The following is a 57,671-nucleotide window of genomic DNA, read 5'->3' on the forward strand; positions in this document are numbered from 1 at the left end:
ACACCCAGACGGCGTGGGAGATCTCGCAGACCCTCGGGTTGCCCTTCGAAGGCACCTTCGTGGTGGTCGCCACGGAATCGGCACCCATCGCCGACAATGCGACGCTGCATCTCGAGGACGTGCTGCGCCGGCGCGGCACCTCCTCGGCCTGGCGTTCCCAACCCGACCGCGAGATCGGCATCATCTACCGCGGCCGCAGCCAATCACTGTCCGACATTCTCGAGATCGTCTCCGCCACCGCCACTTTCCGGGTCGGCGTGAGCCCGGAATTCGGCAGGCTCGACAAAACCCCGAGGGCGGCTCGATTCGCCCGCACGGCGCTGGAGGCGATGCCCGCCGGAACGGTCGGGGTGAACCAGATCGTCGACACCCCCATCAGCGACCTGGTGATCGGCAATGTGGACTCGGCCAGGCAGTTCGTCTGGCGGGTACTCGGCCCGATCCTGCGGCTGCCCGCGGAGGAACGCGACACCCACCTCGCCACGGCCCGGGCCTGGCTGGCCGCCGACGGTTCGGCCGTGCGCGCCGCGGCCGCGCTGTACTGCCACGAGAACACTGTGCGGCACCGGATCCGCAAGCTCGAAGAACAACTCGGCTGCTCGCTGAGCAACCCGACCCGGCTGGCCGAACTCGTGGCCGCCCTGCAGGCCGTCGGCACCTTGCCCGACCTCGCGGGCTCACCGACACCGACCGGGCAGGGTTGGCGGCAACCCGCCCAGCCTGTCTGATTTGCCCGTTGTTGTGGTGGCGACAACGACAGGCCCGAAACGGTGTCGGCGCCTACAGCCGTCTACCCACCACCCCGCCCTAGACTCTGTGCGTCAGGTAATCCAGGGGACCCGCAGCGGCGAAAAGGGCATGGACACAACAGAATATGCCCTTCTGGCCCTGCGGTCAGGCGGAGAGGGGAACTCGATTTGTCATCGATTCTGGACCGGAGCTTTCGCCCCGAGCCGGTTGATATGCGCGGCGCGGCAAGACAATTCGTGATCGACCAGGTCGAATCGACCGGTGCGGCGACCAGGAACGATTTCGACATCGACCGCATTGTTTCCACCGCACACGATCAGATCGGTGATTGGGACATCCGCAGCATGTCCGGCACGGCCTTCTGGCGCATCGTTTCCTGCTGTATCCGGCCGTAGTCGTTCCTCGCCGAAGACACCTCGTGCCCAGCCTGTTCGGCACGCGGCTCAGCGGTCACCGAGGTCGGCACGCAGCAGCGCGACGAGGCCGAGAACGGCCATGATCACCAGCCATATCGCCGATCCGAGTCCCGCGAGGATCATCGTGCCCCACAGGATGATGAACGGTCCGTATTCGGCGACGCGGCCCCAATAGTCGCAGGGGCCGACGTCGCCCGGGATGGCGGCGCATTCCGGGTGTGCGTCGCCGGCGAAGGCCAGGGCTGCGAGGACCGAAAGCAGCACGGCCCCAGCGAAGATGAGGATCAGATGCCTGAGGGGGCGCATACTGCCCGACCCTAACGACTCGGGCGCGGGCCCGTGGTTCGAGCCGCATGGCAGGGGCCGGCTGCGCGGGGTGGCGGGAACCACCCCGCGCAGGTCGGGCCCCGCGAACTCACTCGGGTTTGCGATGGGTCCCGTCGCGCACGGTACCGACGAACTCCTCCACCAGGTCCTCGAGCGCGACGACGCCGACGGTGTTTCCGCGGGCATCCACCACCCGGCCCAGATGACTGCTGGTGCGGCGCAACCTGGCCAGCGCCTCGTAGAGCGCGGTGGTCGTGGTGACCGTCGGCAGGGGGCGGATGTCGGTGCGTGGGATCTTGGTGTCGGGGCCCGCGTTGTCGTCGGCGACCTCGTCGAGCACGTCCTTGATGTGCAGGTAGCCGACGAGCGAACCGTCGGCCGCGCGCACCGGGTACCGGGAGAACCCGGTCTCGGCCACGGCGGCTTCCACATCACCGAGCGTGGTTCCGTCGCCGCGCAACGGCACCGAACGCGCCTCGGCCAGCGGAACCATCACATCGCCCACGATCCGCTCGGAGGTGCCCAGGGCCTGGGTGAGCCTGCGGTGTTCCTCCTCGTCGAGCAGACCCTCCGAGCGCGACTCGCCGATCATCTCGGCCAGTTCCACCGTGGACACCGTCGCGTCGAGTTCGTCCTTGGGTTCGATGCGCAGCATCCGCAGGGTGAGGTTGGCCGCGTAGTTGTAGAGCGCGATGAGGGGACGCGCGATCCGCAACCACATCAGATGGATCGGTACCAGCAGCAGCGCCGAGCGTTCCGGACCGGCCAGCGCGATGTTCTTCGGGACCATCTCGCCGAGCAGGATGTGCAGGATCACCACCAGCGTCAGCGCCAGCGCGAACCCGACGGGGTGCAGCAGTTGCTCGGGCAACCCGAGCAGTTCGAACGGGCGCTCGATCAGGTGCGCGATGGCCGGTTCGCCGACCCGGCCGAGCAGGATCGAGCAGATGGTGATGCCGAGCTGGGCGGCGGCCAGCATCATCGACAGGTTCTCGCCTGCCTCGATCACCGTCGCGGCCTTCTTCTTCCCCTGTGCGACAAGGGCTTCCAGACGATCACGACGGGCCGAGATGAGCGCGAACTCGGCCGCGACGAAGAAGGCGTTGCCCGCGAGCAGCACCGCGGTGAGGACGAGTCCGAACAGGTCACCCATGGTTGTGCTCCCGTGCCGCGAGGTTCGCGTCGTCGACGGGCACCAGGCGCACCCGGTCGATCCGCCGTCCGTCCATCCGTTCCACCCGGGCCACCCAGCCGCCCGCACCGCCACGCGATTCGGGCAGGACGACCTCGTCGCCGCCCATCGGAATGCGGCCCAGCTGGGTGAGGACGAGTCCGCCGAGGGTTTCGTATTCGCCCTCGGGCGCGTCGTAGCCCGTCGCGCGGGACACCTCGTCGATGCGCAGCAGGCCCGAGCAGTCCCAGCCGTCGCTCACCCGGCGCACATCGCGTTCCTCCTCGTCGTGCTCGTCGCGCACGTCGCCGAGGATCTCCTCGATCAGGTCCTCCATGGTGACCATGCCCGCGGTGCCGCCGTACTCGTCGACGACGAGCGCCACCTGCATGCCGTCGGCACGGACCCGTTCGAGCACCTCGTCGCCGTCGAGACTGGCGGGCACGATCGGCACCGCGACGGCGAGCTTCCCGAGCGGGATCTGCTTACGCAGGTGCGCCGGATGGGTGAAGGCGTGTTTGACGTGGACGACGCCGAGGGTGTTGTCGAGGTCGCCGTCGATCACCGGAAACCGGGAGTACCCGGTGCGCGCCGAGGCGGCGATGAGGTCGGCGATGGTGTCGTCGCGGTCGAGCGACTCCACCTTCACCCGGGGGGTCATCAGGTCCTCGGCGCTGCGTTCACCGAACTCCAGCGAGCGGTCCATCAGCTGCGCGGTGCGCTGATCCATCGCGCCGCGCTGGGCCGAGGTGCGAACCAGCGATCCGAGTTCCTGCGGCGACCTGGCCGAACGCAGTTCCTCGGCCGGTTCGATGCCGAGCCTGCGGACCAGCCAGTTGGCGGCGTTGTTCAGGAAGCGGATCAGCCATTTGAAGAACACGGAGAACCCGATCATCGGGCCCGCGGTGAGCCGGGCCGTCGCCATCGGCTTGGCGATGGCGATGTTCTTGGGTACCAGTTCGCCGTAGATCATCGACAGCGAGGTCGCCAGGATCAGCGCCAGCGCGAGCGCGACACCGGTCGCGGCGGTCTCGCTCAGGCCGATGCCGTCGAGCAGCGGCGCCAGCAGCCGCGCCAGCACGGGTTCGGCGATGAAGCCGGTGATCAGGGTGGTGATGGTGATGCCGAGCTGGGCGCCCGAGAGCTGGAACGACAGGGTGTTGTGCGCCTGTTTGACCAGTCGTGACCGGGTGTCACCGGAGCGCGCGGCCGATTCGACGGCGCTGCGTTCCAGGGCGGTGAGGGAGAACTCGGCGGCCACGAACAGGGCGGTACCGAGGGTCAATGCGGCGAAACCGAGCAGGCTGAGCACTGTCAGCACGGTGGACATCCTCAGCACCACCCATGCGGTGCCGGGGCGAGACCAGTGGATCGGACGGACGCTGCGGAAAGGAGGACGCCGGGTTTGTCACCCGGCTCCGTAGAGGAGCCCTCCTGTGTGGCGCCCTTGGACGCGGGTGACAACTGGATCCTTTCGAGGTGGGAAAACGAGCTGTGCCGAGATCGGCAACTCCATAGTAATCCGTCGCCTCGGTTGATGCGTCAGCGGCGCGGCCGACCGGCGCCCGCACGGCGTCCGGTCGGCCGGGCGGTCACCAGCCGCTGGGCAGCGGCCTGCCCTCGGCGAAACCGGCGGCGGACTGCACACCGAGCACCGCGCGTTCGTGGAACTCGGGCAGGGTGCGGGCGCCCGCGTAGGTGCAGGAGCTGCGTACACCCGAGCAGATGTGGTCGATCAGGTCCTCCACGCCCGGCCGCTCGGGGTCCAGGCGCATCCGCGAACTGGAGATGCCTTCCTCGAACAGCGCCTTGCGGGCCCGGTCGAAACCGCTGTCGGCGGCGGTGCGGGCGGCGACGGCACGCTTGGACGCCATGCCGAAGCTTTCCTTGTAGGCGTTGCCGTCGCGGTCGACGCGCAGGTCGCCGGGGGACTCGTAGGTGCCGGCGAACCAGGAGCCGATCATCACGTTCGACGCGCCCGCGGCCAGCGCCAGGGCCACGTCGCGGGGGTGGCGGACACCACCGTCGGCCCACACGTGCACGCCGAGTTCCTGTGCGGCGGCGGCACATTCGGCCACCGCGGAGAACTGAGGACGGCCCACACCGGTCATCATCCGGGTGGTGCACATCGCACCGGGGCCGACGCCGACCTTGATGATGGTCGCGCCCGCCTCGGCCAGGTCGCGGGTGCCCTCGGCGGAGACCACATTGCCCGCGACCAGCGGCAGCCCGAGGCCGAGATCGGCGACGGTGCGCAGGGATTCGAGCATCTTGGTCTGGTGGCCGTGGGCGGTGTCGAGGACGAGGACGTCGGCGCCCGCGTCGGCCAGTGCCTTCGCCTTGGCGGCCACGTCACCGTTGATGCCGACGGCGGCGGCGACGCGCAGTTTGCCCTCGGCGTCGACGGCCGGGGTGTAGATGCCCGCGCGGATGGCGCCGGTGCGGGTCATCACGCCCGCCAGGGTGCCGTCGGGGTGGGTGAGCACGGCGAGCTGGGTGTGTGAACCGGCGAGCCGGTCGAAGATGTCGCGGGGCGAGGCGTCGACGGGGGCCTGCACGAAATCGGTCTGGGCGATCTCGCGCAAGCGCGCGAATCGGTCGACGTCGGCGCAGGCGGCCTCGGTGACCACACCGACGGGTTTGCCGTCCTCGACGACGACCACCGCGCCGTGCGCGCGCTTGTGCATCAGCGCCAGCGCGTCGGACACCGCCGCGTCGGGGTCGAGGGTGACCGGGGTGTCGGCGGTGAGCGAGCGGCTCTTGACGAACGCGATGGTCTCGGCGGCCGCCGGGATCGGGAGATCCTGCGGCAGGACGACCAGTCCGCCGCGTCGGGCGACGGTCTCGGCCATCCGCTTACCGGCCACCGCAGTCATGTTCGCGACGACGAGGGGGATGGTGGTACCCGAGCCGTCGACGCTGGCCAGGTCCACATCGAACCGGGATGCGACATCCGTGCGGTTCGGGACGAGGAACAGGTCGTCGTAGGTCAGGTCGTACGGCGGCGGTGGGCCAGGAAGAAATCGCACTGTGCCGATGATAGCCGTGTGAGCGGTCCGGCGGGCGGATCAGTGCGGGGTGCTCCTGACACGACGCCGGAAACGGCGCGTGGCCGAACCGTAATCGGTTCGGCCACGCGGCGATTCTTCTGTGCGATCAGTTTGCGGAACGGTTGCGGTTGCCCGCCGGAGCCGCCGGACGACCGGCGCGCCGCCGCGAATTCGTCGGCGTGTCGCCGCTCCGGGCGTGTCCGCCGGCGCCCGCCGGCTTGCGGGAACGCGACTCACCGGTCGGACGGTCCCGGCGCGGCGCGCCCGAACCCCGGCTGTGCCCGCCCTCGGAAGCTGTTGCGCCACTGGGCCTTGCGCGGCGCGGACGACCCGCACCGGTCGAGGTCCGCGTCGGCTGTGCAGGTGCGGCGGGGGTGGCGAGCGCGATGCCGCTGGGCTTGCGGGCACCGGTGATGTCCACCAGCTTCCGGTCGCCGGGGCGGACATCGATACCGTCGGTCCGCACGCCCGCCTTGCGGGTCATCGCGGCCACGTCCTTGCGCTCCTCGTCGGTGACGAGGGTGACGACCACGCCGTCCTCGCCGGCCCGCGCGGTGCGGCCGGCGCGGTGCAGGTAGGCCTTGTGCTCGGCGGGCGGGTCGAAGTGAACGACCAGCGACACACCGTCGATGTGGATGCCGCGCGCGGCCACGTCGGTGGTGACCAGCACCGGCACCGACCCGTCGGCGAAGGCCGCCAGCGTGCGCACGCGATTGTTCTGTGCCTTGCCGCCGTGCAGCGAGCCCGCGTCGACACCGGCGCCGCGCAGCTGCTTGGCCAGACGATCGGCGCCGTGCTTGGTGCGCACGAACATGATGGTCAGGCCGTCGCGGGCGGCGATCTCGGTGGCGACGGTCCGCTTGATGTTCTTGTCGCGCACGAAGAACAGGTGGTGGGTCATGGTGCTCACCGACGCCTCGGCGGGCGCGGTGGAGTGGGTCACCGGGTTGCTCAGGTAGCGCTTCACGAGCTTGTCCACGTCACCGTCGAGGGTGGCCGAGAACAGCAGGCGCTGACCCTGCTTCGGGGTGCGGTCGAGCAGGCGGGTGACCTGGGGCAGGAACCCCATGTCGGCCATGTGGTCGGCCTCGTCGAGGGCGGTGATCGCCACGTCGGACAAGTCGGCATTGCGCTGCTTGATGAGGTCGTCGAGGCGGCCGGGAGTGGCGATCAGCAGGTCGACACCGCGCGCGAGGCGGTCGGCCTGCCGCTTGATCGGTGCACCACCGACGACGGAGGCGACACGCAGACCGAGCGAGCGAGCGGCATCTTCGAGCGCCTTCTCGATCTGGGTGGCGAGCTCACGGGTCGGTACGAGCACCAGGCCACGCGGGCGGCCCGGCTTGGACGGCGGGCCCTCGGCCAGGCGGGTGAGGATCGGCAGGCCGAAGGCGAGGGTCTTGCCCGAGCCGGTGGGGCCGCGACCCAGCACGTCACGCCCGGCGAGCGCGTCACCGATGGTGGCGGCCTGGATGGGGAAGGGCTTGTCGATGCCCGCGTTGCGCAGGGCCTGCACCAGGGCCACGGGCAGGCCTAGTTCGGTGAAGGTCGGTTCGGTCGCGTCGGAGACAGCAGAGGTGGACAAAATGGCCTTTCGTTGGGCTGCGAATCGCGCTGGAAGATCACCGGCGCCGATTACCCGAAACACGCGAACGGCGTACGGGGTGCGGCCCAGCAGGAAGGACCGATCTCCCAGGATAGGCGTGATTGCGTTCGCGTGGGTAAACAACCTGGTCAGCGGTAACGACGAGCGCCGGTCCGGCCAGGAGTGATCAGCAGGGTTCGGGGTGCCGCGCGTCGCGTCCGGCTCGGCTGGGTGATCGCCAGGTCAGCCGTGGAACAACCGGCTCAGTTCCTGCAGCCACGGCACCGCGACGGCGAGGGTGGGAACCACCAGAATCGCCGCCGATCCGAGGTAGGCCGCGGTGGCGATTCTCACGTCGCCGTTGGTGCCCGCGAGGCGCTGGATGCGGATGAGGGTGCTCGGACCGCCCGCGGCGAGCGCGCCCTGCGGTGCGGTCGATTTCGCGCACGCCACCAGGGCGCGGGCGAGTGGTTTGGGGCCGGTGACCTTCACCGCGGAGTCGTCGGCGAGCAGTTCGATGAGCAGTTTCACCGAACCGAGCGCGGCCTTGCTGCGGACCACCCGGGGGAACGCCTCGTGGACGGCGGTGAACGCCTCGAGCACCAGGTCGTGGCGGGCCCGCAGGTGCGAGCGCTCATGGCTCACGATCGCGGTGACCTCGGCGTCGTCGAGGCTGGTCAGCGTGCCTTCGCTGAGCACAACGCGCTGGCGGAGCCCGGGCAGGCAGTAGGCGATGGGTTCGGTGGCGGCGAGCACCCGGATGTCGGCGGCGCGGCGCACGGGACCGCTCTGATCGAGCAGATCGACCAGCATGCGGTGCCTGGACCGGCGGCGGCGGGTGTGCACGCCGACACGCACGATGGAGAACATCAGGCGCGCGCCGATCATCAGCGTCAGCGCGAACACGGTGACGTACACGAGCCACAGCGGCAGCCCGAGCGCGTCGATCTCCTTGGTGGGGGAGGTGGTCGGCCTACCGTCGGGGCCGGGAACGAGCAGCAGGCTGGCGATGGCCAGCCCGGAACCGAAGGCGCTGAGCACGGCGGCCAGCGCGATGGCTTGCCACAACACGACCGCTGCCCGCGGACTGCGGTGCGGCCAGGTAGCACGGCTGAGCAGCGCGGGAACTGGCCCTGCGAGTAGCAAGGCGAGACCTGCGAAGACTGCCGCGGTTGCGTTCATCGACTCTGCTCACTGCGTTGTGGGGCCAGGGGCGCTCACGTCGTTGTGAGAGCCGCCAGGGAGTCTAGCCGCTGTTTTCGTCGGATTCGAGCTTGGCCAGTGCCTCGCGCAGCGCATCGGCTTCGTCCTTGCCGACCTGTTCCACGAAGTGCACCAGCGCCGCGGCGCGGCTGCCCGCCGCGTCGGCCTGCTGCAACGCGTCGACCATCAGGCTCGCGACCAGTTCGTCACGGCTGTGTACCGGGGCGTACCGATGCGCGCGATCGTCGCGACGCTGCACAACCAAATCCTTTTTCGCCAGCCGCTGCAGCACGGTCATCACCGTGGTGTACGCGAGCTCGCGACGAGCCGCCAGTGCTTCGTGTACCTGCCGCACCGTGAGCGGTTCGTCGGCGGACCACAACTGGTCCATCACCGCTTTTTCGAGTTCGCCGAGACCTGCCATCCCTCCGATTTTACGGACTCAACGACAAAGATGCGTACTACAGATTGTCGTAACGGGGTGTTTGCTGGTGTGTCATTCGTCATACCCGGCCGCGCCGTGCACGTGGCGCGTGCCGATCGGCACGACCATCGGCCGCCCCGAGACCGGATCGGTGAGTACCTTCGCGTCGAGTCCGAACACCTCGGCGAGCAGTTCCGCGGTGATGATGTCGGCCGGTTTTCCCTGCGCGACGATGCGGCCCGACGCCATCACCACCAGTTCGTCGCTGTAGCGGATGGCGAGGTTGAGATCGTGCAGCACCATCACCACGGTGCGTCCGAATTCGGCATGCAAGCGGTCGACCAGGTCGAGGACTTCCAGCGAGTGCGCGAGGTCGAGATAGGTGGTCGGTTCGTCGAGCAGCAGGATGTCGGTGCCCTGGGCGAGTGCCATCGAGATCCAGGCGCGCTGCCGCTGCCCGCCGGACAACTCGTCGAGGGTGCGGTCGGCCAGGTCGGCGATGCCGGTCTGGGCCAGGGCGGCGGCGACCTCGGTCTCGTCGTCGGCCGACCACTGCCGCAGCCAGGACTGATGCGGGTGACGGCCGCGCGCGACGAGATCGGCGACGGTGAGCCCTTCCGGTGCGACGGGGGTCTGCGGCAACATGCCGATCACCCGCGCGACGTCCTTGGTCTTCATCGACGAGATGGCCTTGCCGTCGAGCACCACCTGGCCTTCGCGCGGACGAAGCAACCGGCCGAGCGACTTGAGCAGTGTCGACTTGCCGCACCCGTTCGGTCCGATCACCGTGGTGACCACGCCGGGGGTGATGTCGAGACTGAGCCCGTCGACGATCACCCGCTCGCCGTAGCCGAGGGAAACGGTGTCGGCGGCGAGGCGATGGGCGGGGCTGGTCATGAGAGCGTGGCCTTCCGGTTCATGCGGACGAGCAGGTAGAGCAGGAACGGCCCGCCGAGCGCGGCGGTGACGATACCGACCGGCAGGTCGACGGGCAGCAGTGCGCGCGAGATGATATCGGCGCCCGCCACCAGCGCGGCGCCGGTGAGCGCCGAGGCGATCAGCGGTTCGCCGGGCGTGCGGAACGCCATCCGGGCGATCTGCGGTGCGGCCAGCGCGACGAATCCGACGGGCCCGACGGCCGCGGTCGCCACCGAGGCGGCGACGACGGACGCACCGATCAGCAGCGCCTGCTGGGACTGGATGCGCACACCGAGCACCCGGGTCGATTCCTCGCCGAGGCGCAGCGCGGCCAGCGTGCGCGCCGAGACGAGCGCGACGACGGTGACCACGGTGAGCGCGATCGCGGCGGGCACGACACTGGACATGTCGGCCGCGTCGAGCGAGCCGTTGAGCCAGACCTGGGCGCGGGCGGCGTCGGTGAGGCTGGCGCGGGTGAGCAGCCAGCTGATCGCCGACATGAGCACCGCGTTCACGCCGATACCGATGAGCACGAGGCGGAAACCGGTGACACCGCGTTCCCCGCCACCACCGCGACCCCACGCGAGCAGGTAGATGACCACGGCGGTGAGCAGGCCACCCGCGAGCGCCGCCAGGGGGGCACCGACCGTCGCGACGAGACCCGTTGTCGCCCCGCCGCTTCCGACCAGCACGGCGACCGCGCCCACACTCGCGCCGGTGGTGATACCGAGCACGTCCGGCCCCGCCAGCGGGTTGTGCAGGATGGACTGCATCAGCGCGCCCGCAAGCCCGAGGGCGGCACCGACGACCACGGCGGTGAGCGCCCGGGGGAGTCGCGATTCGAGGACGATGAACCGCTGCGATCGGGACCCACCCCCGCCGAGGACATCGAGCACCCGGCTCAGCGGGACATAGGTGTCGCCGACGGCGATATCGACGCAGAACAGCACGAACACAGTCACGGCCAACGCGACGACGAAACCGAACATCACCGGGCGCAGCACCAGCGACAGCGGACCCACTCGCAAGGCCGGACGCACCTTGCGCAGATCGGCGGTCGTGTCGATGCCGGCGCTCACAGCGTCACCAGCTTCTTGCGGCGCACGAGGGCGATGAAGAACGGTGCGCCCAGCGCCGCCAGCATCACCCCGACCTGCAGTTCACCCGGCCGGGCGACGACGCGGCCGGTGATATCGGCCGCCAGCAGCAACAGTCCGCCCAGCAGGGCCGAGTAGGGAATCAGCCACCGGTTGTCGGGTCCGGTGACGATGCGAGCGATATGCGGGACCACCAGCCCGAGGAATGCGATCGGCCCGACCGCCGCGGTGGCCGCACCGCTGAGCAGCACCACCGCGGCCAGTCCGAACGCGCGCGCCCGGCCGATGTCGACACCGAGCCCGCGTGCCACATCGTCGCCGAGACCGAGCAGGTTCAAGGCGGGGGCGGCGGCCAGCGCCATGCCCAGTCCGATCACGAGGAACGGCAGGACCTGCCAGAACACGTCGGCCTCGCGGCCGTTGACCGTGCCGACCACCCAGAACCGGTAGGTGTCGAGCGCCGCGTTGTCGAGTACGACGACGGCGTTGGTCATCGCCTGCAGGAACGCGGTGACCGCCGCACCGGCGAGCACCAGGCTCAACGGACTGGCTTTGCCACCGCCGATCGAGGAGACGCCGAACACGATCGATCCCGCGATCGCCGACCCGGCGAAGGCGAACCAGATGTACTGACCCGGCGCGGTGAAGCCGAACAGATAGATGCTGAGCGCCGCCAGGAAGCCGGCGCCCGCATTCAGTCCTAACAATCCGGCATCAGCTAGCGGATTCCGGGTATACCCCTGGATGAGCGCGCCCGCGACCCCCAGCGCCATCCCGGCGATGAGGGCCAACGCGGTGCGCGGGAGACGCAGCTCACGCACGATTTCCTCGGCGGTGGAGCGGGCCGGGCATCGGAACGGGCCGCCGTCGCAGCCGAGAGCGTGTGTGACGGCGTCGAACACCGTGGACGGTGCGAGCGAGCGGGTGCCGATGGCGATGCTGGCCACCACTGCCACGGTGAGCAGTACAGCGAGCAGGGCAAGCCCGGTCAGACGACGGCGTCTGACGGTGCCAGGGTGGATCACGGCGACGAACTTCTCCTGCCTCGAAACCGGACACGACTTGTGAAGTCTGGTAAGCCTAACCTATGTTCCGAGACATCATCGTCACGGGAACCAACCGTTCGAGGAGGTTCGATGCCCGAGCCCGTCACCACCACCACGACCCGCACCACCCTCGCGTTCGATCGCGCCTGTGCGCGGTTGCAAGCCCTGCAACCGGAGCATCCGCGGGTCTATGCCGTGGCGGCGATGGCCGGACAGGGAAAACGGCGATGGTGGCATGTTCCGAACGGGTTGTCCGAGGGCCGCGTCGAACTGATGTACCGCAGGCACGCCGCGGAGATGATCAACGACGAGATCGCCGCCGAAGTGGTGGCGACCGCGCTCATCCACGCCGTCGTCGGCCGGGTCACCGCGCTGTTCGTGATGTCGGCGCAGGCCTGGGATCCGGGGCGCGACAACCTCTGGATCCACCACGACAACGACGGCGGTATCGATTGGGCGGGCTTGTCCGACACCACGATTCGCGTCGTCGACGGTGATCCGCAGGCCGCCGAACCCGGCACCGTCGCACTGCCCTGCGAGGCGGCGATGGCGGTGTGGCTGGTGCAGCGCAGCGCGTCGTCGCTGATCCCGCTGCAGTCGGTGCTCACCCGCTGCTCGGGTCTGCCCGCGCGCCGCTTCTGGCCGCTGGTCGGTGAATCCGTCGTGGGCGCGGCCACCTATGTGCCCGACCTGGCGCGCACCGATGCCGCCGCCGCGGCGCGGCGGGGCCAGTTGCTGCTCACCGCCTTCGAGGAGCGTGGTTTGCCCGTGCGGCGCAGCAGCGTGCTGCAGCGCTGAGCGCGTCGCGCGCTTCACCGGCGTGGTCGCGGGTATAGGTTCCGCATGACCGTTGTCCTGAAGCGGGCTGTCACCACGCCGCTGCTGTACTTCTTCATCCTCGGCGACATTCTGGGCGCCGGGGTGTACGTGCTGGTCGGTTCGGTGGCCCGGGAATCCGGCGGCGCCGTGTGGTTGCCGCTCGTTATCGCGCTGCTGCTGGCCACGCTCACCGCGGGTTCGTATGCGGAACTGGCGACGAAGTTCCCGAGGGCGGGCGGGTCGGCGCACTATGTCACCCGGGCGTTCGGGCCCGCGGCCGGGTCGTTCGTCGGTTTCTGCATGCTCGCCGCCGGTGTGGTGTCGGTGGGTGCGCTGGCCAGGGCGTTCGCGGGGGACTATCTACAGGCGCTGGTCTCGGTGCCGGTGGTCGTGGTGGTCGTGGTGTTTCTCGTGCTGCTCGCGGCGCTGAATATTCGCGGCATCCGGGAGTCGTTGGGCGCCAACGTGGCCGCCACGTTGGTCGAGGTCGGCGGGTTGCTGCTCATCATCGGACTCGGTCTGTGGGTGATGCTGCGTGGAGACGCCGACCTGAGCCGCCTCACCCAGGTCGGCACCGCCGAACAGGGTGCGGTCGGTGCGGTGCTGGCGGGCTCGGTGCTGGCGTTCTACTCGTTCGTCGGGTTCGAGACCTCGGTGAACCTGGCCGAGGAGGTGAAGGACCCACGCCGGTCCTACCCCACGGCGCTGTTCGGTGCGTTGCTCACCGCCGGGGTGGTGTACGCGCTGATCGGTGTGGTCGCCAGTGCCGCGGTGCCCACCGAGAAGCTGGCGGAGTCGAGCGGGCCGCTGCTGGAGGTGGTGCGGGTGGCCGGGGAGGTCCCCGACTGGTTGTTCAGTCTGATCGCGCTGGTCGCGGTCGCCAACGGGGCCCTGCTCACCGGCATCATGTCCTCGCGGTTGGCCTACGGCATGGCCCGCGACGGCCTGCTGCCGTCCGCGCTCGCCCGCATCCTGCCCGGCAGACGTACACCCTGGGTGGCGATCCTGGCGACTTCGGCGGTGTCGTTGCTGCTGGCACTGACCGGCGAAGTCGATTCGCTGGCAGCGACATTGGTGCTGTTGCTGCTGTTCGTCTTCGGTTCCGTCGACGCGGCGGTGCTGGTGTTGCGCCGCGAACCGGGCGAACCGGGACACTTCCGGATCCCGACGATCGTGCCCCTGCTCGGCCTGGCGTCGTGCCTGTTCCTGTTCACCCGCATCGACGGTGAGGTGTGGGCGCGCGGGCTGGTCCTCGTCGGTCTGGGTGCGGTGCTGGCGGTGGTGAACGCGATTCGTGCCCGCGGTGGTGTGGATGCGGAAAAACGGGTAGAGCCAGCCGAGGAGAGGAGGAAGTTCATGACCACACCACGCGACCGCGACGACGACACCGCCGAACCGAAAGGTGGACGGCCTGGCCCCCGTGACGAGGGCAAGGACGGTGGCATGGCCACCCGCGAAGTCGCCCCCGATGTCGCCGAGACCGACGAGGGTGCGCAGGAACCGCCGGACTAGCCTGCGGCACCCCGGGCGGCCACGGCGTCGCCGAGTCGCCGGAACGAGCTCAGCAGCAGGTCGCCGTAGTGGTCGGGGTCCGGCATCATCGCCGCGTTGGTGGTGACGGTGACGGCCAGCTCCGCGCCCTGCGAGGTGATGAGATGGCGCAGGCCGTCGCCGTCGTGGATCGGCAGCGCACCGAGCACGCGCACCAGGGGCCGTCCGCCGAACCGCAGGTCGTCGCGGACCGGCGGCACATTGCTGATCGTGGTGTTGCTCAACGGGATCGAGGTCGCCGCGTCGAACCGGCGCAGGGTGCGCGCCCAGCCCGCGGCTCGCAGCAGCAGTGCGGGCGCGGTCTCGACGCGCGACTCGGTGCGCAGCGTGGCCGGGTCGGCGGCGGTGGCTTTGGCCCGCTTCGCCGATTCCTCGATCGCGAGCAGACGACGCACGGGGTCGTCGATGTCGGTGTGCAGATCGACGAACATCTGGGTGAGCTGGTTCACCGAATCCCACTGCGCCACACCGCGCATCGACATGGGCACCATGGCTGCGAGGGAAGCCTCGGGTGTCTCGTCGCGCTCGGCCAGATAAGCCGCGAGCGCACCCGACACGGTGGCCAGCATCAGGTCGTTGACGGTGACCCGGATCGGGCACGCGGCCTGCACTGCACGGACCTCGGTCATCGGCAGGGTGACGACATGCATGGTCAGCGGTGCGTGGATATCGCGGTTGAAGCGGGTCACGGGTTGCTGGGTCACCGCGGTCCTGTCGCCGGGTACCCGGGTCCGGGCCATGCCGAGCGCGAATCGCGCGGGGGCGGTGAGCACAGTGGCGGCGGTGCGCACGGCCGCGCCGATCAGGTCGTCACCGCCGAGTTCGACCTCGGGGGCGGGCGCGTCGCCGAACAGTTTCGCCTCGAGTTCGCGGGTCGCGACGCCGTCGCAGACGCTGTGGTGGAGTTTGAGCACCACCACCGTCGCCGTCCCGATTCCCGGCACCTCACGTACCCGGTCCAGGACATGGATCTCCCACGGCGGCTTGACGAGATCCATTCTCGCCGAGGCGAGTTCGGTGATCCGGGTCTGTGCCGCAGGCCACGTACCCGGCGCGTCGAGGAAGACGTGATCGGCCATATTCGCCACCGGAGCGGGCACCCAGTACGGCAGGTCGAGATCGAAGGGGGTGCGGCGCAAGCGGCGGTGGAACAGGGGGGAGTGGCCGAGGCGAGCCCGCGCCCACTCGCGAACCTCACGCGTGGTCAGGGGCGCGGTGCCGTCGTCGGCGAAGAAGTACACCGCGACGATGTGGGAGAGGTGCCGGTCGGTCTCGTCGTAGACGAACACCGCGTCGCGCGGCGCCAACCGCCCGGGGCGTACCCGCAGGGTGCTCACAGGCCGAGTGCCGTCGCCATCATCGGCCAGGAAGCGTGCAAGTCGTCTTCCCAATAACCCCATGAATGAGTTCCGGTCGCGCGCATATTGTAGGTGATATTCGTACGGCCCAGTTCGCGTGTCCGCTGGGCCATTTGCGCGGTGCAATACATGGTCGCCGCTTCGATTCCGCCACCGACGAGCATTTGATTCTGCAGAATGGACGCGGGGTTTTTTCCTTCGACATGTACCCGCGGATTCGCGAGGGTGTCGTGCACGCCCGGCAATCCACTTCCCGCGGCGATATAGATCGGGATATCGGGCAGCCGATGCGCTTGTACATACGGGTCGTGCTCGCGCCAGGCGGCATCGCCTGCCGGTCCCCACATGTTCTCCACCTTGCCGCCGCCGAGGCGGACCACGAGCGAGACGAACTCGCGGCCCACCGGATCGCTCGTCATCGCGCAGCCGCTGTAGGAGGCGACGCTCCGGTAGAGCTGCGGAGCCTGGATGGCCAGGTCGAGGACCGAACTGCCCGCCATCGAGATGCCCGCGAGCGAGTTCACGCCCGTGGTGTCGAATGCCGCGTCGATCACCGGCGGCAACTCCTGGGTGAGGAAGGTGGTCCACTTGTTGACGCCGTTGTTCTTCAGGTTCTTCGCAAGTCCGGGGTCGGGCTGGTGCCAGTCGGTGTAGTAGCTGAACGCGCCTTCCATCGGCATCACGACATTGACGTGCTTACCGGCGAAGAACTCGGCCGCATTCGTCTGACCTGCCCAGTTGGCCGAATCCTCGCCGCCGCCCGCACCGTTGAGCAGATACAGCGTCGGGGCGGGCGTCGCGGTGTCGGCGGGGCGGAGCACGCGCAGCGCGATGGTGCGATCCATCGACGGCGAATAGACGCTGATCTCGGCGGTCTGGCCGTTCTGTCCGCGGCTCACCAGGTGGGCGCCGGGCGCGGCGGTCGCCCGCGGGCCGTCGGCGAGCACGGGAGCGGTGGCAAGGGCGGCGGCACAGGCCGCGGCGAGGAGGGTGCGGAATGCGGGTGTGTTCATCGGTGGTACGAGCCTGCTGACTTCTCGAAGAGCGACCGGGGGCCGGCCGATAGGCCGGCCCCCGTGACAGAGCTGAGGGCTACTTGCCGGGCGACGGCGTGCCGCCGCTGGCCGAGATGAGCGCCTGCACGAAGGGCAACGCCGCATTGCTGAGGCTGCCGGCGCCGGTCTCCAGCAGTTCGTAGAGGGATCCCATGTGTTTCTCCTGGTGGTGATGGGTGAATCAGGCTCGCGTCACGGGCGAGCCGGGTGACCGGACGGCCGGATTACGGGAAGAAGGCTTCCACCGAACCGAGGAAGACGGCCAGCAGACCATCGCCTTCGGCAGCCGAACCGAGTCCCGCGATGGCCGCGGTCAGAAGCTCACTCAACGAGCCCATGTATCTCTCCTTGCGTTGTGGCCACACCAGGCTTCGATGTGACGCCGGTAACGTAACCCGCCACCCAAGGTGTGGCAACCCGATGTTTCACTCCGCTCGAACTGTTCATATTTTTCTTCCGGCCGGAATCAACTTGTCGATTGCCGGAACATCCTGTCTGCACTAGGTGTGACCTGTGGTTACTGCCACTGTCTGGCACAGTTATCAGTCGGTTCGCGGGGAACAACGGTGTACGCGGAACGGGTGTCAAGGGGGCTTTTTTCCGCTCTGAACTGCAGCGGTGCGGAACGAGTCGGAGTCGAGTCCGGATGCTCGGCTGATGCGCGGGGGGCGCGATGGACGTCGTGTCCGCTCGGCTCGGAACGCGCGGCGGGCTCGTCGGTGGGGTGTTGCCGGGTGGACGCGCAAGCCCCTTGTTTCGGGGCTATGCCTCGGGGAGATCTGTCATGCTGCCGACGACGGGCCGTTGAGTCGTTATGTCGTTCCGCTATTGAAAGGTAACTCTTGCTCGGGCCTGTGAACGGGTCGGAGGGGCTCGTCGGCCCGCTCTCGACCCGTTCGCCTGGTCGCTACTTACCGGGCGACGGCGTGCCGCCGCTGGCCGAGATCAGCGCCTGCACGAACGGCAGTGCGCCGTCGCTGAGGCTGCCCGCCCCGGTCTGCAGCAATTCGTAGAGCGATCCCATGGTGTTCTCCTCGGTGAAATATCGGGTTGTTTACGGGAAGAAGGCTTCGACGGAGCCGAGGAACACGGCGAGCAAACCGTCCCCTTCGGCGGCGGAACCGAGTCCCGCAATTCCGGCCATCATCAATTCGGTGAGTGAACCCATATCAGTTCTCCTTGCGGCATTTTCGGATCTGCATCAGCGGCGGTCGCCCGTCGTGATGCCGGTAACGTAGCCGCCGGCCATTTCGCATCACCCGATTTTTGGCGGATCCGGACAATTCGTCCCGAGTTCTTTCCGACGGAAAGTATCTCGCCCGGTTGGCGAACGTCACTACCGCTGATGCTGTGACCTGTGGCGACGCACAAGGCTTGTCACGCGTCGCCCGTCCGTCGGGGAGCCGCGTCAATCCCCCTGTCCGCCACCGGCGTCGGGCAGCACGACCCGTCCGCCGGCAGTCGGGCATTCGGCGCGGCCGGTGACGAGCATCAGCAATTCCGCAGCAGTGCCCGTGACCTCCGTCCCCGATCCTGCTGTCCACCCGGTGTCGGTCGCGCACAGCCGGTGTCCGGCGAGCCGCTTGCGCGCGTGGAACGGGGCACCCATCGCCCATACCCGCTCCAGCGACCACTGTGCGGGCTCCGTGGGCGCGACCCGCTCGATCCCGAGCGGCACCGCGATGTCCTGTCCGTGTACGAGCAGGTCCATCAAGCGGTCGAGCGGCGTCGTACCGATCGGGGCCGTGCGTGACCCGATCGTTTCCCGCAGCTGTGCGAGCAGTTCCCCAGTGGTCGTCCGGTCGGCATACCGAACGGCACTGTCACGGATGAGCCGGTCGATATTTCCGCGCGCCCGCACCAGCTCCACCAGGATCGTCCCGAGGGTGAATCGGGTCGCGAGTACCAGATGGGCAACCACGTCGCGAACTCGCCACCCTGCGCACAATGACGCTGCGTCCCACTCGGATTCGTCGAACCCGGTCAGAAGTTCGACCAGTGTGGCGCGCTCCTCGGCCACGCGCCGCCAGACCATGTCCGCGCTCGGTTGTTCGGTGGTCATCCTGTCTCCTTCGGTCGATGTCGTCGGTACCGTAGGAGCTCCACCGAGGTGGAGGTGCCAGCGGATGTGACCCACAACACACGCCTGACGATCGGCGAACTCGCCGACAGAACCGGCGTCGCAGTACGCACCATCCGCTACTACTGCGACGAAGGGTTGCTCGCTGCCGAGCGCACCTCGACCGGGCATCGGACATTCGGGACGGATGCGATCGAGCGCCTCGGCCTGCTGCGACGCCTGCGTGCGCTGGGAATCGGCTTGGCCGCCATCGCCGAGGTCCTCGCGGGTACCCGCGCCCTGGCGGAGGTGATCGCCGCCGAACGTGAAGCTGTCGGCGGTGAACTCGCCGCGTTGCGGCGACGCGAGGCGCTGCTGACCGCGGTGGCCGGCGGCGAGGTCGGGGTCGGGGTGAATCTGATTGCCGCCGTTGCTGATCCGGCTGCCGCGCACGGTGCGCTCGTCGGGTTCTGGCGGCATCAGCTGGCTCCGCTGCCCGCTCCCGTGTTGCACGACTTCATCGATATGAATGTGCCGGGCCCTCCGACCGATCCGGACCCGCAGTATCTGCTGACCTACGCCGAACTCGTGGCGGCCGTGCGTGATCCACGGCTGACCGCGGCGATGTTCGACACCGTCCGGCACAGCGCCGTTCCTGGTGTGCGTGACGAAAAGGACCTGCTGCTGTCCGTCGCACAGGCGTGTCTCTCGGCGGCCCCACTCGTCGCGATCGGCGAACAACCTCGGCCCGGCACCGAACTCGACCATTACGTTCACGCCCACGCCACCGCTCGCACCGAGCGAGACACCCCGGAATTCCGTCGGCGATTGGCCCTCGGCGCCGCCGACCAGCGCGTGCGCCGCTACTGGCGTCTCACCACGGCCCTGACGGGCGAGTCGGTCACCTCCGGCGCCGCGCACTTGTGGCTCTTCGACGCGCTGACCGTCTCGGTCGCACAATCGGTGGGGCTGAACCTGCCGGGGGACGAACGAGGGGAGGCCACGAGTGGCCTCCCCTCAGGGGACGGTCAGGGAACCACTTCGACGATGTCGCCGGGTTCGAGCCATTCGTAGTGCGCCTTGGCGCCGTCGGGGGTCAGGCGGATGCAGCCGTGGGACTGCTCCTCGGTGGGTCCGATGTGGTAGGCGATGTCGCCGTTGAAGAAGATCGCGTATTCCATGGGGGCGTTGTGCAGGGTGCTCCAGTGGAACGGCTTCTTGAACGCCACCTTGAACGTGCCCGGCGGGGTTTCGTAGCCGGGGCGGCCGTGCGACATCGGGGTGGGGCCGTAGGTCACCGCGCCGTTGTCCATCAGCCACGCGTTGTTGGTGGACAGCTGCAGGCACGCGCGGGCCTTCTCGCTGCACGGCGCCACCACCGGTTCCGGTTCGGGCGCGGGAACGATGGCGGGCACGCCGGGGATATCGGGCCCACCGGGCCACAGTGGTTCGGCCTGCACGGGTGCGGCGAGCGCGGTGCCCGCCACCGCCGCACACATCGCCGCGCACGCGGCCCACCGGGGAATACGACTACTACTCACGAAATCTTGCCTCTCTCGCCGCGCCCACCCCTGGTCGTCGTACGCCCAGAACATGAGCTTTCACCATCGACACAAGCCTCGGAACATAGAGGTGTGAATGATCATGGAGTATTGCGATTGTGTTGAGCAAGCCCTGGATAGGGCTACCGGCGCGTCGCATTCCGGCAGTTACTTGACCACTTAGGTAAGCCTGACCTATGCTCATCGTGGCGTATGGATGAGTCGGTGGTCCCGAGGGCTGCGGTCGACCCCCTCGTTCCTGCCGCGGCGGGCTCCGTTCTCGTAACGGGGTCCGCCGCTTCGTTTTCCCGGTGGCGCCGCCGGATTTCTGATGGTGTAAACCGGACGGTATGAGCGAAAATCCCCTGTCGTGGGCCGATATCACGCCCGAGCTGATGACCAAGATGAGTGAAGGCACCTTCACCGACCTCATCGGCATGCGCTTCACCGAGGTCTCCGCCGACCGTGTGCGCGGCGAATGGGAGGTGCGCCCCCAGTTGCATCAGCCCGCGGGCATCCAGAACGGCGGCGTGTACTGCACGGTGATCGAAACCCTCGCCAGCGTCGGCGGCAGTGTCTGGTTCGGTGAGCGCGGTCAGGTGGTCGGTGTCAACAACAACACCGACTTCCTGCGCGCGGTGCGCGAGGGCACCCTCACCGGCGAGGCCACCCCGATCCACCGCGGCCGCAGCCAGCAGTTGTGGGTCGTGGTGATCACCGACGCCGGGGGTCGCATGGTCGCTCGCGGACAGGTGCGCCTGCAGAATCTGGCGGCCTGACCTCAGTTCCCCGTGGAGTGGCCGGCTGCCGCCGGCGAGCCGGGCGTTCGGCCCGCGGCGACCTTTCCCGCCACATGGCGCACGTCGCGGTGCGCGATCAGCCATTCGCCCTCGTGCTGCTCGAACTCGTCGCGGTGGAAGAGCACGGGCGGTCCGGGCATGATCCGGTACTCGATCGGCTAGGCATCGGCGGTCCAGGCGCCGGTTCGTTAACTTCTCGTTAATCGAGCCGGGTTCGTCCCAGGTCATGGCATCGGCGGGCGATCCGTGGGGACACGCACGTGCCAGAATGTCGCTCACCGACCACGACCCGCCGAGGAGAATCCCGATGCGTTTGTCGCCGCACGAGCAGGAACGGCTGCTGCTGAGTTACGCGGCCGAGCTGGCGCGGCGCAGGCAGGCCAGGGGGCTCAAGCTCAACCATCCCGAAGCGGTCGCGCTCATCACCGATCACGTGCTCGAGGGCGCGCGGGACGGGCGGACCGTCGCGGAACTGATGTCCTCGGGGCGTGAGGTACTCACCAGGGATGACGTGATGACGGGCGTGCCCGAGATGATCCACGACGTTCAGGTCGAGGCGACCTTCCCGGACGGGACCAAACTCGTCACCGTGCACCACCCGATCGGATGAGACCATGATTCCCGGTGAGTACCTGTGTGCCGAGGGCACGATCGAACTGAACGCGGGCGCGGTGCGTGTGGAAGTGGACGTGGTCAACACCGGTGACCGTCCGGTGCAGGTGGGCAGTCACGTGCACTTCCCGCAGGCCAATGCGGCGCTCGACTTCGACCGTGCCGCCGCGCGCGGCCACCGCCTCGACATCCCGGCAGGCACCGCTGTCCGCTTCGAACCCGGTCTGCCGCAACGGGTTTCGCTCGTACCGCTCGGTGGCTCCCGCGAGGTCTACGGGATCAACGCCGACGCACCGGGCCGTCTCGATGGCTGAGCGCAACCGAACACCGCACGCCGTTTCGCCGCAGCTTCCGGGAGAGAGCCGATGACCGAACTCAGCCGCGCCCGCTACGCCGAACTGTTCGGCCCGACCACCGGCGACCGGATCCGCCTGGCCGACACCGACCTGCTCATCGAGATCACCGAAGACCGTTGCGGCGGACCGGGTCTGGCGGGCGAGGAAGCGGTCTTCGGCGGCGGCAAGGTGCTGCGCGAGTCGATGGGGCAGTCGCGCGCCACCCGCGCCGACGGCGCACCCGACACCGTCATCACCGGAGTGGTGATCGTGGACCACTGGGGCATCATCAAGGCCGACATCGGCATCCGTGACGGCCGGATCTGCGGAATCGGCAAGGCGGGCAACCCCGACACCATGTCGGGCGTGCACCCCGACCTCGTCGTCGGCCCGGCGACGGAGATCATCGCGGGCAACGGCCGCATCCTCACCGCGGGCGCCATCGACTGCCACGTGCACTTCATCTGCCCGCAGCTGATGGAGGAGGCCCTCGGCGGCGGCATCACCACCCTCATCGGCGGCGGCACCGGCCCGGCCGAGGGCTCCAAGGCCACCACCGTCACGCCCGGCTCCTGGCACCTGGCCCGGATGCTGGAGTCGCTCGACCACTGGCCGATGAACATCGTGCTGCTCGGCAAGGGCAATACGGTGAGCCAGGAATCCATGTGGGAGCAATTGCGCGGCGGCGCATCGGGTTTCAAGCTGCACGAGGACTGGGGTTCCACCCCGGCCGCCATCGACGCCTGCCTCACCGTGGCCGACGCGGCGGGCGTGCAGGTGGCGCTGCACTCCGACACCCTCAACGAGGCGGGCTTCGTCGAGGACACCCTCGCCGCCATCGCGGGCCGGGGCATCCACGCCTATCACACCGAAGGCGCGGGCGGCGGCCACGCACCCGACATCATCACGGTCGCTTCGCATCTCAACGTGCTGCCCAGCTCGACCAACCCCACCCGCCCGCACACCGTCAACACCCTCGACGAACACCTCGACATGCTGATGGTGTGCCACCACCTGAGCCCGTCGATCCCCGAGGACCTGGCCTTCGCCGAATCCCGCATCCGGCCCTCGACGATCGCCGCCGAAGACCTCCTGCACGACCTGGGTGCCATCTCCATGATCGGCTCGGATTCCCAGGCCATGGGGCGCATCGGTGAGGTGGTGCTGCGCACCTGGCAGACGGCGCACGTGATGAAACGCCGTCGCGGTGCGCTGCCGGGCGACGGCGCCGCCGACAATGCCCGCGTCCAGCGCTATATCGCGAAATACACCATCTGCCCGGCTGTTTCACACGGACTCGACGACGAGATCGGTTCGGTGGAAGTCGGCAAACTGGCCGATCTGGTGCTGTGGGATCCGGCGTTCTTCGGTGTCCGCCCGCACGCGGTCCTCAAGGGCGGCATGATCGCCTGGGCCGCGATGGGCGACGCCAACGCCTCCATCCCCACCCCCCAACCCGTCCTGCCGCGCCCGATGTTCGGTGCCGCCGCCCCCGCTGCGGCCGCCACCTCCCTGCACTTCGTCTCCGAACAGGCCATCGACGACCGTCTCGCCGACCGTCTCGACGTCCGCCGAAAACTGGTCCCCGTCAAAAACGTCCGCCGCGTCACCAAGACCGACATGCCCCACAACGACGCCATGCCACGCATCGAAGTAGACCCCGACACCTTCACCGTCCGCGTCGACGGTGAGGTCTGGACCGAGGCTCCCGCTACCGAACTCCCCATGGCCCAGCGCTATTTCCTGTTCTGAGGGCTGGCCGCCGAGTGTCGGCGGCCTGGGGTAATCTCGGCGCGATCCGAGCGGGGCGGGTATCGGTCGCCTCGCGTCACGTGCCGGGACGAACCGGCGGGAGGGGGCCGTTGTCGTGGACGATCTGACCGATGCCGCCGACGATCTGGCGCGCTGGGCGCAGGATCTCGAACGCAAGTCGCAGCGGTATCAGGAACTGCACACCAAGATGGCCGAAGTGAGTGTCACCGACACCTCATCCGACGGCCGCATCGCCGTGACAGTCGATGCCAACGGGTGCACCACCGCCCTCACCCTGGCCGCCGGCGTGCGTGGCATGGACCCCTCGGCCGTCGCCGCAGAACTGATGGCCTGCACCCGGCGTGCCCAGGCCCGGCTGCGCGACCGAGTCGCCGGGCTGGTGCACGACGTGGTCGGCACCGACGAGCCCGGGGCCGCGATCGTCGGTCAGTACACCGAACGGTTCCCCGATCCGATCGATTCGGAGCAGGTGCCCGTTGCCGCCACGCCGCCACCGCCGGTCACCGCGTGGCCGCCCGTCGAACCCGAGGTGCGCGCCGCCCGCAAACCTGACCGCGACCGGGTCGTCGCGCCCGTGGAACCCGACGAGGAAGATCTCTTCTACCAGCGCAAATCCTGGCTGCAGTAGCGCGATCTCGGCTGCGGCGAGTATTCGGGGGAACCCGAACGGGGTGGTTCCGCGTCCAATCAGTTCGAGACAGGTGCGCGGACTCGATCGGGTTCGCTTTCAGGAGGGAGTCAGCGTGACCGATGTGGTGAATGTCGACCCGAATGCGATCAGAACGCACGCCGGATCGGTGGACGGCGTCGCGAGCGGGGTGGCCTCCGCCCTGGAGGCGGCGAGCTACCTGGCCCACGCCGACGACGGCTACGGCCTGCTGGTGAAGCCGTACGCGGTGATCACCCTCAACACGCTGCACGACGAGATCGTCGACGGACTCACCGAACTCGATGCCCTGGTGGCGGCGATGCCGGGCAAGTTGCGAACCGCCGCCGACACGTTCGAAATGTGTGACACCACCCGGGCCGGACAGCTGAAAGCCACCACCGCCGAGATCGAGGGGACCGTCTGAGCATGGCCGACCAACCGACCGCCATCGGCACCTTCCTCAACGAGAACTCGGTGCTGCCGGGCACCGTCGACTCCTTCGACGACGCGCCCGCACCCGACAACGACCTGCTGGCCGATGGAACCAACTATCGCGACACCTACTACCAGGAATCGAATTTCCTGTTCAGCAACGTGGGTGTGCCGCGGATCGAGGAGAAGAACGGCGGGCAGGAGGCCAACGCGGGCATTCTCGAGGGCACTCTGCAGGGCGACACCTTCGAGAACGGGTACAGCCTCTACAACGCCTTCGCCGGTGGCGGGTCGACCACCGACAAGATCGACGCCATCGCCAAGGCCGGATCGACAGCGGCCGACTGGTCCTCCGCCGTCCAGACATTCGGCAAGGCCATCAAAGGCACCTCGGCGCCGGCGAAGTTCGACCCGTTCAACTTCATCGGCTCGCAGCTGATGAGCTGGATGCTCGAACACGTGGAACCGATGCGCAAGTCGCTCGACTCCATCACCGGCAATCCCGATATGGTCCAAGCGTATTCGGATTCGTGGAAGAAGATCGCCGACCATCTCACCACCACCGCCGGGCAGCTGGCCGCCGCCGTCGACACCGGCATCGGGGAGTGGACAGGCTGTGCCGCCGAGGCCTATCGCACCAAGGCGAGCGAACTCGCGAGCACGATCGCCGAGAAGGCCGCCGTGTCGCAGATCCTCGCCGACTGCAACAAGGCGATGAAGTCGATCGTGGAAACGGTGCGCGGCATCGTCGTCGAGATCCTCAGCAGCCTGGCGGGCATGCTGCTCGAGATGACCGCGATCCTCATCGCCTCGGCCGGAACCGCGTCGCCCGCGCTCATCGCTCGCGCGCTGGCCGATATCTCGCTGGCCACCATGACTGTGTGGCAGATGCTGATCAAGCTCGCCGAGGCGCTGGTGTCGACGAAGACCATGGCGCAGAGCGCGGTGCAGCTGGTGCGCGGGGTCGCCGGAGTGGAATCCGCGAAATAGGTGCCGGTGTGTGGTGGGGGTTGGTGGCAGACTGCGGGTATGACCAGTGCTGAGTGGGCCGATGTCGACAGTTATCTCGTCAGTGCGCTTGTCGGGGAGGAAGGGGTGCCCGCGCTGGAGGCGAACGCTAGTGCTGGGTTGCCGGCGATCGATGTGTCGCCGCCGCAGGGGAAGCTGCTGAATCTGTTGGCGCGCACCGCTCGTGCGCGTCGGGTGCTCGAGATCGGCACGCTCGGTGGGTACAGCACGGAATGGCTCGCGCGTGCGGTCGGCGAGGGTGGCACCGTGGTGACTCTGGAATTCGAGCCGCGTCATGCCAAGGTCGCGCGGGAGAATCTGGACCGGGCCGGGGTGGGGGAGCGCGTCGATATCCGGGTGGGTGCCGCACTGGATACCTTGCCCGAGGTGGCTGAGGACAGCAGCGAGCCGTTCGACCTGGTGTTCATCGATGCGGACAAGGTGAACAACTCGAACTATGTGCAGTGGGCGCTGCGGCTGACCCGTCCGGGTTCGGTGATCATCGTCGACAATGTGGTGCGGGGCGGGGCTGTTGCCGACGAGCACTCCGACGACCCGAACGTGCGCGCCAGCCGCGAATTGATCGACCTGCTCGCCGCCGAACCGAGCCTGGACGCCACGGTGATCCAGACCGTCGGCGCCAAAGGCTGGGACGGTTTCGCGTACGCGGTGGTCAACGGTTCGGAGGCCTAGCGGCACGACCTCGTCGCCGATCCGGCTGCCCGTGTCGGTACGACAGGGTAGCGCTGGGCCGGGGTACCCGGACCGGTCGGCGGCGTGCCGGTACCGCGACGGGTCGCGCTCGCGCAGGTCAGCGCACGGGTGACAGCGCCCGGGGCGACAGCGGCTGCGCACCGGTCGCGATGTCGATGGCTTCGGCCAGGTCGAGCCGCAGCTCGTGATCCGCTGCGGACGCGGGTCCGTCGTGGTGGGTGATCCCCTCGGCGGTGCGCACGTAGTGCAGCACGGTGTCGCCGATATGCACGGTGACTGTGCCCTCGTCGACGACCTCCGCGAGGGCCCGGCCAAGGGGCAGGGCCAGCCAATGCGCGCGCACCGCGTCGGTGGGATTGCGCTGCCCGAGCAGCGGCGCACCCCACCCGGCCAGCGCGTCGAGCACCGGTCGCAGCCCCCGGCCGAGTTCGGTGAGCTCATAGCTCGAGCGCATCCCGTTGCGGTGATGGGTGAGCACACCGTCACGTTCGAGCCCCTTGAGCCGGGTCGCGAGCATATCGGTGCTAATCCCGGGCAGGTCGGCGAACAGATCGCTGTAACGGCGTGGGCCGGAACACAATTCGCGGACAACGAGCAGGCTCCACCGGTCCCCGACGAGGTCGAGCGCGCGGCTCACGGCGCAGTAGTGGTCGTAGCTTCGGCGTGACACGGCTATCACTCTAACCTGATACTTGGAAAATCCAAGTGAGATCTTGGAAAAACCAAGTAGTGTGTGCGGCAACCACATCGCGGAGGGAAGTCCATGCAGTTCAAGCAGTCGAGCAAGCTGTCGGGAGTGTCGTACGAGATTCGCGGTCCGGTGGCCGAGGAAGCCGCCCGGCTCGAGGCCGAGGGGCATCACGTCGTGAAGCTCAACACCGGCAATCCGCTGATCTTCGGTTTCGACGCGCCGCCGGACCTCTTGCAGGACATGGTCCGAACCCTGCCCGCCTCCACCGGCTACACCTCGTCGAAAGGCCTGCTCTCGGCCCGGCGCGCGGTGGTGCAGTACTACCAGACGCTCGGGGTGCCCGATGTCGACGTGGAGCAGGTGTTCCTCGGCAACGGTGTCTCCGAGCTCATCATGATGGCGATGACCGCACTGCTCGAGAACGGCGACGAAGTCCTCGTGCCCGCCCCCGACTTCCCGCTGTGGACGGCCGCGACCGCGCTCAACGGCGGCACCCCGGTGCACTATTTGTGCGACGAGGGCGCCGACTGGTATCCCGACCTCGCCGACATCACCGCCAAGATCACCGACCGCACCCGCGCCATCGTCCTCATCAACCCCAACAATCCGACCGGTGCGGTGTACCCGCCCGAGGTGCTGCGCGAGATCCTCGAGATCGCCCGCAGGCACAACCTCGTCGTGTTCGCCGACGAGATCTACGACAAGATCTACTACGACGATCTCGAGCACACCGCGGTCGCCTCGCTCGCCCCCGACCTGCTGTGCCTGACCTTCTCCGGCCTGTCGAAGAACTACCGCGCCGCCGGTCTGCGTTCCGGCTGGCTCGTGGTGTCGGGCCCCGTTCAGCACGCGGCGAGCTACCTCGAGGGTCTCACCATGCTGGCCGGTCTGCGCCTGTGCGCGAATGTCCCGGCGCAGCAAGCCATCCAGGCCGCCCTCGGCGGGTATCAGAGCATCAACGACCTGGTCCTGCCCGGTGGTCGGCTGCGCGAACAGCGCGACCGGGCGTGGGAAGCGCTCAACTCCATCCCCGGTGTCTCGTGCGTGAAACCCAAGGGCGCGCTCTACGCCTTCCCGCGCATCGACCTGGACATGTACCCCATCCACGACGACGAGAAGTTCGTTCTCGACCTGCTGTTGCAGGAGAAGCTGCACATCGTGCAGGGCACCGGCTTCAACTGGCCGCGTCCGGACCACTTCCGCATCGTCACCCTGCCGCACGCCGACGAACTCGAGGCCATCATCGAACGCATCGGCCGCTTCCTGGCCACCTACCGGCAGTAGGTCAGGTGGGGCAGCCCTGTCCGGAGTCGCCGGACGCCGAGGCCGGGAGCTGGATGAGGCAGAGGATGAGTCCGGCCGTCTCGTCGGCCAGCTGGCCGGACCCGGTGTGAACCGTCAGGCGGTTCGGCCCGGTGATCTCGGCGGAGGCGGCGGGCGCAGCGAACAGCGGCGCCGCCGCAGCGCAAAGGATCAGCGCCGCGGCGGCGAACTTCTTCGGCATGATCGGCCCCTGTCTCCCGGATGACGTCTGGGCCCGATGCTACGCCGGGGACGTGACTGAGGCTTCGACGCAGCTACGAGGGCTCAGCGCAGCGACGAGGGACTCGCGCAGCGAAAGCGACTCAGCGCAGCCGGACCGGGAGGTCGAGCAGCCCGCGGATGAGCGTGCTCGTCTGCCAGTGCATGGTGGCGGCGGGATCGGCCAAGCGCAGGTCGGGGAAGCGCCGGAGCAGGGCGGTGAAGGCGACCTCGGCTTCGAGGCGGGCCAGGGGCGCGCCGACACAGAAGTGGATGCCGTGTCCGAAGGCGAGGTGACCCGAGGTCGGCCCGTCGACGGTGAGCGCATCGGGGTCGGTGAAACGGGCGGGGTCGCGGTTGGCGGCCGCCAGGGCGACGTTCACGATCTCACCCGCCGGAATCTCGACACCACCGAGGGTGACGGGCTCGGCGGTGAACCGCAGCGTCGCCATGTCGACCGGCCCGTCGAAACGCAGGAACTCCTCGATGGCCTCGGGCACGCCCGCCGGGTCGGCACACAGCGCCGCCCACTGCGTCGGCTCGCGCAGCAGGGCGTGCACACCGTTGCCGATCAGGTTCACAGTGGTCTCGTGGCCGGCGACCAACAGCAGGAACGCCATCGACACCAGTTCACGGTCGGTGAGCCGGTCGCCGTCCTCGTCGGCGAGCACCAGTTGCGACAGCAGATCCTCGGCGGGCCGGGACTGCTTGGCGCGCACCAAACTCGACAGGTACGCCGCCATCGCGGCCGCGGCGGCGGGCCGCCCCTCCTCCTCGCCGACCACGCCGACCAGCGACCGGGTCCAGGCCTGGAAGTCGTCCCGGTCGTCGAAGGGAACACCGAGTAGTTCGCAGATCACCGTCACCGGAAGGGGATTGGCGAAGGCCTGCATGAGATCGACCTCGTCGTGGCCGTCCATCGCATCCAGGAGGTTCTCGGTGATCTCCTCGACGCGGGGGCGCAGGGCCGCCACCTGCCGGGTGGTGAACGCCTTGTTCACCAGTTTGCGCAACCGGGTGTGCTCGGGCGGGTCGGTGCTGAGCATGTGTTGCAGCAGCACCATGGTGTTGGCGTCGGTGGGGGTGCCGTCGCGTTTGGCGCGCAGGATCTCGTCGGCACGAACCGTGTCCTTGCGTAGCCGGGGATCGGCCAGGGCAGCGCGCGCCTCGGGGTAACCGATGACGATCCAGCGGATCACATTGTCGGGGAACAGCACCCGGTGCACCGGTCCGGTGGTGCGCCAGCGGCGGTAGTGGGCGTGCGGGTCGTCGAAGAAGTCGGCGCCGATGGTCTCGACAGGGGCGGCGGCGGTGGTGGTGTCGGCCATTTCGTCACGGTACCGGGGTGGCCGCGGCGACGCGCCGAAAGCGACCACCGGAATTACCGAATTCCCTTGTGGCAGGTGATGTTCGGATGGGCGAAAACCGCGCCCGGCGAACGCGGTTTTCGCCGTTCCGTGTCAGCGAGCTGAGCCGTGTACCGCGATCTTGCCGTTGCGTCCCGGCGTTTCCGAGGCGACGGCCGCGTCTGCGGCCTTGTCGAGGGGGAACTCACCGTCGAGTTCCAGGCGCAGCGTGCCGTCGGCGGCCAATCCGACCAGTTCGGTGATGAGCCGCACGTAATCGGCGCGGTCGATCTCGGCGCTGCGCTGCTGGCCCCAGAAGCCCTTCACCACAGCCTGTTTGAAGATCACCGCACCGGTGTCGACGACCATCGGCTTGCCCGACAGCGCGCCGAAGGAGATGAGTTCACCGCGCGGGGCGAGCAGCGACATCAGCGTGGCCGCGGCCGGACCGCTGACCTGATCGACGGCCCGCACGATCGGTTCGCCACCGGTCACCTCGGCCACGCGGTCGGTCCACCCGTCGCTCTCGGTGTCGAGGACCGGGCCGTAGCCGAGGTCCTCGAGTGCCCGCACCGAACTCGGTCCGCGCACCAGGCTCAGCACCCGCACCCCGCGCTGCTTCGCGAACAGGTTAACCAGTCGGCCCACGGCGCCGTTGGCAGCGTTGACCACGATCCACTGACCGGGCTGCACGGCGAGGTCGTCGAGCAGCATCAGCGCGCTCAACGGCATGGCAAGCAACTGGCAGGCGGTCTCGTCGGGCACCGTCGGCGGCATCGGGACCACCTGGTCGGCGCGTGCGACGAAGAATTCGGCCCACGCGGCCCTTGCCCCGGCCACCGCGACCCGCTGCCCGACCTGCACCCGATCGGCGCCCGGGCCCACCGCATCGACGACGCCGACGGCCTCGGTGCCCGGAATCGCGGGCAGCGGTGGTTTGTAGCCGTATACCCCGCGCACGATCGCGAGGTCGTGGTTGTGGATGGGCGAGAGCGTCATCGACAGCCGCACCTCACCTGGTCCCGGTTCGGGCGCGGGCACGGTCTGTGCCGCGAGTACGTCCTTCGGCTCCCCGAATCGTTCGATCACCACTGCCTGCATGTCCGCCTCCGAAGCTGGTTGCGAGTCGTGCACGATGCGCCCATTCTTCCACCGCGCCTGACTTCCCCTGACTCCGCACGTTCCGGTCGCGCGTCTCGCCCACTCAGCACAGGGGCCGATGGCAGCCCGGCGTGTCAATACGCCGCAAGGGTGACCGATACCCCCTGCGACAGCTCCACCGAATCGGTCTCACGGGGGACGACCGGCGAGGCGCTCCGGCCTACTCTCGGTCCATGACAGCCGGAACCCCTTCACCCGCGGCATCTTCCGGCCGCCGCATCGGCGAGGTCGACATTCTGCGCGGCTTCGCCCTCTTCGGCATCCTGATCACCAATGTGATCATCGCGACCACCCTGTGGTCTGCCGTCGGCACTCGCGAGGACCCGCGTTCACTGTTCGACGGCACCGCTGACCAACTGGTCCGCGCAGGCGTCGACGCGCTGTTCACCGGACGCTTCTATCTGCTGTTCGCGTTCCTGTTCGGATACTCGTTCACTTTGCAGATCGCGGCGGCTCAGCGGGCGGGGGCGCCACCGGTGCGGCGGCTGCTGCGGCGGTGCGCGGCACTGATGGGAATCGGCCTGCTGCACGTGTACTTCCTGTGGGTCGGCGACATCCTCACCCTGTACGCGGCACTGTGCCTGCTGCTGATCGCCCTGCGCAAACTCTCGGCCCGCACCGCTGTCATCACCGCGATCGTGCTGTATTCGCTGTGGTCGGTCTTCGCCTTCCTGCCCGGAAGCGACACGGGCACACTCGGTCTGGGCCTGTTCTTCGACCTGCCGAAGATGTCGGCGGACTACACCGGCAGCTTCGCCGACACCTTCGCCGCCCAGACCTCCGTCGCCCCGGTGTTCGCGATCCTCATCTGGATAGCCCAGGGCGTGCCGAGCCTGGCGATGTTCCTGCTCGGCATGGTGGCGGGTAAACGCAATCTGTTCGAGGACGCCGCGACCATCGCGCGCTGGTCGCCCCGGGTGCTGTGGATCGGGTTCGGGCTCGGGCTCCCGATCTCGGCCATGACCTTCGCCCAGCTGATGGACTGGTGGCATCCGCCGGTCCTCGTCCACGGACTCCAGTACCTCATCGCACCCGCCATGACCTTCGCCTATGTCGCGCTGGTCCTCCGGCTGGCGGGCTCACCGCGCACCGGCCGGTATCTCGCCGCGCTCGCGCCCGCCGGGCGGATGGCGGCCACCAACTACATCGGTCAGTCGGTGGTGCTGATGGTGGTCTACACCGGATACGGGTTCGCCCTCGCCGATACCGTCGCGCCGCCGGTGGTCGTGCTCGTTGCGCTGGTCACCTTCGCCGCCCAGCTCGCGCTCAGTGCCTGGTGGTTACGACACCATCCCTACGGACCGGTGGAATGGGTGTTGCGCGCCGCCACGTATCTGACACTGCCCGCCTGGCGGAAACCGAAAGCGGCTGCGGCGCAGCCTGTTCGATGACCTAGCCGGACCGGTCGGCGCGCGCGGCGAAACCGTCGCAGAGCGCGTCGAGGCCCAGGTAGAGCAGATCCTGCGAGGTCAGCTCGCTCACACCCGCACCCTCCAGGTCCGCCAAGGCGGGCGGCACCGGGAACTGTGGTGTGCCTTCCAGCAGATCGCGCAGACCGTTGGGGTCGTCGGTCGCGGTGCGCTTGTCGGCGAGCAGGGCGCCACCGACCACCGGCAGGCTCGCGCCCGAGATGTAGTTCCACACCGTGAATGCCATCGTCGTTGCCTCGCGCGCCGACACCTCGAGCTCACGCAGGCCCGCCACCAGCCATGCCAGGCTCGCCAGCCCCTGGGGGCCGAAGCTGTAGCGGGGGACCGCGAAGGTCAGCAGTACCCACGGATGCTGCTGGTAGAGCTGCCAATCGATCTCGGCGGCGATGCGCACCCGGTCGCGCCAGGTCCAGTTCTGCCCGGTGGGGTCGGGATAGGGGTGCCGGGCGGCGATCTCGTCGGTCATCGCCGCGATCAGTTCGTCCTTGCTGTCCACGTGCCGGTACAGCGACATGGTCCCCACCGCGAGCCGGTCGGCGATGCGTCGCATCGATACCGCGTCGAGGCCGTCGGCATCGGCGAGGGCGATCGCGGCGTCGACGATCGCCGCCCTGGTGAGCTTGGCCTCAGTCATCCCATGACTCACTTTCGTCATCCGGTCTTAATGCGTACACTGTACCGGTGTCTCGCGTACGCCGTACGCATACCCCTGGAAGGAACTCGGAATGACGAAGCTGGAACCGGCGGTGCCCACCGCAGTCGCCGGTGGACGCCGCGCATGGCTCGGATTGGGCGTGCTGCTGCTGCCGGTGCTGCTGGTGTCGATGGACATCTCGGTGCTGTTCCTCGCCATGCCGACCCTGACGAGCGACCTCGACCCCACCGCCTCCCAGCAGCTCTGGATCCTCGACATCTACGGGTTCATGCTGGCCGGCCTGCTCATCACGATGGGCAATCTCGGCGACCGGATCGGCAGGCGCAACATCCTGCTCGCCGGCGCGGCCGTATTCGGTGTGGCATCGGTGCTCGCCGCGTTCGCGCCGAGCGCCCCGATCCTCATCGCCGCGCGCGTGCTGATGGGTATCGGCGGTGCGACCCTGCTGCCGTCGAGCCTGGCGCTGATCTCCACGCTCTTCCCCGACGCCCGCAGGCGCGCCACCGCGATCGGCATCTGGACGGCGTTCTTCGCGGGCGGTTCGGCCGTCGGCCCGATCATCGGCGGCCTGCTGCTGCACCACTTCTGGTGGGGTTCGGTGTTCCTCATCAATATCCCGGTGCTCGCGATCCTGCTGCTGTTCGGACCGTTCCTGCTGCCCGAACACCGCTCCACGACCCTCGGCCCGATCGATCTGCCGAGCGTGGCGCTGTCGATCGGCGGCATCCTGCCGGTGGTCTACGGCATCAAGCACATCGCCGCCGACGGGTTCGATCTCGTCTCGCTGGTGATCGCGGGTATCGGTGTGGTGATGCTCGTGCTGTTCGTGCGCAGGCAGCGTCATCTCAGCGAACCGCTGCTCGATCTGTCGCTGTTCACCCGGCCGCTGTTCCGGGTCGCCATCGGCGCCAGCATGGCGGGCATGATGTCGCTGGCCGCGATGAGCTATCTGACCAGCGTGTATCTGCAGTCGGTCACCGGGCGTGACCCGTTGCAGGCCGCGCTGCTCGGCATTCCGATGGCGGTAGCCGTGTTCGTCTGCTCGATGAGCGGGGCGAATCTCGGGCTGCGGATCGGAGTGCGGGCCGCGTTCACCCTGGCGCTCGTCGCGTCGGCGGTGGGAAATCTGATGCTGCTCGGCGTCGGTGTCGACGGCGGATTGGCCTGGTACGTGGCCGGTTCGGTGATCGCCGGTATCGGTTACGGCATCTCCTTCACCCTGGTGTCGGACGTGGCGGTGTCCGCGGTGCCTGCCGAGCGGGCGGGTTCGGCGGTCGGAATCTCGGAGACCAGCTTCGAACTCGGCAACGCGCTCGGGCTCGCACTGCTCGGTTCGCTGGCGGCGCTGGTGTTCCGCTCCGGCGGCGACTTCGACGAAACGCTGGGGGAGACCCTCGCGCACTCCGGTGGCAATGCGGGTCTGGCGCACGCCGCTCGCGAATCGTTCGTCAGCGGCATGCACGTCGCCACCACGTGCGGCGCGGTGCTGCTGCTGGCGATGGCCGCGCTGGCGTGGCGTTCGGCCCGGTCGACTCGCTGAGACTGCCGGTAGCGGCGTGACCGCCGCTACCGGTTTCCGGTCCCGCACAGCACTCGCGCGATGTGAGGAGTGCCACCGGGCGTGCGGCCGGACGTGGCTCGCCGAGCGTTCCGGCGACGCCGTTGCATAGGATCGTCGGATGCGAAACGAGGGTGCGACGGGCCTGGCGACATTGCTCGCCCTGGCCGATTCGCGCCTGCCCATCGGCGGGCACGTGCACTCCGGCGGCGTCGAGGAGGCCGTGGCCTCGGGGCTGTTGCGCGACAACGCGAGCGTCGAGCTGTACCTGCGCCGCCGCATCGCGACCACCGGTCTGGTGACGGCCTCGCTGGCCGCCGCGGTCTGCGAGGGCGCGCTCACTCCCGGGCGTGCCGACCTCGAAACCGACGCGCGCACACCATCTCCCGCCGCGCGCGCCGCGTCCCGTGCCCAGGGGCGCGGTCTGCTGCGGCTCGCCAAACAACTCTGGCCCACCCCGGTCCACGCGGGCGACACCGACCACCCGAACTGGTCGGCGGTCGGCACACGCCCGCACCTGTCGACGGTGTTCGGCATGGTCGGACAGGCCTGCGGTGCGAATGCCGAGGAACTCGCGGGCGTCGTCGTCTACACCACGCTGACCGGTGCCGCGACCGCCGCCCAGCGCCTCCTCGCCCTCGACCCCGCCGCCATCGCGGCGAGCACGCTGCGCCTGGCACCCCTGTGCGACCGGGTCGCCGCCGAGGCCGCCACGGGGTTGGCCGCGCTGTCGGATCCGTTGCAGGACGCGCTCGCCGAACGTCACCTCCACCGCGATATGCCACTGTTCGCGTCCTGACCCCGAGATGAAGGAGTTCCCATGCCGCCGCACCTGATCGATGGTGAACCGCACGATCACAGCCACGACCGGCCCAAGCGCGATCGGGTTCCCGGTGAGGCGCTGCGCGTCGGGATCGGTGGCCCGGTCGGCTCGGGCAAGACCGCGCTGGTCGCGGCGCTGTGCAGGCAGCTGCGCGACGAGCTCTCGCTCGCGGTGCTGACCAACGACATCTACACCACCGAGGACGCCGACTTCCTGCGCCGCCACGCGGTGCTGCCCGACGAGCGGATCACCGCCGTGCAGACCGGCGGCTGCCCGCACACCGCCATCCGCGACGACATCACCGCCAACCTCGACGCCATCGACGACCTGGTCGCGGCCAACCCGCCGCTGGACCTGATCCTCGTCGAATCCGGTGGCGACAACCTCACCGCCACCTTCTCCTCCGGTCTCATCGACGTGCAGATCTTCGTCGTCGACGTGGCGGGCGGCGACAAGGTGCCGCGCAAGGGCGGCCCCGGTGTCACCTTCTCCGACCTGCTCGTGGTGAACAAGACCGACCTCGCCCCGCTGGTCGGCGCCGATCTCGGCGTGATGGAGCGCGATGCCGCCAAGGTGCGCGAGGGCAGGCCGACCGCCCTGATCTCGCTCACCGAGGACCCGGCCGCCACCCCCGTGCTCGCCTGGGTGCGCGAACAGTTGCGCGTGGTCGCCGAGCAGGACGCGGCCGCGGGCGTTGCGCACTGAACTGAGCATCGTCGCCGCGCCGGGCCTGCTGCCGCGCATCGACGCGGTCGGCGGCCTGGCCGGCCGCCACACCGGCGCCGATACCGTGCACCTGATCGGCACCGCCGCCACCCCGCTCGGCGGGGACGAACTCGACATCCGCATCGTGGTGCGGCCGGGTGCGCGGCTGGTCGTGCGCTCGGTGGCGGCGACGATCGCGTTGCCGAGTGCCGCGACCCCGATGTCGTCGGCGCGGTGGTACTTCGAGGTCGGGGCGGGCGGCGTCCTGGATTTCGATCCGGAACCGACCATCGTCGCGGGCGGCGCCCACCACCACATGGTGACCACCGTCGTTCTGGCCGCCGACGCGCAACTGCGATTGCGCGAACGCGTCCAGCTCGGTCGAAGCGGCGAGGACGGCGGCGGGTGGCGCGGTGATCTCGTGGCCGACGTGGGTGAGGTGCCGCTGCTGCGGCATCGTCTCGAATTGGGGGCGGGTGCGTCGGCCGACGATCGCCTCGACGCGCCGCGCGCGATCGACAGTGAACTGGTCTACCCCGACGCTCGGCCCGCGTGGACCGGCGGCCTGGACGCGGTCCGCCTGCCGCTGGCCGCGGGCGGTTCGCTGGCGACGCGCACCAGTGCCCGCCTGCGCACGCCGGTAGCTGTGGGATAACCGAAAGTGGTGGGAGCCGGACGTATCCGACTCCCACCACGTCTGCGGGTCAGGCTTGGACGAGCTCGGATTCCTCGGCGTCGACCGCGTCGGGGGTGACCCCGCGCGGCGGGGCGAGGAAGCCGTTCGCGGCCCCGACCGCCGCGCCGACCCCGGCGCCGACGACCGTCGCGGGCACCGACACCGCCATGTAGCCGGCCATCCCGCCCAGGATCGGTCCCGCGACGAGACCGACCGGCAGGAACACCACGCCCGCGACCAACCCGGCCACGGCACCCACCGTGCTCGCCATCATCGCGGCCGGGATCGCCACGGTGGAACCGACCGCCGCGCCCCGTGCCGCCGTACCGATGGTCGACTCGGCGATCCGGTCCGAGCGGCTGCGCTCGAGCCCGACCGAGTCGAGGAAAGTCGCCAGATTCGCCTCGGTGACCGCCGAGGCGTCGTTGATCTGGATCGACGTCTCGACCGGAACGAAGTCGGGCACCGGAACCTGCTGGTCACCGAAGCGGAACTGGCCCGGCGGCGGCAGGATCGGCGGAACCGGCGCCACCGCGGTCGGCAGATGCAGCGGGCCGACCGGAGACAGGTAATCGGTCTCCGGGCCCGTGCGTGCCCACGGCAGCGAGCTGCGCGTGTTCGCGGGTTTCGGCGCGGTCACGTAAGGGGCGGCATTGGGCGCGACCGCGTCGTACTCCGGTGCGATCGGCTGTTCGGGCTGCGTCACCGCCGCCTGCGCGGGATCGGCATTCGCGGTGCCCGTGCCGATCAGGGCCATGACCAGGGGTACTGCTCCCGCCGCGACGACCGAACCGACCTTCTGCCGCTGCGGGCTCGGCGCCCTGTGTTTCCCCGTCGCCATAGATCACCTTTCATCCGGGGGATTTGGTCACACATATGACCTCCGACATTCGGACCGGTGCCGTGGGCGGATGGGTCCGAAACGTCGGCAACCCGCAATATCGGTGTGCCGGAAGGTAACCGGAGACGACAAAAGCCGGGTGGTTCGACGGAACCACCCGGCTTTCGCGCAGACGTGCTACCCGGACTTGCGCTCGTCGACCTGTTTGCGCCCCGACGGCGGGGCGCCCAGGTGGGCGGCGAGTTCGTCGGCCTCGGAGACGTCGGAGTTGACTTCCTCGATCGCCAACCGGGCGAACACCCACTGCTCGGTCGCCGCCATCTGACCGCGGTTGCGGCCGAGGAAGGAGACGAACCAGCCGATCACGGTGACGATCCGGCTGCGGTAGCCGACCAGGTAGTACAGGTGCAGGGCCAGCCACGCGAGCCAGGCGAGGAACCCGCTGAACTCGAGCTTGCCGATCTGGCAGACCGCGTCGAAACGCGAGATCGTCGCCATCGAGCCCTTGTTGAAGTACTTGAACGGCTTGCGTTCGGCCGGGGTCTGCCCCTTCAGCCCGGCCTTGATGGCCTTGGCCGCGTAGGTGGAACCCTGGATCGCACCCTGGGCCTGCCCGGGCACACCGGGCACCGACATCAGGTCGCCGACCACGAAGACGTTCGGGTGACCCTTGACCGTGAGATCGGGCTCGACGATGACGCGACCGGCGCGGTCCACCTCGGTGCCGTCGGAACGTTCGGCGATCATCTTGCCCAGCGGGCTGGCCTGCACGCCCGCCGACCACACCTTGCACATCGCCTCGATGCGGCGGGTGCTGCCGTCCTTGTCCTTGACGACCACGCCGTGCGCGTCGACGTCGGTCACCATGGCGTTGAGCTGGATCTCCACGCCCATCTTCTCGAGCCGCTTGGCGGCCTTGGCACCCAGCTTCGGACCCATCGGGCCGAGTACCGCGCCCGCGCCCTCGAGCAGGATGACCCGCGCGTCGCGCGGGTCGATGGTGCGGAAGGTGCCGTCGAGGGTGCGGTCGGCGAGTTCGGCGATCTGCCCGGCCAGCTCCACACCCGTCGGGCCTGCGCCGACGACGATGAAGGTGAGCAGCCGGTCCCGTTCCTCCTGGGTTTCGGCCAGCTCGGCCTGCTCGAAGGCGCCGAGGATGCGGGCACGCAATTCCAGGGCGTCGTCGATGGTCTTCATGCCGGGCGCGTAGGTGGCGAAGTGGTCGTTACCGAAGTAGGACTGCTGCGCGCCGGTGGCGACGATGAGACTGTCGTAGGGGGTCACCGTGTCGCGGTTGAGCAAGCGCGAGGTGACCGTCTGGTTGTCCAGGTCGACGTCGACGACGTCGCCCATCAGCACCTGCGCGTTCTTCTGCTTGCGCAGCACGAGCCGGGTGGCCGGGGCGATCTCGCCGGTCGACAGGATGCCCGTGGCCACCTGATACAGCAGCGGCTGGAACAGGTGGGTCGACGTCTTGGAGATCAGCGTGACATCGACATCGGCCCTGCGCAGGTGCCGGGTACCGAACAACCCGCCGAACCCGGAACCGATCACCACCACGCGGTGCCGCTGGTTCCCGACAGACTGAGTGCTCATCGTCCTGACTCCTCGGCTGACTGGGGTGATTACAGAACCGACCTTACGGGACGTGACGCCTCAGCGACCCGCAAGCAGGAGCTGGGCCACCTTGGTGTCGGTCTCGGCGCCCTCGGTGTAGCCGCCGTCGGCGCCGAGTGCGTTCATGATCGCCAGGGTATAGCGCTCGCCCTCGCCCGCGACGCCGACCGAGTTCACCACCCAGCCGTCGGCCTCGGCCGACCAGCCGTTCTTCAGGCCGGGACGCATCGCCGCACCGGCGCCCCACACACCCCAGTGCTGGTTGGAGTCGACCGAGCGCATCCGGTCGAGCAGGTAGGCCAGATCGTCGGGGTGCATGGTGTCGAGGATGGTGTTCATCAGGCGGTCCAGGTCGGCGGCGGTGCACTTCTGGAACGACCAGTCCGGGAACAGCGCGGTGTTGGTCGGCTGCGGGATCAGGCTGACCATGCCGTAGGCGCGGAAGGCGTTGTTGTAGGCCATCCGGTCGAAGCCGATGTACTTGTGCCACAGCACATCCGTCGCCTGGTCGTTGGACGTGGCGAGCATCGCCTCGATATTGCCGCGGTCCTCCGGCGACAGCGCGATGGCGCCGACGCGGGCCCGGTTGAGCAGGTCGGCGGCGATGGCCAGCTTGATCGTCGAGGCGGTCCACACCTGGTTCTCGGCGTGTTCGTTGGCGTAGATGCCGCCGGTGACGCGGTCGCGCAGCACGTAGCCGACGACGCCGGGACGGCCGGCCAGGTAGCTGTTGACCTTCGCGATCCGCGCACTCATGTCGCAGTCGAATCCGGACAGGCACGCCTGGGTCAGGACCGGCGCGGCCTGCGCGGTAGCGGTGAGTACCGGGACGCCCGGGGTGAGGGCGGCCGCGGCGGCGAGGAGACAAGCTGTTGCTGCGACCCGGGAAACGACGCGGGTGGCGGGGGAACGGTCACGCACGAGGCACCACACTGGCACATCGGCGGCTCATACGCACCCTTCGCTGCCGAATCGTCACAAATCGGCCTTGTGGCACAGCGGGATTGCGATCAGTGATGCGCGGCGTGCGGGGTGGCGATGGGGCAGCCGTTGAGCCGGTGGCAGTGCTCGAACGCCTCGCCGTGACGATCGAGGGGCCACGAGTGCAGCACCTGATCGGGGCCGTAGCGCCGGGAATTGATGAGTTCCCAGCGGGCGCCCGCGCGGCGGACGACGAATCCGCCGTCGGGAACCAGGGCAATCACCTGCGCGATCATGAACCGAACCCGCCTTTCGTACCGCGGCCGAACCGTCCCACCCGAGCCAGCAGAGTCCCACGCCCCGGTTTCGTCCCGGCGCAGGCGTGGCCGGTAACGCGTTGCAGTGTGGTCTATTTCACTAGCTCTTGCCGGGGGTGCGGGCGGGGTCGCATGATTGCGGGTCGGTCGCTGGGCGTATAAACGACGGATGCCGTTGCACCTCCATCGCGCCGAACGCGCCGACGCGCTGGCCGACGGTCTCGGGCAGGTGCTCGCGGTTGCGCCCGGTGATCCTTTCGCCACCGAGGTGGTCGCCGTTCCCGCGAAAGGTGTCGAGCGCTGGCTGGCGCAACGGCTGTCCGGTGTGCTCGGCGTGGGCGGCGCGGGCGACGGGGTAGCCGCCAACATCTCCTTCCCCTCACCTGCCGCGCTGGTCGCCGACGTGCTGGCCGCCGCGAACGGGATCACCGCCGAGGACGACCCGTGGTCCGGGCAGCGGGTGGTGTGGTCGGTGCTGCGGGTGATCGACGAGGTGGCCGCCGAACCGTGGGCGGCGGTGCTGGCCCGCCACCTCGGGCTGCCCGGCGGCGATCACCGGCTCGGCAGGCGCTATTCGACCGCCGCCCACCTGGCCGCCCTGTTCGACTCCTACGCCGCCCAGCGCCCGCGTGTGCTGCTCGACTGGGTCGCGGGCCTCGACACCGACGGCGCGGGCGGCCCGGTGCCCGACGACCTGGCCTGGCAGCCGCGGCTGTGGCGTGCCTTGCGCACCGCCATCGGCTCTCCGAGCCCCGCCGAACGCCTCGCCGACGCCTGCGCCCGGCTGCGCACCGACCCTGCTTGCGTCGACCTGCCCGAGCGGCTGTCGCTGTTCGGCCTCACCCGTCTGCCCGCCGACCAGCTCGCCGTCTTCACCGCCCTCGCCACCCATCGCGATGTGCACCTGTGGCTGGCACATCCGAGTCCGGTGCTGTGGACGGCACTCGCCGATGCTGCCGGACGCGATGCGACCGGCAACGCCTCGTTTCCGCAGTCCGGTACGGCTTCGCCGAGCACGGCTGCGGCTGCGCGTGGTGTCGATGGTGCGGGTGACTCGGCGAGCGGTGGTCCACCGGTCGGGGGCGGCTCGGATCCGGTCGCTGATGGGGATGGGTCGGCGCAGGCGAATCCAGCTGGGGTTCGGCAGTTCTCGGCGTCGCCTCGGTCTGCCGATCGGACCGCGGATCGCGTTTCGCACCCCTTGCTCACCGGCCTCGGCCGCGATGTCCGTGAGCTGGAGCAGCGGCTGAACCCGTTGCTGGACAGCGATAGTCATCTCCCGGCCCGACTCGATTCGACGACCCTGCTCGGCCGGGTGCAGTGCGCGATCCGCGACGACCATGCCCCGGCGGTGGGGGCGGTGCCGGACGGCAGCATCGAGGTGCACGCCTGTCACGGTGCGGCCCGGCAGGTCGAGGTGCTGCGGGATCTGTTGCTGCGCACGTTCACCGCCGATCCGACGCTGGAACCACGCGACGTGCTCATCATGTGCCCCGACGTGGAGGCCTACGCCCCGCTGGTGCGGGCAGCCTTCGGGCAGCGTGGGTCGGGCGCGGGGGACCAGCCCGTAGCCGGGGAACATCCGGCCCATCAGTTGCGGGTGCGGTTGGCCGACCGGGGCCGGGCGGTGACCAACCCGATGCTCGCGGTGGTGATCGATCTGCTCGAACTGGCCGACGGGCGCGTCACCGTGACGCAGGTCCTCGACCTGGCCGCCGCCGAAAGCGTGCGCCGCCGTTGTGGTTTCGACGAGGACGACATCGAACGGCTGCGTGGCTGGGCGGCCGAGTCCGGTGCGCGCTGGGGTATCGGGCAGCGCCAGCGGGAGGCGTTCGGCCTGGCCGACTTCGCCCAGAACACTCTCAATGCCGCGGTGGACCGCATTCTGCTCGGCGTCACCGCCGACGAGTCCGGTGACGACTGGCTCGACCTTGCCCTGCCCCTCGACGATGTCGACTCCAACGATGTCGACCTGGCGGGCCGCTTCGCCGAGTTCGTCGACCGGGTCGCGGTCTGCCTGCGCGACCTGCGCGGCCCCCGTCCCGCCGCGCAATGGACGGCGGTGCTGCTGCGCGCGCTCGAGCTGCTCACCGATGTGCCGGACTCCTACTCCTGGATCCGGGCCGAAGCGCGCCGCGAGATCGTCGCCGCCACCGAGCACGCGGGTGACGCGCCGCTGCGGCTGGCCGATGTCGCGGTGCTGCTGACCTCCCGGCTCGCGGGTGCACCCGGGCGCGCCAACTTCCGCACCGGCGAACTCACGGTGTGCTCGCTGGTCCCCATGCGATCGGTGCCGCACCGGGTGGTGGTGCTGCTCGGCCTCGACGACGACATCTTCCCGCGTACCGGCAGCGTCGACGGCGACGACCTGCTGGCCCGCGACCCGCTGATCGGTGAACGCGACGCCCGCAGCGAGGACCGGCAACTGCTGCTCGACGCGATCATGGCCGCCACCGAACAGCTGCTTGTGCTGCACACCGGCGCCGACCCGGTCACCGGTGCACCCCGCCCGCCCGCCGTCCCGGTGGCCGAACTACTCGACGTGCTCGCCACCCACGTGGGCTCGGCCGCGATGTCCCACGTGCACATCCGGCATCCGCTCCAGGCCTTCGACCGGCGCAATTTCGCACCGGAGCGCCCACGCAGCTTCGACACCGTCGCGCTCGCGGGCGCCCGGGCTGCCGCGCGTCCGTCCCGCCCGCGCCCACCGCTGCTCGCCGAACCACTCCCGCCCGCCCCGCCCGCGGACGTGGCACTGGCCGAACTGATCGCGTTCGCCGAACACCCGGTGCGCGCGTTCCTGTGGCAGCGCCTCGGCCTGCGGGTCCCCGAGGAATCCGAGGACATCGCCGACCAGTTGCCCATCGAACTCGACGGCCTGGCCAAGTGGGATCTGGGGGAGCGGATGCTCACCGCCCGCCTCACCGGCGCCGACCCGGCGGGATTGCGTGCGGCCGAATGGCGACGGGGGACGTTGCCGCCCTTCGGTTTCGGCACCCGGGTGCTCGACGAGGTGGAGGGCACCGTCGACACCATCGTGCGCACCGCCCTGCCCGACTACGAGGCGAACCCGCGCGCCGTCGACATCGCCGTCGACCTCGGCAACGGCCGGACCCTGGCGGGTACCGTCCCCGAAGTTCGTGGCGAAACCCTCGTCCGCACCACGTACTCCCGTCTGGCCCCCAAACACCGTCTCGCGGCGTGGGTTTCGCTGCTCGCGTTGGCCGCCACCGAGGACCGCTCGTGGCGGGCGATCAGCACCGGGCGCGGTCAGTTCCGCAGTCGCCCGGTCGCCCGGTCGATCATCACCGCCCCGGAACCCCCTGCGGCCCTTGCGATCCTGCGCGACCTGGTCCGCCTGCGCGACGAGGGCCTGTGCGAACCCCTGCCCGTCGCCCCCACCGCCACCGCTGCCTACGCCGAACGCCGCTTCCGGGGTGACAGCGTCGCCGACGCCCTGCTCGCCGCCGAACACGCCTTCGACGGCGGCCCCAACGGTCCCGACAAATTCGGCGACCACACCGACCGCTACCTGCGCTACATCTGGGGCCGCGCACCACGCTTCGAGCAGCTGACCGCCGAACCCGCCCGCCCCGGCGAACCGGAGACCACCCGATTCGGCGCCGTCGCCCGCCGCTGGTGGGCCCCGCTGCTCGCCGCCGAGAGTCAGGGGCAACCGTGACGACATCGCCGTCCATATCGACGTCTCGGTCCTCCGTAGGGGCGGGGCGGTGACGGGCACGATGTCGGCGCCGCCGACCGAGGCATTCGATGCGGCGGGACCGCTGCCGCAGGGCACCACCGTGCTCGAGGCGAGCGCGGGGACCGGCAAAACCCATGCGATCGTCGGGCTGGCCGTGCGGTATGTGGCCGAGCAGGGGATCTCGATCACCGAACTGCTGCTGGTGACATTCAGTCGTGCCGCCACCCAGGAACTGCGCGAACGCACCAGGGACCGGTTCGTCACCGTTGCCACCGCACTCGCCGAACCCGCTGCGGCACAGGCACATCCGGACGAACTGGTGCGGGCCCTCGCCGCAGCCGACCCGGCGACGGTACAGCTGCGTCGCCGCCGGCTGCTCGCCGCTCTCGCCGATTTCGACGCGGGCACCATCGCCACCACACACTCGTTCTGCCAGCGCATGCTCGACGAACTCGGCTTGGCGGGCGAACACGACCCCGGCGCCCGGCTGGTCGAATCGGTCGACGACCTCGTCGCAACCGTCACCGACGACCTGTACCTGGCCCGCTACGCCCGCGACCGCGCCCCCTTCACCCTGCGTGACGCCCACATCCTCGCGCTGGCCGCCGTCCACGACCGGCACGCCGAACTCGCGCCACGTACCGAGGGCGCCGCCGGCGAACGGGTGGCGTTCGCGACCGCCGTGCGCGCCGAAACCGACCGCCGCAAACGCCGTGCGGGACTGCGTGACTTCGACGACCTGCTCGTGCTGCTGCACGACGTGCTCGCCGACCCGGTGCACGGTCGCGCGGCCTGTGCCCGTATCCGCGAGCGCTACCGGGTGGCGCTCGTCGACGAATTCCAGGACACCGACCCGTTGCAGTGGGACATCCTGCGCCGCGCCTTCCACGAACACGCCACCATGGTGCTGGTCGGCGACCCGAAACAGGCCATCTACGCCTTCCGTGGCGCGGAGGTACTCAGCTATCTCGACGCGGTGGCGCACGCGCGACAGCGCAGCGAACTCACCCGCAACTGGCGCAGCGATGCCGGACTGCTGCGCGCGATCGATCACCTCTGTGGCGGCGCGGAACTTGGTCATCCGGAGATCAGCGTGTACCCGGTCGCCGCGACCCGCGCCGACACCTGGTTGCACGGCGACCCGGAGGTCGTCACCCCGTTGCGGCTGCGGGTACTGCCGCGCACCGGTGCCGGGCCGCGGAACAAGTCGGGGTTCCCGTCGGTCGGCAGGCAGCGCGCGAAGGTGGCCGAGGATCTCGCCGCCGACATCGTCACGCTGCTCGAATCCGGTACCAGCATCGAGGCCAAACCCGAACGCGGCGCGGACTATTCGCTCACCGAGGTCGGCGACGGCCGGGTGCGCAGACCGATCGGTCCCGGCGACATCGCGGTGCTGGTGCGCACCCGCACTCAGATCGACGTGGTGCGCGCCGCCCTGGACCGGGTCGGTGTGGCCTCCGTCCTCGCCGGTGGCACAAGTGTTTTCGCGACGCGGGCCGCCACCGACTGGCTGTGGGTTCTGCGCGCACTCGAGCAACCTCATCGCGGTGACCGCGTGCGGTTGGCGGCCTGCACACCGATCCTCGGCGTCACGCTCGCCGAGATCGATGCCGGTGGTGCCGATCTCGTCGGGCGGATCTCCACACAGCTGCGTGAGGCGGCCCGCCTGTTCGCCCGCGCCGGATTCGCCGCCGTGTTCGACAAACTCGCGACCGAAACCGAACTCGCGCCCAGGCTGCTCGCCGTCGACAACGGCGAGCGTGAACTCACCGACCTGCGTCACCTGGCCGGTCTCCTCGACGAAGTCGCCCACACCGAAGGGCTCGGTCTGACCGCCCTCACCCGCTGGCTGGCCGACCGGGTCCGCGACCCGGAGGCGGGTTCGGTGAGCGGTCGCAGCCGCCGCCTCGACCGTGACGCCGCCGCCGTGCAGATCGCCACGGTGCACGCCAGCAAGGGACTCGAATTCCCCATCGTGTACCTGCCTTTCGCGTGGGACAGTGCCAAGAACCCCTACCCGGCGACCTTGTTGTTCCACGACGACAACGGCACCCGGGTGCTCGACATCGGCGGCAAGGACGCCCCCGGTTACAGCGAACGCCAATTGCGCTGCGAGGCCGAGGAATCCGGCGAGGAGCTGCGGCTGCTGTATGTGGCGGCGACCCGGGCGATGTGTCAGGTGGTCACCTGGTGGGCGCCCGCCGTCACCACGGGTGCCGCGCCACTGCACCGGATGATCCTCGGCCGTCGTCCCGGTGCGTCGCAGGTACCCAGGCGTGCCGAGATACCCGCCGACGCGGCTGCCCTGCAACGCCTTTCGGAATGGGCTGCCCCGGCCGCCGACGTGATCACGGTGACGGCGGTCGACCGCCCCGAGAACGTGGCGCCGCGCCGGGTACGCACCGAACTACCCACCGGTGAGTTGGCAGCCGCCGAGTTCGACCGGCCCCTCGACCAGCTGTGGCGGCGCACCTCCTACTCGGCCCTCACCGCGGGCGCGCACGACCTGGCCTCGGTCAACGACAGCGAACCCGAGGACGGGCCGGGTCCCGACGACGAACCGGACACCCCGCCGCTCGACGTGCCGACGGTGGTCGCGGCGGCGCCGTCGCTGATGAACGCCCTGCCCTACGGTGCCGAATTCGGCACCCTCGTGCACAGCGTGCTCGAAACGGTCGACACCTCCGTCACCGACCTCGCGGCCGAGGTGCGCGCGCGGTGTGCCGAAGCGGTCGAGCACACCATGGCCGAACTCGATGTCGACCTGCTGTCGGAGGCACTGTTCCAAGTCCTGTGCACGCCGGCCGATTTCGGCTCGCTGGCCCGCATCCCGACCAGGGACCGGCTCAACGAGCTCGAGTTCGAACTACCCCTCGGCGGCGGTGACGACCCGCGCGGCCGGGCCGCCACCCTGCGTGACATCGCCGCCCTGCTGCGCACCCACCTTCCACCGGACGACGACCTGTCAGGCTATGCCGATCACCTCGCAGCCCTACCCGAGACGGTGCTGCGCGGTTATTTGACCGGCAGTATCGACGCCGTGCTCCGGGTCCCCGGCGACGGTGAATTCCAGTACGTGATCGTCGACTACAAAACCAACCGGCTCGGCACCGGCGACCTCACTGTCGAGCACTACCGTCGCGAACACATGCTCGCGGAAATGATCCGCTCCCACTACCCGTTGCAGGCGTTGCTGTATGCCGTCGCGCTGCACCGCTATCTGCGCTGGCGCCTCCCGAACTACGACCCGACCCGCCACCTCGGCGGCGCCCGCTACCTGTTCGTCCGAGGCATGATCGGCGCCGACACCCCACCCGGCCACGGCGTCTTCGACTGGTACCCACCCGCCGAACTCGTTGTGGCACTGTCGGACCTGCTCGCCGGGGAGGGTCCTCGATGACGGGCGCAGCTGTTTCCGCCGGGTGCGTCCGGTCGACCGACGCCCAAGGATCCGCACCGACGGATCCGGACGCGCATCGGGGAGTGCACCCGCACCTTCGACCCGACACGGTCGTGCGGCCGGTCCTCGGCATGCGGGGACATTCCAGGACAGCGATGTCGGCGGATGACCGCACCCGCGACGAAGACCAGCGTCCCGCCTATGGGCGGCGGATCGGTGGGAGAGCGAGAAGGTGACATCGATTCAGGTGGCGCAGCGGGGGACCGGTCTGCTGCGGGTCTTCAACGAGTCAGGTGTGCTGTCGGCTGCCGACGTGCATGTGGCCGTGCGGTTGGGGCGGCTCGGGCGTGAGGACAGTGAGGACGTGTTGTTCGCGGCGGCGCTCGCCGTGCGTGCGGTGCGGTCGGGATCGGTGTGTCTCGAGCTGGCGCGGATGCGTGAGATCGGAGTCGATGCCGACGAAAGTCGTGACGGCGTAACCGGAATCGACCCCGCGACACTGCCGTGGCCGGAGACGGAGCGGGTGCTCGCGGCGCTGCGGGCCAGTCCACTCGTGCAGGGTGGTCAGGCCGGACCGTTGCGTCCGCTGCGGGTGGTCGAGGCCGATGCCGACGGTGGGGCGCTGCTCTACCTCGACCGCTACTACCAGCAGGAACAGACGCTGCGCCGGGCACTTGTCGAACGCAGCGCCGACCACCCCGTCGTCGACACCGCCCTCGTGCGTGCCGAACTCGACCGCCTCTTCGCCGACCCCCTCGGCGAAGGCCCCGACCGGCAACGCCTCGCCGCAGCCCTGGCCGCCACTCATTGGACCACCGTCGTCGCGGGTGGTCCCGGCACCGGCAAAACCCACACGATCGCCCGAATCCTGGCCCTGCTCACGGCCCACCGCAGGGCGACCCCCAAACTGCCCGCCCTGCGCATCGCCCTGGCCGCCCCCACCGGCAAAGCAGCGGCCCGCCTGCAGGAAGCCGTGCGCGACCAGGCCGCCGAACTCGGCCTCCCCGAGCTCACCGCGTCCACCCTGCACCGCCTGCTCGGCTGGCAACGGGGCCGCACCACCCGTTTCCGTCACCACGCCCACAACCGTCTGCCCTACGACGTGGTGGTCGTCGACGAAACCTCCATGGTCTCGCTCACGATGATGAGCCACCTGTTCTCGGCCCTGCGCCCCGACACCCGCCTCGTCCTCGTCGGCGACCCCGACCAGCTCGCCTCCGTCGACGCGGGCGCCGTCCTGGCCGACCTCGTCGCCGGACCGGTCGTCGGCGTCCCGAACCCGGCCCTGCGCGAACTCCTGATATCCGGCACCGGGTCAGCATCCGCTGCGGCTCGTGCGGGGGAAGAGACCGCCTCCGGCGATGACGCCGCCGTTGTGACCGATGCGGCAGCCGGAACCTCTGCCGCTGACGGCGAAGGAATGCCCGCGAATTCGCCTGCGCAGGAAGTCGATTCGCTCAGTGCGCTGGAGATGCGGCGTCTGCAGGGTGGCATCGTGCGACTGACCCGTGGGCGGCGCTTCGGTGGGCGGATCGCGGATCTGGCTGTCGCCGTGCGTGCCGGGGATGCCGATGCTGCATTGGCGATTCTGCGCGCCGGGGGAGACGACGTATCACTGTGTGGTCCTGACGATATCCGTGCGGTGCGCGTCGACGTGACCACCGCCGCGCTCGCAGTCACGGAGGCTGCGGAAGCCGGTGACGCGGTCGGTGCGCTCGGCGCGCTGGAATCACATCGTCTGCTCTGCGCGCATCGGCAGGGCCCGTTCGGTGTCGAGCGGTGGGATCGGATGGCGGCCGAATGGGCGGCTGCCGGTGGCGCGGGACCCGAAGGGCCGCAAGCGGTGTGGTATCCGGGTCAACCGCTGCTCGTCACCGCCAACGACCACGAGGCGCGCATCTACAACGGCGACACCGGTGTCATCATCCGCCGCCCCGACGGTTCCCTGCGGGCCGCCCTGCAACGCGGCAGTGAGCCCTACCTCGTGCATCCCACCCAATTCCCCTCGGTCGTCACGGTTTTCGCGATGACCATCCACCGCAGCCAGGGCAGCCAGTACGACACCGTCTCGGTGGTCCTGCCCGAACCCGAATCCACGCTCCTCACCCGGGAACTCCTCTACACCGCGATCACCCGCGCCCGCACCCACGTGCGCATCATCGGTACCGAGGACGCCATCCGCGCCGCCATCGCCCGCCGCGTCCTGCGCGCCAGCGGTCTCACCCGCACCACCCTCGCCACCTGACGTCGGATCGAGATCACCACGCTCCGGTGGCGGGATTTCGGGCTGAAACCCCGCCATCAGAGCGTGGTGATCGAGCGCCCAGGTCAGCGGGCGGAGCTGCGGGAGAGGTTCCAGGCCCACCAGGGGTCGTCGTCGAGGCCTCTGCGGATGTTCGGCTCGATCTCGGCCCGGAGCGGGTCGGGGAGCCCGCGCAGGGCCGGGAGGATATCGGGGGACAGGGTCGTGAGGTAGGCGGTGTCGAGCCGCCCGTTCTGTTCCCACCGGGCGATATTCCGTTCGGCGACAAGGTATTCCGGGTTGATCGCCGCGAGGGCGACGAGCGTGGCCAAGGCGGTGCCGACGGCGGCGCGCGGCACCCAGCTCCACCGCAGCCGTCCGATCGCGACCAGCATCAGCACGTACAGCAACCCGACCCACAGCTCACACATCGACACCAGCAGGCGCAGCACCGTGAACCCGTAGGCCTGCTGGTAGGTCCACATGCGGCCGAGCGCGGAAACGACGATGATCAGCGTCAGCAGGCTGACCACACCGAGCAGCACCCGCACCCACAGCCGGTCGGCGGCGGTGTCCTTGGCCGAGAAGTGCAGGACGGTGGCGATCACCGCCAGGGCGAGGATGCTCACCGCCGACAGCTGCCAGAACCCGCTGCGCGCGTATTCGGCGTAGGTGAGCCCGGCGGTGCGCTGCACGTAGTCGTCGCCGCCGAACAGGGCGACGAACTGGCCACCGAGGAACACCCCGAACAACACCGCGAGCACCGCCACCGGCAACGCCCACTCACTGCGCGTCCACAACCGCCTCGGCCGGACGGTCTCGCCGGCGGCGGGCAGCGGTCCGGCCAGCAGATACAGCGCACCCAACGCGCCCATGCCCAGCACGGCGAACAGCACCAGCCACTCCCATGCGGCAGCGGAGTCCACCTCGGGCACCAGCCCGCTCAACAGCGTCGCGAACGTCGCGTCGGCCCCACCGAGCAGCGGCACGAACACCACGAGCAGCACTGCCGTCGCGGCCACCGAAACCCCGTACCGCCGCACCCGCGACAACTCGGTCGTCCCGGCCTGCCGCACCCCCGAGAACGCCCACGGCACAGCGACGAACGACTCGATCGGCACCGCGATCATGTCGAACCACACACCCCGCGTACTCCGCCGCCCCAACACCGCGAACGACCCCGCCACACAGGCCCCGATCACACACCACGCGAACAACCACCCCGCCGCCCGAACAGCCCCGACCCCCAACAGAACCAGCGCCAACCCGACCCACCAACTACGCCCCCACCGCAACGCCACCCGCTGCACCACCCGCACGACCGATCCCCCGGACCGTCCGCCCCGTCCCGCACCAACGACACCCGCACCGGCCCCGGCAATCCCGCTGTCCCCACCAGCAGTCACAACCTCAGGAGCCGTCACCCCACTCGCACCGGATTCCGCACTCGCAATTGGGCCGGCGTCTGCGCTGTCACCCGGGCGCGTGCCCGCATTCGCACCGGTTCCCGCAGGAATCTCGGTGCTCGCGCGCGCGGCCGTGTTGGTGTCGGCCTCTGATTCCGCGGCTGCGCTCCTAGATGTATCCGAGCGTGCGCTGGGCGTCGCGGTGGCGGGCATCGAGGGCGCGATGGTCTTCGTCTGCTCGGTCCGCGAGCCGTCCACGACTCGGGTGCCGGTCGCATTCGGCGCCGTCGTCGAGTCCGCGGCCACCGGCTTCTCTCCGGGATTCGCTGAATCGCCCTTGGCGGCACCAGGAATTCGCTCCGACGTTCGCGTGGTACTTCTGCGCGCCCGCTGGTCGACGGCGCAGAGGGCGGCGGTGATGGCGGTGCCGGTGAGGAGCCAGCCGATGCCGGGGCGGTCGGTGGGGATCACCGTGGCGCCGACGACGCCGACGAGCGCTGCGGCCGGAAGGACGCCGGACGGGCGGGCGACGCGGCGCCAGCGCGGTGGGGTCGGGGGACGTGGTGGTGCTGCCGTGTGCCGGATTGGCGACATCGGTTCCACGGCGGCTGCCTGCCAGCCGGACGTCCAGGACGGGGGAGTGGAAGTGCCCGATGCCGACCGGTCGGCGGGAGACGTCGTCGGCTTGGTCAGGGGGCCAGGTGGTCCGTTGGGCGCGGCCCTATCGGGTGCGGGGGTCGAATCGGACTGGACAGGTTCGCGCGCCTGGGCGGTGGTGTCAGCGCCGGAATCGGCAGTTGCAGTGTCCGAATCACCGGACTGCGCGGTATCGGACGGCTGATTGCCCTTCTGCGCAACAGAATTCGCGGTCGAATCGCCGGAATCGGCGCCGTGGTGCGACGCTCCGAGCTCGCTCTGCTCCTTCGCGCCGGGTGGGGCGGCATCGGGTTTCGCCTCGGATCGGGCGGTGTCCGGCACGGCGAGGGCGTCGGGGCCTGCCTCTGGGCTCGGCTCGACTCGGGCCTCTGGTGCGGGAGAGTCTCGGCGTTCCGCACCTGACCCGGCAGAGTCCGCCGGATTCGGTGTGGCATCGGGAAGTTCGTTGTCCTCGCCGGACCGCTCTGTGGTCGATTTCGTCATGTTTCCCCTCGAAAATAGGTGTGCTCGTCCGCCCCCGGGACCAGTGGTCGGGGGTGGTGATGTGGGCGAGTCAGGAGGTGGGCAGGACTACCCGGATGCGCGAGCCGGGGTCGGCCACCGCGATCGTGCCGCCGTGCAGGTCGACGACCCAGCGGGCGATGGCGAGGCCGAGCCCGGTACCGCCGCCGTCGGTGCGTCCGCCCCGGGTGAAACGGTCGAAGACGGTGGCGCGGTCGGCTTCCGGGATGCCGGGGCCGTCGTCCTGGATCTCGAGGACCACCGTGTCGGCATCGGCGCGGGCGGTCACGCGCACCTCACCGCCTGCGGGCCCGTGCCGGGCGGCGTTGTCGAGGAGGTTGAACAGCACCTGGTGCAGCCGGGAGCGGTCACCGAGGACCACCGCGTCGGCCGGTTCGACCGTCGTGGTGAACCGCACCCCGCGACCCAGCGCGGCCGTCATCACCTCGGCCTCGGCAATGGCCTCTGTCAGAAGTGTTGTCAGCGGAAGGGTTTCGCGATCCAGGGGACTGGCCCCCGCTTCGATGCTCGACAGGTCGAGTAGTTCGGCGACGAGCAACCCGAGCCGTTCGGTCTGTGCCAGCGCGGTGCGCAGGGTGGCCGGGTCGGGGTCGCTCACCCCGTCGACGATGTTCTCGAGTACGGCGTGCAGCGCGGTGACCGGTGTGCGCAATTCGTGCGACACATTCGCGATGAGATCGCGGCGCTGCCGGTCGGCGGCGGCCAGATCGGCGGCCATCTGGTTGAACGCGGTCGCCAGCTGGCCCACTTCGTCCCGCGACGACGCCCGCACCCGGAAACTGTAGTCGCCCTGGGCCATTCGCCGGGCCGCCGCCGTCATCTCGCGCAGCGGCCGGGTGATGCCGTGCGCGAGGATCTGCGAGGTGACCAACGCGATGAACATGGCGGTCAGGGTGGTGAACGTCGGCAACCAGCCGATCCGGAACCAGAAGTAGGCGAACGCAACCGCACCCGAACAGACCATCAGCACAGCGAGTTTCAGCTTGATCGAGCGCAGTGGGTCGAGCGGGCGAGGCAACCGGTCGGCGATCCGGTCCAGTGCGGTCGGCACGCTCATCGCGCGTCCAAGGCGTAGCCGACACCGTGCACGGTGCGGATGAGGTCGGCACCGAGCTTGCGCCGCAACGCTTTCACGTGCGAATCCACCGCCCGGGTGCCCGCCGCGTCCGACCAGTCCCAGATGTCCTCGAGCAACCGCTCCCTGGCCAGCACCGCACGCGGCCGCTGCGCCAACCGGGTGAGCAGATCGAATTCCAGTGGGGTGAGCCGTGCTTCGGCCTCGCCCCGCCACACCCGGCGCTCGGCGAGATCGATCCGCAGATCACCGACGACGATGCTGCTGTCGCCGCGTTCGGTGGCCCGGTCCACCCGCCGCAGCAGCGCGTGCACCCGGGCGGCCAGCACCCGCATGGAGAACGGTTTGGTCAGATAGTCGTCGGCACCGACACCGAGCCCGATCAGCTGGTCGGTCTCGTCGGTGCGCGCGGTGAGCATCAGCACCGGCACCGAACGCTCGGCCTGAATCCGCCGGCACACCTCGAGACCGTCGAAGCCGGGCAGCATCACATCGAGCACCACCAGATCCGGTTCCCCCGCCGCCGCGGCGGCCACTGCCGCCGGACCGTCGTGCGCCAGGTCGACGGTGAATCCCTCGGCGCGCAAACGCGCCGCCACCGACTCGGCGATCGTCACCTCGTCGTCGACGACGAGGACCCGCCGCGCCGTACCCCCACTGAGTTCCATGCTGCGACCCTAGCGACCGGGTGTGGAGGGTTGCGTCGCCAAATGTGGAGATCGTGTGTGGAGTACCCTCGGCCGGGTGAACCCGCGTTTCCGCTGCACCCCGCCGCCCACCTCCTGAGCGAGGTGCCCCCGCGCGCCGCGCGGGTCGGCAGGCCCCCGCCGTCGGGTCGACGGCACAGCGGTTCCGCATGTCCGCACCTCGCTTCTCGCGACCACTCATTCCTTCTGTCGCAGGAGCTTTCATGTCTTCTCTTCTTGCCGGGCGAGCGTCCCGGCCCACCGCACTCCGCCGGGCAGGCATCACCGAACTCGTTCTCGCGGGCGTCCTGTGGGGGACCGGCGGACTGCTCGGCACCGTGGTCCAGCGCGGGACGGGACTGTCACCGGTGGCGGTCGCCACTGTGCGGCTGGCGGTCGGCGGCCTGCTGCTGCTCGGGCTGTGCGTGCTCACCCGGCGCGCGATACCGCGCGGTGGACCAGCCTGGCGTCGCATCGCCGCGATCGCCCTGCTCGCGCCGATTTTCCAGGGCTGCTATTTCGGTGCCGTGGCGCTGTCGTCGGTGAGCCTGGCGACGCTGCTCACCATCGGCATGGCCCCGGTGATCGTCGCCGGGCTCGAATACGTCACCGGCCGACAACGCCTCGATACAGGCCGCGCGGCAGGCATCGCCCTCGCACTCCTCGGCCTCGTCCTGCTCGTCGGAACTCCGGGTGCGGGCGGTTCCGGGGTGCTGTTCGGTGCGGCGCTCGCCGTCGCCGCGGCGTCGGCGTTCGCGCTGCTCACACTGGTCTCGGCGGCCGAGGTGCCGGGCCTGGACCCGGTGACTGCCACTGGAGTCGGATTCACCATCGGCGCGATTGTGCTCGCCGTCCCGGCCGTTCTCACCACACGAGCCGTCGATCTCGCCCCCGGCTCGGTGGTGACGATTCTCGCGCTCGGACTGTTCCCCACCGCGATCGCTTACACGCTGTACTTCCGCGGTCTCACCGGTGTCGGCGCTGGAACAGGTGCCCTGCTCGCCCTGCTCGAGCCACTCACCGGCACTCTGCTGGCGGTGCTGGTGCTCGCCGAACGCCTGTCGCCGATGGGCTGGCTCGGTGCGGCATTGCTGTCGGTCGCGCTCGTCGCGGCGAGCCGCCCGCAGCGTACTCAGGAATCCGGGAACAGACCGGGCAGTTCCATCGCGTAGGCGAGGTCGTCGCGGGTGCCGAGGGTGACCAGCAGGATGCGGATCATGGTCACCCTCGCCTCCGACACCAGGATCGGGTCAGGATCGCTGCCCGGCTCGGCATCGGCCGTGAGCCGGTACACCACGTATTCGCACACGTGCAGCGCCGCGTCCAGATCGAGCGGCGCGGGCACCGTACGGCCGAGCTCGCCGAACGTCTTGCGCACCAGATCGCGGATGTCGTCGAGCGCGCGTTCCCGATAGGCCGACACCGGCGAACCCGGATCGTGCAACTCGGCGAACAACGGCCGCAGCATCGCACCGTGCCCGCGCGCCCAGTCCACATAGGCGTCGATGAGCCGGATGCCCAGCTGCACCGGCTCGTCGGTCCCGGCCAGCGCCGCGCTGATCCCACCGACCAGCCCGTCGTTGCTCGCGTCGAGCACCGCGCGCAACGGTTCGGCGGCATTGCTGAAGTACCGGTAGAAGGTCGGGCGCGCCAGACCGGCCTGCTCGATGATCTGCGCGACACTCAACCCGCGCGAACCATTGCGCGCGAATACCGCCGCGGTCGCCTCGACGATCCGGGCGCGCACTTCCTCGGCCTGCTCCTGGGTCTGCGGTGGCCTACCGCGACGCACCGACGTCGCCTCCTCGGTCATCGCACCTCCACTCCGTCGGCGAACTCGCTGCCGAAAGCTTGACACGAACCCGGGCCCACGCATTAATCTAACACCAGTGTTCAGCAAATAGCCGAATATCCGCGCCTGCACCGCGCGACCACCTGGTGAGGAGAAGGGCCGACAATGACGACCGCCCCCGAATTGACCGCCGAACCGACCGCGCTGCCGAAAACGCTGGTCAAGCCTCTGTTCGACCGGGCCGTCGCCGGTGGCGCACCGTCGGTCGAGGTCTTCGCTCCCGCTACCGGCCACAAGATCGGTGACCTGCCCCAGTCCTCGATCGCCGATATCGACCGCGCGTTCGCCGTCGCCCGGCACGCGCAGCGCGACTGGGCCAAGGTGCCGGTCAAGCAGCGCGTCGAGATCGTCCGCCGCTTCCACGACATCGTGCTCGCCGAGCAGGAGACGGTGCTCGACATCGTGCAGACCGAGACGGGCAAGTCGCGCCCGCACGCCTTCGACGAGGTCGCCGACGTCGCGCTGAACTCGCGCTACTACGCCGCCGTCGCCCCCAAACTGCTGGCCGACCGCAAGCCGCGCGGTGTGCTCCCGGTGCTCACCGCCGTCGACGTGCACAACCGCCCCAAGGGCGTCGTCGCGGTCATCTCGCCGTGGAACTACCCCCTCGCGTTGTCGGCCTCCGACGCCCTGCCCGCCCTGATCGCGGGCAACGCGGTGATCGCGCGCCCCGACAACCAGACCGCGCTGTCGGCCCTGTGGGCCATCGACGCCGCCGAGCGCGCGGGTCTGCCGCGCGGGCTGTGGCAGGCGGTACTCGGGCGCGGGCGCGAGATCGGCGGCGACGTGATCGCGCGTGCCGACTACGTCGACTACACCGGTTCCAGCGCCACCGGCCGCACCATCGCCCAGCAGGCGGGTGAACGCCTGATCGGCTACTCGCTCGAGCTCGGCGGCAAGAACCCGCTGCTCGTCCTGGCCGACGCCGACGTGTCCAAGGCCGCGAAAGTGGCTGTGCGCGCGTGCTTCTCCTCGGCCGGTCAGCTGTGCGAGTCGATGGAACGCATCTACGTCGACGCCTCGGTCTACGACCAGTTCGTCGCCGAATTCGTCGGCAACGTCAAGAACATGTCGCTCGGCGGCGAACTCGACTACAGCCGCGACATGGGTTCGCTGACCTTCCAGCGTCAGCTCGACACCGTCACCGCCCACGTGGACGACGCGGTCGCCAAG

52 protein-coding genes (2 of these 52 only partly in view) are annotated in these 57,671 nt (G+C 69.4%); 24 read left to right on the plus strand and 28 right to left on the minus strand.

All coding sequences use genetic code 11. The features are described from left to right. Together LDL21_RS16505 and LDL21_RS16510 are read left to right on the plus strand one after the other, a co-directional pair. Positions 1-728 carry the 3' portion of a PucR family transcriptional regulator gene (locus LDL21_RS16505; protein WP_225280761.1) on the plus strand. The gene continues 520 nt to the left of window position 1, outside the view, so 728 of the gene's 1,248 nt are visible here — the last part of the coding sequence; the start codon falls outside the window, past its left edge; its stop codon occupies positions 726-728. Positions 729-986: 258 nt separating this feature from the next. Further along, positions 987-1,145, plus strand: coding sequence for a hypothetical protein (locus LDL21_RS16510; RefSeq protein ID WP_225280763.1), 159 nt, complete (start codon positions 987-989; stop codon positions 1,143-1,145). A 48-nt stretch (positions 1,146-1,193) separates the two neighbouring features. Here the strand turns inward: LDL21_RS16510 and LDL21_RS16515 are convergent, their stop codons facing one another. The 10 genes from LDL21_RS16515 to LDL21_RS16560 form a co-directional block, all read right to left on the minus strand. Beyond that, positions 1,194-1,472 (minus strand): hypothetical protein, encoded by a 279-nt coding sequence (locus LDL21_RS16515; protein WP_225280764.1) that lies wholly within the window; start codon positions 1,470-1,472, stop codon positions 1,194-1,196. A 109-nt stretch (positions 1,473-1,581) separates the two neighbouring features. Continuing rightward, positions 1,582-2,646, minus strand: a complete 1,065-nt coding sequence (locus LDL21_RS16520) for a hemolysin family protein (RefSeq protein ID WP_181698109.1) — start codon at positions 2,644-2,646, stop codon at positions 1,582-1,584. Then, the gene (locus LDL21_RS16525; protein ID WP_181698110.1) at positions 2,639-3,994 is read right to left on the minus strand and encodes a hemolysin family protein; all 1,356 of its coding nucleotides are present in this window, start codon (positions 3,992-3,994) and stop codon (positions 2,639-2,641) included. The genes LDL21_RS16520 and LDL21_RS16525 overlap by 8 nt, the downstream gene beginning before the upstream one ends. A gap of 262 nt (positions 3,995-4,256) precedes the next feature. Beyond that, positions 4,257-5,693, minus strand: a complete 1,437-nt coding sequence (locus LDL21_RS16530; RefSeq protein WP_181698111.1) for a GuaB1 family IMP dehydrogenase-related protein — start codon at positions 5,691-5,693, stop codon at positions 4,257-4,259. Positions 5,694-5,820: 127 nt separating this feature from the next. Beyond that, complete coding sequence (locus tag LDL21_RS16535; protein WP_220139353.1) at positions 5,821-7,299, minus strand: DEAD/DEAH box helicase; 1,479 nt, start codon at positions 7,297-7,299, stop codon at positions 5,821-5,823. Between the two features lie 243 nt (positions 7,300-7,542). Beyond that, positions 7,543-8,481 carry a M56 family metallopeptidase gene (locus LDL21_RS16540; RefSeq protein WP_181698112.1) on the minus strand — a complete coding sequence of 313 codons (939 nt, stop codon included), beginning with the start codon at positions 8,479-8,481 and terminating at the stop codon, positions 7,543-7,545. 64 nt (positions 8,482-8,545) lie between these two features. Continuing rightward, the gene (locus LDL21_RS16545) at positions 8,546-8,935 is read right to left on the minus strand and encodes a BlaI/MecI/CopY family transcriptional regulator (RefSeq protein WP_279537543.1); all 390 of its coding nucleotides are present in this window, start codon (positions 8,933-8,935) and stop codon (positions 8,546-8,548) included. Between the two features lie 63 nt (positions 8,936-8,998). Next, positions 8,999-9,823, minus strand: coding sequence for an ABC transporter ATP-binding protein (locus tag LDL21_RS16550; RefSeq protein WP_225280765.1), 825 nt, complete (start codon positions 9,821-9,823; stop codon positions 8,999-9,001). Next, positions 9,820-10,833: a FecCD family ABC transporter permease gene (locus LDL21_RS16555; protein ID WP_225280852.1), complete on the minus strand. Its 1,014-nt coding sequence runs from the start codon at positions 10,831-10,833 to the stop codon at positions 9,820-9,822. Before LDL21_RS16555 ends, LDL21_RS16550 begins: the two co-directional genes overlap by 4 nt. Before the next feature lie 86 nt (positions 10,834-10,919). Further along, a complete protein-coding gene (locus LDL21_RS16560) occupies positions 10,920-11,966 on the minus strand; it encodes a FecCD family ABC transporter permease (RefSeq protein ID WP_225280766.1) in 1,047 nt (348 codons plus the stop codon). A gap of 111 nt (positions 11,967-12,077) precedes the next feature. On the opposite strand from LDL21_RS16560, the gene LDL21_RS16565 reads away from it, so the two are divergent. Beyond that, entirely contained in the window at positions 12,078-12,785 is a 708-nt protein-coding gene (locus LDL21_RS16565) for a hypothetical protein (RefSeq protein ID WP_181698116.1), read from the plus strand. Between the two features lie 45 nt (positions 12,786-12,830). Then, the gene (locus tag LDL21_RS16570) at positions 12,831-14,318 is read left to right on the plus strand and encodes an APC family permease (protein ID WP_225280767.1); all 1,488 of its coding nucleotides are present in this window, start codon (positions 12,831-12,833) and stop codon (positions 14,316-14,318) included. Here the strand turns inward: LDL21_RS16570 and LDL21_RS16575 are convergent. The 3 genes from LDL21_RS16575 to LDL21_RS16585 form a co-directional block, all read right to left on the minus strand. Then, a complete protein-coding gene (locus LDL21_RS16575; RefSeq protein WP_225280768.1) occupies positions 14,315-15,694 on the minus strand; it encodes a wax ester/triacylglycerol synthase family O-acyltransferase in 1,380 nt (459 codons plus the stop codon). The two genes, LDL21_RS16570 and LDL21_RS16575, sit on opposite strands and share 4 nt — an antisense overlap. Beyond that, positions 15,691-16,728 (minus strand): alpha/beta hydrolase, encoded by a 1,038-nt coding sequence (locus LDL21_RS16580; protein WP_225280769.1) that lies wholly within the window; start codon positions 16,726-16,728, stop codon positions 15,691-15,693. Before LDL21_RS16580 ends, LDL21_RS16575 begins: the two co-directional genes overlap by 4 nt. A 1,450-nt stretch (positions 16,729-18,178) precedes the next feature. Next, complete coding sequence (locus LDL21_RS16585) at positions 18,179-18,832, minus strand: maleylpyruvate isomerase family mycothiol-dependent enzyme (RefSeq protein ID WP_225280770.1); 654 nt, start codon at positions 18,830-18,832, stop codon at positions 18,179-18,181. Between the two features lie 66 nt (positions 18,833-18,898). On the opposite strand from LDL21_RS16585, the gene LDL21_RS16590 reads away from it, so the two are divergent. Then, entirely contained in the window at positions 18,899-19,903 is a 1,005-nt protein-coding gene (locus LDL21_RS16590) for a MerR family transcriptional regulator (RefSeq protein WP_225280772.1), read from the plus strand. Here LDL21_RS16590 and LDL21_RS16595 read toward each other — a convergent pair. Continuing rightward, positions 19,858-20,370: a L,D-transpeptidase gene (locus tag LDL21_RS16595; RefSeq protein WP_225280773.1), complete on the minus strand. Its 513-nt coding sequence runs from the start codon at positions 20,368-20,370 to the stop codon at positions 19,858-19,860. The two genes, LDL21_RS16590 and LDL21_RS16595, sit on opposite strands and share 46 nt — an antisense overlap. A gap of 395 nt (positions 20,371-20,765) precedes the next feature. Between LDL21_RS16595 and LDL21_RS16600 the strand changes: the two genes are divergently transcribed. Further along, complete coding sequence (locus tag LDL21_RS16600; protein WP_372462195.1) at positions 20,766-21,149, plus strand: PaaI family thioesterase; 384 nt, start codon at positions 20,766-20,768, stop codon at positions 21,147-21,149. A gap of 2 nt (positions 21,150-21,151) precedes the next feature. Here LDL21_RS16600 and LDL21_RS16605 read toward each other — a convergent pair whose 3' ends face one another. Further along, the gene (locus tag LDL21_RS16605; RefSeq protein ID WP_225280775.1) at positions 21,152-21,310 is read right to left on the minus strand and encodes a hypothetical protein; all 159 of its coding nucleotides are present in this window, start codon (positions 21,308-21,310) and stop codon (positions 21,152-21,154) included. Positions 21,311-21,477: 167 nt separating this feature from the next. Between LDL21_RS16605 and LDL21_RS16610 the strand changes: the two genes are divergently transcribed. The 7 genes from LDL21_RS16610 (at position 21,478) to LDL21_RS16640 (ending at position 26,672) form a co-directional block, all read left to right on the plus strand. Then, positions 21,478-21,780, plus strand: coding sequence for an urease subunit gamma (locus LDL21_RS16610; RefSeq protein WP_225280776.1), 303 nt, complete (start codon positions 21,478-21,480; stop codon positions 21,778-21,780). Between the two features lie 4 nt (positions 21,781-21,784). Further along, a complete protein-coding gene (locus LDL21_RS16615; protein WP_181698124.1) occupies positions 21,785-22,096 on the plus strand; it encodes an urease subunit beta in 312 nt (103 codons plus the stop codon). Positions 22,097-22,147: 51 nt separating this feature from the next. After that, on the plus strand, positions 22,148-23,869 hold the full coding sequence (locus LDL21_RS16620) for an urease subunit alpha (protein WP_225280777.1): 1,722 nt from the start codon (positions 22,148-22,150) through the stop codon (positions 23,867-23,869). A gap of 115 nt (positions 23,870-23,984) precedes the next feature. After that, entirely contained in the window at positions 23,985-24,518 is a 534-nt protein-coding gene (locus LDL21_RS16625) for a YbaB/EbfC family nucleoid-associated protein (protein WP_225280778.1), read from the plus strand. A gap of 115 nt (positions 24,519-24,633) precedes the next feature. After that, positions 24,634-24,963 carry a type VII secretion target gene (locus LDL21_RS30065; RefSeq protein ID WP_181698127.1) on the plus strand — a complete coding sequence of 110 codons (330 nt, stop codon included), beginning with the start codon at positions 24,634-24,636 and terminating at the stop codon, positions 24,961-24,963. A gap of 2 nt (positions 24,964-24,965) precedes the next feature. Beyond that, entirely contained in the window at positions 24,966-25,961 is a 996-nt protein-coding gene (locus LDL21_RS16635) for a WXG100 family type VII secretion target (protein WP_225280779.1), read from the plus strand. A 39-nt stretch (positions 25,962-26,000) separates the two neighbouring features. Then, positions 26,001-26,672: an O-methyltransferase gene (locus tag LDL21_RS16640; protein WP_225280780.1), complete on the plus strand. Its 672-nt coding sequence runs from the start codon at positions 26,001-26,003 to the stop codon at positions 26,670-26,672. Between the two features lie 118 nt (positions 26,673-26,790). Here LDL21_RS16640 and LDL21_RS16645 read toward each other — a convergent pair whose 3' ends face one another. Then, entirely contained in the window at positions 26,791-27,363 is a 573-nt protein-coding gene (locus LDL21_RS16645; protein ID WP_181698130.1) for a winged helix-turn-helix transcriptional regulator, read from the minus strand. 93 nt (positions 27,364-27,456) lie between these two features. Here LDL21_RS16645 and LDL21_RS16650 point away from each other — a divergent pair, with 93 nt between their 5' ends. Next, complete coding sequence (locus LDL21_RS16650) at positions 27,457-28,668, plus strand: pyridoxal phosphate-dependent aminotransferase (protein WP_067491930.1); 1,212 nt, start codon at positions 27,457-27,459, stop codon at positions 28,666-28,668. A gap of 1 nt (position 28,669) precedes the next feature. On the opposite strand, the gene LDL21_RS16655 is transcribed toward LDL21_RS16650, so the two are convergent. The 3 genes from LDL21_RS16655 to LDL21_RS16665 all read right to left on the minus strand — a co-directional run bounded on the left by LDL21_RS16655 (position 28,670) and on the right by LDL21_RS16665 (position 31,352). After that, positions 28,670-28,888 (minus strand): hypothetical protein, encoded by a 219-nt coding sequence (locus tag LDL21_RS16655; RefSeq protein WP_225280781.1) that lies wholly within the window; start codon positions 28,886-28,888, stop codon positions 28,670-28,672. Positions 28,889-29,009: 121 nt separating this feature from the next. After that, the gene (locus LDL21_RS16660) at positions 29,010-30,233 is read right to left on the minus strand and encodes a cytochrome P450 family protein (protein ID WP_225280782.1); all 1,224 of its coding nucleotides are present in this window, start codon (positions 30,231-30,233) and stop codon (positions 29,010-29,012) included. 132 nt (positions 30,234-30,365) lie between these two features. Continuing rightward, positions 30,366-31,352: a zinc-binding dehydrogenase gene (locus LDL21_RS16665; RefSeq protein ID WP_225280783.1), complete on the minus strand. Its 987-nt coding sequence runs from the start codon at positions 31,350-31,352 to the stop codon at positions 30,366-30,368. A 233-nt stretch (positions 31,353-31,585) separates the two neighbouring features. On the opposite strand from LDL21_RS16665, the gene LDL21_RS16670 reads away from it, so the two are divergent. Beyond that, positions 31,586-32,803, plus strand: a complete 1,218-nt coding sequence (locus LDL21_RS16670; RefSeq protein WP_225280784.1) for a DUF418 domain-containing protein — start codon at positions 31,586-31,588, stop codon at positions 32,801-32,803. A 1-nt stretch (position 32,804) separates the two neighbouring features. On the opposite strand, the gene LDL21_RS16675 is transcribed toward LDL21_RS16670, so the two are convergent. After that, positions 32,805-33,476 carry a TetR/AcrR family transcriptional regulator gene (locus LDL21_RS16675; RefSeq protein ID WP_067491940.1) on the minus strand — a complete coding sequence of 224 codons (672 nt, stop codon included), beginning with the start codon at positions 33,474-33,476 and terminating at the stop codon, positions 32,805-32,807. A 91-nt stretch (positions 33,477-33,567) separates the two neighbouring features. Between LDL21_RS16675 and LDL21_RS16680 the strand changes: the two genes are divergently transcribed. From LDL21_RS16680 to LDL21_RS16695, 4 genes are all read left to right on the plus strand, one after another. Then, entirely contained in the window at positions 33,568-35,037 is a 1,470-nt protein-coding gene (locus tag LDL21_RS16680) for an MFS transporter (protein WP_225280785.1), read from the plus strand. 139 nt (positions 35,038-35,176) lie between these two features. After that, positions 35,177-35,854, plus strand: coding sequence for an urease accessory protein UreF (locus tag LDL21_RS16685; RefSeq protein WP_225280787.1), 678 nt, complete (start codon positions 35,177-35,179; stop codon positions 35,852-35,854). Between the two features lie 21 nt (positions 35,855-35,875). Continuing rightward, complete coding sequence (gene ureG / locus LDL21_RS16690) at positions 35,876-36,583, plus strand: urease accessory protein UreG (RefSeq protein ID WP_181698138.1); 708 nt, start codon at positions 35,876-35,878, stop codon at positions 36,581-36,583. After that, the gene (locus LDL21_RS16695; protein ID WP_225280788.1) at positions 36,573-37,238 is read left to right on the plus strand and encodes an urease accessory protein UreD; all 666 of its coding nucleotides are present in this window, start codon (positions 36,573-36,575) and stop codon (positions 37,236-37,238) included. The genes ureG and LDL21_RS16695 overlap by 11 nt, the downstream gene beginning before the upstream one ends. Positions 37,239-37,287: 49 nt before the next feature. On the opposite strand, the gene LDL21_RS16700 is transcribed toward LDL21_RS16695, so the two are convergent. The 4 genes from LDL21_RS16700 to LDL21_RS16715 form a co-directional block, all read right to left on the minus strand. Further along, the gene (locus LDL21_RS16700; RefSeq protein ID WP_225280789.1) at positions 37,288-38,100 is read right to left on the minus strand and encodes a hypothetical protein; all 813 of its coding nucleotides are present in this window, start codon (positions 38,098-38,100) and stop codon (positions 37,288-37,290) included. A gap of 177 nt (positions 38,101-38,277) precedes the next feature. Next, positions 38,278-39,696 carry an NAD(P)/FAD-dependent oxidoreductase gene (locus tag LDL21_RS16705; RefSeq protein ID WP_181698140.1) on the minus strand — a complete coding sequence of 473 codons (1,419 nt, stop codon included), beginning with the start codon at positions 39,694-39,696 and terminating at the stop codon, positions 38,278-38,280. A gap of 60 nt (positions 39,697-39,756) precedes the next feature. After that, positions 39,757-40,650 (minus strand): serine hydrolase, encoded by an 894-nt coding sequence (locus tag LDL21_RS16710; protein ID WP_370465772.1) that lies wholly within the window; start codon positions 40,648-40,650, stop codon positions 39,757-39,759. 77 nt (positions 40,651-40,727) lie between these two features. Then, on the minus strand, positions 40,728-40,934 hold the full coding sequence (locus tag LDL21_RS16715; RefSeq protein WP_181698142.1) for a hypothetical protein: 207 nt from the start codon (positions 40,932-40,934) through the stop codon (positions 40,728-40,730). Positions 40,935-41,124: 190 nt separating this feature from the next. Between LDL21_RS16715 and recC the strand changes: the two genes are divergently transcribed. From recC to recD, 3 genes are all read left to right on the plus strand, one after another. Next, entirely contained in the window at positions 41,125-44,637 is a 3,513-nt protein-coding gene (gene recC / locus LDL21_RS16720; protein WP_225280791.1) for an exodeoxyribonuclease V subunit gamma, read from the plus strand. 61 nt (positions 44,638-44,698) lie between these two features. Next, positions 44,699-48,058 carry a UvrD-helicase domain-containing protein gene (locus LDL21_RS16725; RefSeq protein WP_225280854.1) on the plus strand — a complete coding sequence of 1,120 codons (3,360 nt, stop codon included), beginning with the start codon at positions 44,699-44,701 and terminating at the stop codon, positions 48,056-48,058. Positions 48,059-48,290: 232 nt separating this feature from the next. After that, positions 48,291-50,303, plus strand: a complete 2,013-nt coding sequence (gene recD, locus LDL21_RS16730; RefSeq protein ID WP_225280792.1) for an exodeoxyribonuclease V subunit alpha — start codon at positions 48,291-48,293, stop codon at positions 50,301-50,303. A gap of 83 nt (positions 50,304-50,386) precedes the next feature. Here the strand turns inward: recD and LDL21_RS30070 are convergent, their stop codons facing one another. The 3 genes from LDL21_RS30070 to LDL21_RS16745 form a co-directional block, all read right to left on the minus strand. Next, entirely contained in the window at positions 50,387-52,846 is a 2,460-nt protein-coding gene (locus LDL21_RS30070) for a DUF4153 domain-containing protein (protein ID WP_308017138.1), read from the minus strand. A 70-nt stretch (positions 52,847-52,916) separates the two neighbouring features. Continuing rightward, positions 52,917-53,924, minus strand: coding sequence for a HAMP domain-containing sensor histidine kinase (locus LDL21_RS16740; RefSeq protein WP_225280856.1), 1,008 nt, complete (start codon positions 53,922-53,924; stop codon positions 52,917-52,919). A gap of 14 nt (positions 53,925-53,938) precedes the next feature. Beyond that, positions 53,939-54,628, minus strand: a complete 690-nt coding sequence (locus LDL21_RS16745) for a response regulator (protein ID WP_181699156.1) — start codon at positions 54,626-54,628, stop codon at positions 53,939-53,941. 242 nt (positions 54,629-54,870) lie between these two features. Here LDL21_RS16745 and LDL21_RS16750 point away from each other — a divergent pair, with 242 nt between their 5' ends. Beyond that, positions 54,871-55,818 carry a DMT family transporter gene (locus LDL21_RS16750; RefSeq protein ID WP_225280794.1) on the plus strand — a complete coding sequence of 316 codons (948 nt, stop codon included), beginning with the start codon at positions 54,871-54,873 and terminating at the stop codon, positions 55,816-55,818. On the opposite strand, the gene LDL21_RS16755 is transcribed toward LDL21_RS16750, so the two are convergent. Further along, the gene (locus LDL21_RS16755) at positions 55,779-56,459 is read right to left on the minus strand and encodes a TetR/AcrR family transcriptional regulator (RefSeq protein ID WP_067491967.1); all 681 of its coding nucleotides are present in this window, start codon (positions 56,457-56,459) and stop codon (positions 55,779-55,781) included. The two genes, LDL21_RS16750 and LDL21_RS16755, sit on opposite strands and share 40 nt — an antisense overlap. Positions 56,460-56,603: 144 nt before the next feature. Here LDL21_RS16755 and LDL21_RS16760 point away from each other — a divergent pair, with 144 nt between their 5' ends. Next, positions 56,604-57,671, plus strand: the 5' portion of a protein-coding gene (locus LDL21_RS16760; RefSeq protein WP_225280795.1) for a succinic semialdehyde dehydrogenase. 507 nt of this gene lie beyond the right edge of the window; the window shows 1,068 of its 1,575 coding nt (coding positions 1-1,068); its start codon is at positions 56,604-56,606; its stop codon lies beyond the right edge, outside the window.

The sequence above is a fragment of the Nocardia rosealba genome (assembly GCF_020216065.1).
GTDB lineage: Bacteria > Actinomycetota > Actinomycetes > Mycobacteriales > Mycobacteriaceae > Nocardia > Nocardia rosealba.

Bases quoted from the DNA above. Each gene is read 5' to 3' on its own strand.
- ureG (WP_181698138.1), top strand. From the start codon at position 35,876: ATGCCGCCGCACCTGATCGATGGTGAACCGCACGATCACAGCCACGAC.
- LDL21_RS16565 (WP_181698116.1), top strand. From the start codon at position 12,078: ATGCCCGAGCCCGTCACCACCACCACGACCCGCACCACCCTCGCGTTC.
- LDL21_RS16620 (WP_225280777.1), top strand. From the start codon at position 22,148: ATGACCGAACTCAGCCGCGCCCGCTACGCCGAACTGTTCGGCCCGACC.
- LDL21_RS16515 (WP_225280764.1), bottom strand. From the start codon at position 1,472: ATGCGCCCCCTCAGGCATCTGATCCTCATCTTCGCTGGGGCCGTGCTG.
- LDL21_RS16550 (WP_225280765.1), bottom strand. From the start codon at position 9,823: ATGACCAGCCCCGCCCATCGCCTCGCCGCCGACACCGTTTCCCTCGGC.
- LDL21_RS30070 (WP_308017138.1), bottom strand. From the start codon at position 52,846: ATGACGAAATCGACCACAGAGCGGTCCGGCGAGGACAACGAACTTCCC.
- recC (WP_225280791.1), top strand. From the start codon at position 41,125: ATGCCGTTGCACCTCCATCGCGCCGAACGCGCCGACGCGCTGGCCGAC.
- LDL21_RS16725 (WP_225280854.1), top strand. From the start codon at position 44,699: ATGTCGGCGCCGCCGACCGAGGCATTCGATGCGGCGGGACCGCTGCCG.
- LDL21_RS16540 (WP_181698112.1), bottom strand. From the start codon at position 8,481: ATGAACGCAACCGCGGCAGTCTTCGCAGGTCTCGCCTTGCTACTCGCA.
- LDL21_RS16700 (WP_225280789.1), bottom strand. From the start codon at position 38,100: ATGGCGACGGGGAAACACAGGGCGCCGAGCCCGCAGCGGCAGAAGGTC.
- LDL21_RS16675 (WP_067491940.1), bottom strand. From the start codon at position 33,476: ATGACTGAGGCCAAGCTCACCAGGGCGGCGATCGTCGACGCCGCGATC.
- LDL21_RS16640 (WP_225280780.1), top strand. From the start codon at position 26,001: ATGACCAGTGCTGAGTGGGCCGATGTCGACAGTTATCTCGTCAGTGCG.
- LDL21_RS16570 (WP_225280767.1), top strand. From the start codon at position 12,831: ATGACCGTTGTCCTGAAGCGGGCTGTCACCACGCCGCTGCTGTACTTC.
- LDL21_RS16605 (WP_225280775.1), bottom strand. From the start codon at position 21,310: ATGCCCGGACCGCCCGTGCTCTTCCACCGCGACGAGTTCGAGCAGCAC.
- LDL21_RS16525 (WP_181698110.1), bottom strand. From the start codon at position 3,994: ATGTCCACCGTGCTGACAGTGCTCAGCCTGCTCGGTTTCGCCGCATTG.
- LDL21_RS16635 (WP_225280779.1), top strand. From the start codon at position 24,966: ATGGCCGACCAACCGACCGCCATCGGCACCTTCCTCAACGAGAACTCG.
- LDL21_RS16665 (WP_225280783.1), bottom strand. From the start codon at position 31,352: ATGCAGGCAGTGGTGATCGAACGATTCGGGGAGCCGAAGGACGTACTC.
- LDL21_RS16610 (WP_225280776.1), top strand. From the start codon at position 21,478: ATGCGTTTGTCGCCGCACGAGCAGGAACGGCTGCTGCTGAGTTACGCG.
- LDL21_RS16520 (WP_181698109.1), bottom strand. From the start codon at position 2,646: ATGGGTGACCTGTTCGGACTCGTCCTCACCGCGGTGCTGCTCGCGGGC.
- LDL21_RS16600 (WP_372462195.1), top strand. From the start codon at position 20,766: ATGACCAAGATGAGTGAAGGCACCTTCACCGACCTCATCGGCATGCGC.
- LDL21_RS16755 (WP_067491967.1), bottom strand. From the start codon at position 56,459: ATGACCGAGGAGGCGACGTCGGTGCGTCGCGGTAGGCCACCGCAGACC.
- LDL21_RS16680 (WP_225280785.1), top strand. From the start codon at position 33,568: ATGACGAAGCTGGAACCGGCGGTGCCCACCGCAGTCGCCGGTGGACGC.
- LDL21_RS16745 (WP_181699156.1), bottom strand. From the start codon at position 54,628: ATGGAACTCAGTGGGGGTACGGCGCGGCGGGTCCTCGTCGTCGACGAC.
- LDL21_RS16750 (WP_225280794.1), top strand. From the start codon at position 54,871: ATGTCTTCTCTTCTTGCCGGGCGAGCGTCCCGGCCCACCGCACTCCGC.
- LDL21_RS16670 (WP_225280784.1), top strand. From the start codon at position 31,586: ATGACAGCCGGAACCCCTTCACCCGCGGCATCTTCCGGCCGCCGCATC.
- LDL21_RS16555 (WP_225280852.1), bottom strand. From the start codon at position 10,833: ATGTTCGGTTTCGTCGTCGCGTTGGCCGTGACTGTGTTCGTGCTGTTC.
- LDL21_RS16715 (WP_181698142.1), bottom strand. From the start codon at position 40,934: ATGATCGCGCAGGTGATTGCCCTGGTTCCCGACGGCGGATTCGTCGTC.
- LDL21_RS16615 (WP_181698124.1), top strand. From the start codon at position 21,785: ATGATTCCCGGTGAGTACCTGTGTGCCGAGGGCACGATCGAACTGAAC.
- LDL21_RS16580 (WP_225280769.1), bottom strand. From the start codon at position 16,728: ATGAACACACCCGCATTCCGCACCCTCCTCGCCGCGGCCTGTGCCGCC.
- LDL21_RS16705 (WP_181698140.1), bottom strand. From the start codon at position 39,696: ATGAGCACTCAGTCTGTCGGGAACCAGCGGCACCGCGTGGTGGTGATC.
- LDL21_RS16650 (WP_067491930.1), top strand. From the start codon at position 27,457: ATGCAGTTCAAGCAGTCGAGCAAGCTGTCGGGAGTGTCGTACGAGATT.
- LDL21_RS16660 (WP_225280782.1), bottom strand. From the start codon at position 30,233: ATGGCCGACACCACCACCGCCGCCGCCCCTGTCGAGACCATCGGCGCC.
- LDL21_RS16685 (WP_225280787.1), top strand. From the start codon at position 35,177: ATGCGAAACGAGGGTGCGACGGGCCTGGCGACATTGCTCGCCCTGGCC.
- LDL21_RS16585 (WP_225280770.1), bottom strand. From the start codon at position 18,832: ATGACCACCGAACAACCGAGCGCGGACATGGTCTGGCGGCGCGTGGCC.
- LDL21_RS16655 (WP_225280781.1), bottom strand. From the start codon at position 28,888: ATGCCGAAGAAGTTCGCCGCCGCGGCGCTGATCCTTTGCGCTGCGGCG.